Genomic DNA, 57,671 nt, shown 5'->3' with positions numbered 1-57,671 from the left:
GATTATCTGTTCAAGTGTAAGGCCGAAGGAGGCTTACATTGGGTACAGCCGGGTCGTTTCGTTTTGCCAGGCGAACTTGCCGGGGCACCGGTATTGCAGTTTTTCCCGTTTGTCTGGGCAGATAAATACACGGATGCACAGCTGCAACAGGCCGGTGAACACAGCAACCTCACAATGTTGCAAGACCGCTATAAGTATTACCAGCAACATGTCGTGAAGGCCTTCTATCGGGAGCATTTCTCTACCTTCGATCGGCAGATCATTCTGGTGGATTGTCTGCAACCGCTAAATGGTGGGCCTGAATCGTTTAATGATATGCGCCAGGCGCTGGATCAGCTGATGCAGAGCTTTAAATACGGTCGCAGTTCGTTATTGCGCCGCTTGTTTTCACCACGCATCGATAAAGTGTTGTTTGCGGCGACCAAAGCTGATCATGTGACCGCAGATCAGCATCCCAATCTAGTAAGCCTGTTACAGCAATTAGTCAATGAGGCCTGGCATACGGCTTCATTTGAAGGGATTAAGATGGATTGTGTCAGTCTTTCATCAATTCAGGCAACAGAGCCGGGATTTGTCGCTTATAAAGGAGAGCAAATGCCTGCTTTGCGAGGCCATACATTAAATGGCCAGATCCAGACCCTTTTTCCTGGCGAGGTGCCAAGACGTTTACCAAATGAGAGTTTCTGGCAAAATAATGGGTTCGACTTTGTGAATTTTCGGCCGCTGGCCCTGCAAAGTGACGAGCCACTTCCCCATATCCGAATGGATAAAGCCTTAGAGTATCTGCTTGGAGATAAATTGAAATGAGTGAATCCTATAAAACCAAGATCTTATTTGATCAACCTGAGCAGGGATCCCAGGCAAGTAAATTTAGCCAGCCCGACAATCAACGAAATAAGCCAGAAAGTGAACTCACCAGTCAGATGCAGTTTGCCGAAGAAAATGGCTTTTTTCCTGATGTTAAAGTTGACCATGATGTTGAAGAACAGCTTTCGCAAGCCCTTGCCAGTCAACCTAAGCGCGGTACTGGCTGGCTGAAAGGCCTGTTAATTGCGGGGGCGGCTATGACGGGGTGGCAGACTGTTGATTATGTTGTGTCAGCGTACCAAGGCAGTGACTGGTTAGCGCTGGGATGGAGTGGCATTGTCGCGGCAGTGGCCGTGACCGGCATCACCGCGTTAGGGCGAGAGTTGCTGAAGTTACGCCGACTAAAACAACGACAAACAGAGCGCGATCAGGCTCAGGCATTATTAGAGGCCGACGGTATCGGTCAGGGCAAAGCATTTTGCATGAAGTTGGCAAAACAGAGCAACATCAGGGACGAACATGTCGGCTATGATCGCTGGGTACGGGCACTCGCGGCAACTCACAATGATCGGGAAGTGCTGGAGCTCTATGATCAGCTGGTACTTTGTCACCAGGATAAGCTAGCGCGACGTTTAGTGGCGAAATATTCCAGTGAAGCCGCTGTCATGGTTGCGCTTAGCCCGTTAGCGCTGGCAGATATGTTGCTGGTAGCATGGCGTAACTTTAAATTAATTGATCAAATCTCAGCCGTTTATGGTGTCGAACTTGGCTATTGGTCACGGATTAAACTGGTCAAATTAGTACTGGCAAATATGGCCTTTGCCGGGGCAACAGAAGTTATTGCCGATACCGGAATGGACATGCTTTCTATTGATTTGGCCGGACGGATGTCAACCCGGGTTGCCCAAGGGGTTGGTGTGGGCTTACTCACCGGACGGTTAGGCCTGAAAGCGATGGGTGTAATGCGTCCATTGCCCTGGCAGCCTGAGCAGCAACCAAGGCTGGGTGAAATTCGCCGTGATTTGTTAGCGCAACTGACACGAAAAGGTGATATATCCAAGTAACCTCAAGATGTGGCGTTCTGAGCTTCTCGGCGTGGCTGGATTAAACAGATGATCTCTGCTCCGTATTGCTCAGAGAACAGTCATATGTACAGATCATGATTGTTCCACCTCTCATCATGCCACATCAGTGACTTGACTCACATTCAGCTTCGTCGCACACTTTAATAGTGTCAACTATTCCTGACACATTAACAGACCAAACAGTATAATTATCTGATCCACACAGAGTATTCAGCTGTTGAGCACAAACCGAACGTTGAAACGAGAAGGCGCACGATATGAGGTTACAAGTCAATTGCGAAGACCGGCTTGGAATAACCCGAGAACTGCTCGATATATTATCCAGCAAAGAAATTAACCTTAGGGGGATTGAAATTGACCGCATCGGGATCATTTATCTCAATTGTCCAGAGATTGAGTTTGAACAATTTAGTCAGCTCATGTCGCAAATTCGTCAGTTAGATGGTGTAACCGATGTTCGTAAAATCCAGTTCATGCCCAGTGAGCGGGAACATAAAGAACTCAAGGCACTTTTGCAGACCCTTCCGGATCCTTTCTTCTCAATCAATCTCAGCGGAAAGGTCGACCTTGCCAACGAAGCAGCCGAACATCTGATGGGGAAATCCAGCCACGATTTATTAGGGGAAAGTATCCAGGTGATCCTGGGCTTCAACTACAGTCGCTGGTTGGAAAAAGAGGGGGCTCAAAAGCGTAGTGAGATGGTGGTGATTTCAGGCCTTGATTATCTGATGGAAGTCATGCCGGTGTATGTGGCTGATGAGAGTGAAGAGCCGGTATTAGCCAGTGCCGTGATCCTGCTTAAATCTCTGTCTGAGGCGAAAATGCCGATCGCAATGCGCAAAATCAGTGGAGATAACGGTTTTGAGCATTTAGTCGGGCAATCTTCCCGCTTCAAGCATTTGCTTGCTCAAGCTAAAAAACTGGCTTTGCTGGATGCCCCTTTACTGATCCAGGGTGAAACAGGGACCGGGAAAGAGATGCTGGCACGTGCTTGCCACCAGCGTTCGATACGTCGAGAGCAGCCTTTTCTCGTGGTTAACTGTGTCTCTATGCCAGATAATGCCGCGGAAACTGAGTTGTTCGGTTTCGCAGGTGATCACCATGAGCCAGGTAAGAAAGGTATTTTTGAGCAAGCAGCTGGTGGTACTGTCTTCTTGTATGAGATTGGTGAAATGTCGCCTCACCTGCAAATTAAGCTACTGCGTTTTTTGCAAGACGGTACATTCCGCCGGGTCGGTGAAGAAGAAGAGGTTAAAGTCGATGTTCGGGTGATTTGTTCAACCCAGAAAAAACTTCCAGACTTAGTCGCTGCGGGTGATTTTCGCGAAGATCTTTATTATCGACTGAATGTATTAGCGTTAGTTGTTCCGTCGTTGCGAGAGCGCAGCGCCGATATTGTACCGTTGGCTGAGTTGTTTTTGGCCCAGTTTGCCCAAGAGTTACAACAGCCAAAGCCGCGAATTTCAGAACAATTGGCGCAATACCTCAGTCAGTATGCGTGGCCTGGTAACATCCGCCAGCTTCGCAATGTGTTATTTCGGGCGATGACTCAGGTCGAGGGGCCCGAAATTACAGTTGACGATGTGCAGCTGCCCGAAAATGAGTCGGCGAGTATCATCAGCGATGAGACGTTAGACGGCTCACTTGATGAAATCATGAAGCGTTATGAGTCGGGGATCCTGGCGAACCTTTATCGCAGCTACCCATCAACCCGTAAGCTGGCAAAACGGTTGGGTGTGTCTCATACAGCAGTAGCCAACAAACTGCGTGAGTATGGTCTGACGAAGCGCTAGCCTAAGCTGAAAATTACAGGTTAAGTTTTGTTCAGTAGAGAGAGTTGGCCAGATTCCAGCGCTAATAACTGAGACACCATTTCACGCCCATACCGGTAGCCACATAAGCTATCATTGTCATTGCGAACACGGTGGCAGGGTATGATTATCGGGATTGGATTGACATTCTTTGCCATTCCAATCGCCTGACCAGCTAGTGGAAGACCAATTTTTTTTGCTATTTGTTGGTAGTTACGGGTTTGGCCGAATGGTATCTCAGTGAGAGAGTGCCAGACTTGTTGTTGAAAAGCCGTACCTTGTGGTGCCAGCGGAAGAGTGAAGGTGCGCCGTTTGCCACCGAGGTATTCTTTTAGCTGGCTAATATAGGGTTTCATTGTGTCGGGATTGTGTTCCCAACTCGCATCGGGGCAAAAACCGGTGCTGCCAACAATCAATTGGCGTAGCCCCTTATCATCAGCAAGCAGATAGATTTTTCCTAATACGGTATCTAGACAGTCGTAGTACATCATTATGTTATAAGAGGCTAATTTGTTTAATACTATTATAAACCGCTCTTCAACATTAGTAGTTGATGAACTTAAAATTCGTTTGATTAGTACCAAAGATGCGCAACGCATATCAGCTTATTACAAAAAAAATCGCCAATTTCTCCAGCCTTGGGAACCGCTGCGCGAAGAAGGTTTCTTTTCGCTAGAAGGATGGGAAAAAAGGCTGATCCAATTATCGGAGCTGCAAAAGCATCATTTAGCTTATTATTTTGTGATAGTGAAGCAGGGTTCTGACGACATTTGTGGTGTCATTAATTTTAGTAATTTGATCAAGCATCCTTTCTATGCCTGCCATGTTGGTTACTCACTGGGTGAAGAATATCAGGGGCAAGGTATTATGCGCCGTTCGTTGAATGCAGTGGTGAAATGGATGTTTGAAGAGAGGCATTTCCATCGCATTATGGCGGGGTACATGCCGAGAAATACGAAAAGCGGCAAGGTGCTGTCTGAACTCGGATTTGAAAAAGAAGGCCAGGCCAAAGACTATCTGTTGATAAATGGCAACTGGGAAGATCATATACTGACCGCAAAGACAAACCCGCACTGGACGCCGCCAGATAAATGATAGGTATAAAAAAGAGGCTTGCTATAGCAGATAGCAGCGAGCCTCTTTAACCGTATCAAATACGTAGGAATTTATTCTACTGTCAGAATACGGATGTTATTCGTTGAACCAACAGTATCCATCACATCACCTTGAGTGACGATGACCAGATCCCCCTTTACTAAATAGCATTTATCTTTCAGGACGGCGATTGCGTGCTTAGCAGCTTCAAGACCTGAATCGCTATCACGATCAAAGTACACCGGTGTTACCCCACGGTATAGTGCTGCACGGTTTAGGGTCTTTTCATTACGCGACATTGCAAAGATAGGCAGACCAGAAGAAATACGAGACATCATGAGTGGTGTGCGGCCAGACTCTGTCATTGTGATCATCGCTTTAACGCCTTCCATGTGGTTGGCAGCATACATGGTCGACATTGCAATTGTTTCTTCCGGAGATGAGAAAGTACGAGACAGGCGGTGTTTAGAAATATTGATGCTTGGCTCTTTTTCTGCACCAATACATACGCTAGCCATTGCCTTTACGGTTTCAACCGGGAAGGCGCCAGCAGCCGTTTCGGCAGACAGCATCACGGCATCGGTACCATCAAGTACGGCGTTCGCCACATCCATGACTTCTGCACGTGTTGGCATTGGGCTGGTGATCATTGACTCCATCATCTGAGTCGCGGTGATCACGGTACGGTTCAGGCTACGCGCACGACGGATCAGTTTCTTCTGAACACCGACTAATTCGGGGTCACCAATTTCTACACCGAGATCACCACGAGCAACCATAACCACGTCAGATGCCATGATAATGTCATCCATCGCTTCTGTGGTTGCAACGGCTTCCGCACGTTCAACCTTTGCAACCAGTTTAGCCTCCAGGCCAGCATCGGTCGCCAGACGGCGGGCATATTTCATGTCTTCGCCGTTGCGAGGGAAAGAGACCGCAAGATAGTCGACCCCTATTTTCGCAGCAGTAAGAATGTCGGCTTTATCTTTGTCTGTCAGCGCTTCTGCTGACAGGCCGCCACCTTTTTTGTTAATACCTTTGTTATTGGAAAGCGGGCCAGCTACCGTCACTTCGGTGTGAACCTTGTTGCCTTCTACGGCAATAACTTTCAACTGTACACGGCCATCATCAAGAAGAAGAATATCGCCAGTAGTCACGTCTTTTGGCAGTTCTTTATAATCAAGACCCACGGAGTTCTGATCACCGTTACCTTTAGGAAGATCACTATCCAGAGTGAATTTATCACCGATAGCAAGCTGGATTTTACCTTCTTTAAATGTCGAAACGCGGATTTTAGGACCTTGCAAATCGCCAAGAATTGCAACGTGTTTACCGAGTTTAGCGGCGATTTCACGTACCGTTTTAGTGCGTTGAATATGATCTTCAGGACTACCATGAGAGAAATTCATTCGAACAACGTTTGCACCCGCAGCGATAATTTTTTCAAGGTTGTTATCACGGTCGGTAGCAGGACCAAGGGTCGTTACGATCTTTGTACGTCTAAGTCTTTCTGACATTGGAAACTCCATCTATTATTTAATCTGCCAATTTCAGCGGGAGAGGTCACAATAATTAACTTGCCGCTAAATGTGACTGAAATTTTACTACATAAGCAGGGCACTTAGAGCTGTTCTTTATCAACAAACTGAAACATCAGTACACTTGTTTTGTGAAAAAGTGATGAATAAAAGAGCCATTGTATTCATACTTGCCCATAAAAGAGGCTGTAAACATGTTAAGCGTCTGCTTAAGTGTAGCTGCGGTATAGAGGCGATTTGGCGATAAATGTGAGGGCAGATATTTCGCGGGATGCTGTGTTGAGGGTATAAAAAAGCATGAATAATCATCCATGCTTTTTTGATTGATCTATAGGGTCTGAATTACAGAGTATTTTCTTTTGAAAAGCGGGAGTCTTTTAACGATTCTTTCACCCGTTTCAGGTTTTCTCTAAACCCAGCACCGCGTCGTAAAGTGAACCCGGTTGCCAGTACATCAATTACGGTCATTTGTACAACACGGCTTGCCATCGGCATATAAATATCAGTATCTTCCGGTACATCTAAGCAAATAGATAAAGAACACTCACGATCGAGTGGAGAGTCTTTTGCGGTAATACCGATAACCGTAGCACCGTTTTCACGGGCCATATGAGCAATTTCTACCAGGCTCTTAGTTCGGCCGGTATGAGAAATCACCACGACAACGTCACCATCGGTGCAGTTAATCACGCTCATACGTTGCATTACGATGTCATCAAAACAAACAATAGGAATATTGAAACGGAAGAATTTATTTTGTGCATCATGAGCCACGGAAGCGGATGCCCCCAGGCCAAAGAAAGAGATTTTCTTGGCCTGGGTCAGCAAATCAACGGAACGGTTGATTTGCATTGGATCTATGCTGTTTTTGGCGACATCAAGGCAGGCCATAGTTGATTCGAAAATCTTTGCTGTATAAGCATCTGGCCCATCATCTTCTTCGACATTACGGTTCACATAAGGCGTACCATTGGCAAGACTTTGTGCCAAGTGAAGTTTAAAATCAGGGAAGCCCTTCGTATCAAGACGGCGACAAAAACGGTTTACTGTCGGCTCACTGACATCGGCCATTTTAGCCAGAGTCGCAATGCTAGAGTGAATAGCCGTTTGCGGCGAAGCGATGATCACTTCTGCAACTTTACGTTCAGACTTACTGAAATTGTCTAAATTTTTTTGAATCTTTTCTAGGGTATTCATGGAGATTACCGCGCTTCGTTACTGAATTTCATTAAAGGCCATTTCGCTCTCACGAAGCCAATTATTTTGAAACTATACTACTTTTCATAGATCTGCTCCTAGTAATTCCATGAATCTTGGTTTCTCTTTTTATTATAGTTTGACCGGGATCGAGTTTTTTCTTTCAGTTCTGAAGGTTTTTGTGAATATATTTTCTTTTTAAGGCCGGTTTGGCATTATTTCTGTTATTAAATTTCATCCGGAAGGGATTAATTTACAGGTCGAAATAAATATAATGACTTTATGCCATTTGTTGTCGCTGGCGTCTGTGTCAGCGTTATATCTCTAAACCGCGTAAATATTCCGAGTTCTGCATACCTCGGCGTAGTTTGGGTATATCGTGGGTAGTAATTTGCACTGAGATTAAGGATTATTGTTTATGAAAGTGAGTATTTGCGGGTGTGGCTGGTTAGGTTTGCCATTAGCAAAATATTTGGTTGCAAAAGGACTAGAGGTGTATGGAAGTAAAACTCAGGCTGTATCTGCTAGCCAACTTCTCCAATACGGAGTTCATGGTATTGCACTCACCATTCCTTTGGTCAATGGGGCAGAAAAAAAGGCGCTTGATGATAAAAACAAACAAGAACATCAGAATACGCAGCAGTTAAGCGACGTTACTGAATTTTTTCAAACTGACGTACTGGTTATCAATGTTCCTCCCCGGCGGAAAACGATGACAGGTCATGAGTATGTGGAGGCTATCTTATCGCTCTCTGACGCGGCAAAACAAGCAGGATGTCAGCGGGTGATTTTTGTCAGTACAACCTCCGTGTACGGTGGTTTGACGGGGGAGGTACTGGAAACATCCGTTCCTCAACCTGATACGGAATCAGGCCGTGCACATTTTCATATTGAACAACAACTTCGGAAATCTTGGGGCGACAACTTGGTCGTACTGCGTCTGGCTGGGCTGATTGGTCCGGGGCGTCATCCGGTTAACTATTTAGCCGGAAGAGAAAATCTGGCCGGAGGCGAAAAGCCCGTGAACTTGGTTCACCTTGATGACTGTATTCAGGCTATCGCTAGTATTATAGACCGGCAGCCAGCCTTAAAAGTCTTGCACCTTGCTGCAAAGTCACATCCCACGCGAAAGCATTATTATACCGCAATGGCCTCTAAAGCTGGTTTGCCGGAGCCTATTTTTACGGCAGATTCTTCGACGGGTGGAAAGATCATAAACGCGGATAAAAGCTGTAGGGTGTTGGATATAATAATGCGGCATGATGATCTAATGGGCCTTTCTCCTGAGATTGACAGCCACTGATTGTGCGTGGCCCCAGATCTGTCTTCCTTCTCTTTTCAGGCAAAAAAATCCCGCTGAAGTTCAGCGGGCGGAATGTTCCATAAAAACAATTAGGAGTTTGTAGCAGCAGTGGCATCTCTGATTAATGAAAAAGGAACCGTCTGGGTTGCTGTCTTCATTAATATTAATGTCACTAGTTATGACTCTGGGGATCAAAGAAGGTTCCAAGAAATGTTAAAAAAAACACTTTTTCTTCATGAATGGCTTTGTTACACAAAATTCTTACTTTAGATGATGTGAACTGGACGGAAAAGCACTCAGATAAAAAAATCCCGCTGAAGATCAGCGGGAGGAATGTTCCGTAAAACAATAAGGAGTTTGTAGCAGCAGTGGCATCTCTGATTAATGAAAAGGAACCGCCTGGGTTGCTGTCTTCATTAATATTAATGTCACTAGTTATGACTTCGGATATTCGCATTGGTTCAACATTTATGTCAGGAATCCCCAATATTGTTCAGAATCTCGTATTTTTTAGGTGGATTAGGTATAACGACCAAGGCTGAAGAGGGTTATCAAGGGATAAAAAAAAGCTCGCTGATAATCAGCGAGCCAAAGTTCTATTTACACAATAAGGAGTTAAGTAGCAGTGGCATTGTCGATTACAGAAGAGAAGACTTTGTGGGGCGGCCAGCTCACAAAAACATATGTCTCTAATCTTGATGCTACTAATTATGACCGGTCTTTTTAGGGTTAGTTCAAAGACGTGGTGCGCTTTCTGCCCATTTTTTTTAAGATGTTGATATGTTAAGGGTATTATTCCTACTATTTTGCGGTGACGATCTGAGCTGTTTCGCCAAGATGTGATTTAAATCAGGGTACGACAAATGCGGCTCTGGCACATTGTTCGCCTGTATCCCCCCCTTCCTAATGATGCGTCTCGTATTGTGAAGTTGCCTGGGTATATTTGTGGCCTGACATATCGCATTCATGCTGTAACCGTGTCAGTCGTGGCCTCTCTTAAGCATTAAAGGAAGCAAGATGGCTCTGAATTTTGACCTGAAAACATATCTGGACCAGCTTGAACAACTGGTTAATGTGGATTGCGGCAGTTATACCCCTGAGGGAATTGCTCAAATCGCTGACATTCTTACACCGATGTTTGAACAAATTGGCTTTACCGTGATTCGTCATCAGCTGGATGACAAAGCGGGTCCTTGCTTGGAAATCACCAATAGGCCAGATGCCGGTTTCTATGATGTGATGCTCAGTGGCCATATGGATACCGTGTTCCCGGCGGGTACTGTCTCAGAGCGGCCAATGACTTTCGATGAGCATAAAATCTATGGTCCGGGTGCTACGGATATGAAGTCAGGCATCCTCAGTGCTTGGTATGCTCTGCAAGCTCTGACGTCGGATGAGTTGGCACGTTTATCGATTGTTGTGGTATTAAATTGTGACGAAGAAATCGGTTCAATATATTCTCGCCAATGGCTGGAAAGTATTGCCCGTAAAAGCGGCCAGGTGTTGGTGTGCGAAGCTGCTCGTCCGACGGGTAATTTAATTCGTTCCCGTAAAGGCAACGCAAAGTATGAAATTGAATTTCATGGCGTCGCTTCTCACGCCGGATCTGCCTTGAGTGAAGGCGTGTCCGCTATCTATGAACTGAGCCAATGGGCATTGGCAATTAAAGGCATGGTTAACCTTGAAACCGGAACAACGATGAATGTCGGTGTTATCGAAGGCGGAATGGCGGTGAATGTGGTGCCGGATTATGCCAAAGCCATTGTTGATCTACGGTTCTGGAATACTGATGAGGCAGAAACGATTGATGGCCGATTACGCGAAATGGCTCAAGCACCTTTTGAAAAGGGCGCGAGGGTCACGGTCAATCGCGCGACGTTTAAACCTTCCATGCAGCCAAGTGCAGACACCGAAGCTCTGATCCGTTTGGTCAGTGAAGAAGCGGATAAGCTAAATATTGTCTATGGCTGGGAAGATGCCGGTGGTGGTTCAGATGGTAACTTTACGGCCGCAATGGGTACGCCGACGCTTGATGGTTTTGGGCCAATGGGCGCGGGTTTTCACAGTGATAAAGAATATTTGCTCATTGATTCTATTGAACCGCGTATTCAGCTATTGGCGCAGGTGTTAAAGCGTTTGTAGTCTTCGCTGGAACAAGTGGTTGCCGGACTAAGCCCGCAGAGCGCTGGCTTAGTCACATACAACAAAGAAAACCCATCTCTACGAGGGGACGGGTTCTGAAGAAAATCTTCTAAAAAAAGCAGTGGCATAATATAAGACCCATTAGCCTGTTTTTTGTTCCCATGAAATGTGATATTTATCAGTTTTTTCTGCCCTATTTTCAGTTATAAATTGAAGACTTTAAAATATCGCTGTTAACGATTGATTTTATAGCTATTAATCTAAATAGAAATATTTCATCGCAAATTGAACCATCATATTTCCTATCATGCATGTCTGGCTTTCACCTTGTCTCAGCCGCGCCACATTAGGCGATCATCATCACACTCTCAACGCTTTACCGTGTCCATGGCGCAGGAATATCACTGTTTGATTATCCACCACTTGTTAAAAATATTAATGAGATGTAAAGTTTAAACATGTGTTTAATACGGGTGAGTGAAAATGGCGGGAAAAGGAGAAACGAAGGGCCGTATTTTGGATGCTGCAGAGCTGCTATTTGCTGAGCACGGATTCAAGGAAACGTCTTTAAGGACTATAACCAGTAAAGCGGGCGTTAATCTCGCGTCGGTTAATTACCATTTTGGTGATAAAAAGACACTGGTGAGAGCGGTTTTAAGCCGTTACCTGGAACAGTTCATGCCAGCATTGAAAAATGAGCTGGAGGTGCTGTTAACCCGAGATGAAATTATGATGGAAGATGTTTTTCGCTGCCTCAAAAACCCTCTGGTTTTATTAAATGACTTTCGCCATCAGGGATCGACTATTTTTATGTCATTGATTGGCCGTAGCTATACCGACGTTCAGGGGCACCTGCGCTGGTTCATAATGACCCGCTACGACAATGTATTGACGTTATTTACCACCGCTGTTTGCCGCGCCAATCCATCATTAGATCCAGAAACATTATTCTGGCGATTGCATTTCACCTTGGGGGCGTCGGTATTTACCATGGCTTCGAGTACTGCGTTATGTGAAATCGCTGAAAATGACTTCTCACGAAAAGTGGAAACAGAAGACTTAATTGACCGTCTGATGCCTTATCTGGCAGCAGGTGTTTCGGCTCCGATAGAGCAAGGTTTGTCTCTCGTCGGCGCAACGTCAACCGGCACGGAATAAAATAAAAAGAAATGTATACCCACATGAAAAAATAACGATAAATGAAACAAAAGGACCTGAAAAATGAGCACTTTAACCAACTTACGTAAACGCTACATCAGTGATCCCGCTTTTAAGATGTTTAAAAAAGTGCTGCCGCCACTATCAGAAACCGAGCGTGAAGCGATGGAGGCTGGCAGTGTCTGGTGGGATGGTGAGTTGTTCAGTGGTTCACCTAACTGGAATACGTTGTTGAACTACCCTAAGCCAAAGCTCACGGATGAAGAGCAAATATTTATCGATACCAAACTTGAAACCTTGCTTGAAATGCTGAACGATCATCAGATTGTTCAGGAAGATAAAGACTTATCACCTGAGGTTTGGGAATACTTACGTAAAGAAAAATTCTTTTCGCTGATTATCAGCAAAGAATATGGCGGATTAAATTTTTCGGCATTGGCTAATTCGACCATTGTTACTCGCATTGCAACCCGTAGCTTGAGTGCTGCAGTTTCGGTAATGGTGCCAAATTCATTGGGTCCGGGCGAACTGTTATCCCATTATGGGACCCAGGAGCAAAAAGATTACTGGCTGCCTCGCCTTGCTCATGGCGAAGAAGTGCCATGCTTTGCACTGACCGGCCCGGAAGCCGGTTCTGATGCGGGTGGCATTCCCGACATGGGGGTTGTCTGTTACGGCGAATACCAAGGCCAAGAAGTACTGGGTATTAAGCTGAGCTGGAATAAGCGTTACATCACACTGGCTCCCGTGGCGACGGTGTTAGGTCTTGCCTTTAAATTGCAGGATCCAAACGGGCTGCTGGGTAATAAAGTCGATATTGGCATTACCTGCGCGTTGATCCCGGCTGATCACCAGGGAGTGGAAATCGGCGAGCGTCACGATCCCCTGAATATGGCCTTCATGAACGGGCCAACTCGCGGTCAAGATGTGTTCATCCCGATGGAATGGGTTATCGGTGGACAGGAATATGTGGGTCGAGGCTGGCGTATGCTGGTGGAATGCCTGTCAGCAGGGCGGGGCATTTCATTACCCGCATTAGGGGCCGCCATAGGCCACCTGACGGCACGTACAACGGGAGCTTATGCCTACGTGCGTAAACAGTTTGGTATGTCGATCGGTAACTTTGAAGGTGTTGCTCAGGCAATGGGGCGTATAGGGGGGTATACCTACATGCTTGAAGCGTCACGGACGCTCACCACGACTTCACTTGATATGGGGGAAACCCCGGGAATTGTGACAGCGATTGCCAAATATCACATGACGGAAATGGCACGTACGATCCTGAATGATTCAATGGATATTCATGCTGGTCGCGCAATTCAGCTTGGGCCAATGAATTATCTTGGCCATCACTATTTCGGTATACCGGTCGCAATTACCGTAGAAGGGGCCAACATTCTGACTCGTAACCTGATGATTTTTGGTCAGGGAGCGACCCGGTGCCATCCCTTTGTCTTGAAAGAGATGGAAGCGGCAGCAAACGGCGATGCCGAGCAAGGGGCAAAAGAGTTTGATGGCTTGCTGTCTAAGCACATCCGTTTTGCGACAGGTAACGTCGCAAAATCAATGCTCAATGCTTTTTCTGGCTCACGCTTTAACGCCGCGCCAGTCAGCGGCGAGACGGCGGATTATTATCGCCACCTATCACGTATGAGTCGCGCATTAGCGGTAGCGGCTGACTTCGCAATGCTCAGCCTGGGGGGGGAGCTAAAGCGTCGCGAATTAGTGTCAGCCCGATTGGGTGATGTCTTGAGTCATTTGTACCTGGCATCGGCAACCTTGAAACGCTTTGAAGGCGAAGGCCGCCAGCAGCAGGATTTACCGATGGTGCATTATGCGCTGCAACACTGCTTGCATCAGTGCGGCGTTGCATTCGATGATGTGATGAATAACTTCCCTCGCAAAGGGGTTGGCAGCATCTTGCGTGCCCTGCTGTTCCCGCTGGGTATTCGCTACAAGGCGCCAAGTGATGATGTCACCGTTAAAATTGCAGAATTGCTAATGACACCAGGAGCGCACCGCGAACGTTTGACTAGCTTGTGTTATATCGGTGAAAAAGAATCGGATCCGGTAGCCATCATGGAACGTGCTTTTGTTGCGATGCATAGTGTCAAAGACATTGAACGAAAATTGGCCAAGGCCGTAAAAGCGGGAGAGATCCCACGCAAAGCGTCCTTAACCGAAAAATTGCAGCTTGCTCTGAGTGCCGGCATCGTCACAAAAGAGGATGTTGAAAAAATGGACAATGCTGAGCAGCTCAGGCAAAAAGCGATTCAAGTCGATAACTTTGCTGCTGATCATTTCAAAAAGAGCAGCCTGCAACCAGGGAAGGCTGCTTAAGAGTCATTGCTCTTTAATCGGACAATAAGCACTCTACAATGGAAGAATAAACCTGGTGTTTCCCATGTGCCACGCAAATGCGTGGCACTTTTTTGACCAGATATGATCTGAACAGCGCTCGAGCAGAGCACCGGGACAGTGCCATTATACCAATCGGAATAATGGATCCGAGTGGTATTACTTGGCTAAAATCGTCAATAACACCTCCAACCACTGCTATATTTAGCGTTTTCGCGCATAAAAATAATGCGAATTTGTCGGTAACCTTTTATCCTACAGTCAATTATGTAAGGGAAGTTGAAAATGATCATCAAACCTAGAATTCGTGGATTTATTTGTACGACAACACACCCGATCGGCTGTGAAGAGAACGTTAAAGAACAAATTGCTTATACTAAAGCACAAGGCCCAATCGCCAACGCGCCGAAACGTGTACTGGTTGTCGGTTCTTCCAGTGGTTACGGCTTGTCTTCCCGCATTGCTGCGGCCTTTGGCGGCGGTGCGGCGACGATTGGCGTGTTCTTTGAAAAACCAGGTACAGAGAAAAAACCAGGTACGGCAGGTTGGTATAACTCAGCAGCGTTTGACAAACTAGCGAAAGAAGAAGGTCTTTACGCGAAGAGCCTGAACGGTGATGCTTTCTCTCATGAAGCCAAACAAAAAACGATCGATCTGATCAAAGAAGAATTGGGTCAGATTGATATGGTGGTGTACTCATTAGCATCACCGGTTCGTAAAATGCCTGAAACGGGCGAAGTTGTTCGTTCATGCCTGAAGCCGATGGGTGAAACGTACACGGCGACGGCGGTTGATACCAACAAAGATGTATTGATTGAAACAAGCATAGAGCCTGCAACCGAGCAGGAAGTTACTGATACCGTTACCGTTATGGGTGGTCAGGACTGGGAACTCTGGATCAATGCTCTGGCAGATGCTGGCGTGCTGGCTGATGGGTGTAAGACCGTTGCTTACAGTTACATCGGTACCGAAATCACCTGGCCAATCTACTGGCATGGTGCTCTGGGCAAGGCAAAGATGGATCTTGATCGTGCAGCAACAGAGTTGAATCGTAAACTGTCTGCCAGTGGTGGCTCTGCAAATGTGGCTGTACTTAAGAGCGTGGTAACACAGGCAAGCTCTGCAATCCCGGTAATGCCACTGTACATCGCGATGGTCTTCAAGAAGATGCGTGAAGAAGGTGTACACGAAGGCTGTATGGAACAGATTTATCGTATGTTCACTCAGCGCTTGTATAAGGCGGATGGCACAGCCCCGGAAGTTGATGAAGCTAATCGTCTTCGTCTGGATGACTGGGAGCTGCGTGAAGATATTCAGAAGCATTGTCGTGAGCTATGGCCTAACGTAACCAATGAAAACTTGTTTGATGTTGCAGATTACCAGCAATACAAAGATGAGTTCATGAAGCTGTTCGGTTTCGGTATCGAGTCTGTTGATTATGACGCTGATGTGAATCCGCTTGTCGAGTTTGATGTCGAAACGATCTAATCAGATTTTCAAACCAGAAAGAAAAAACCGCCAAATGGCGGTTTTTTTATGGGGCAGAAGCGAGAGTTGAGAACCGAGATACGAAGTTAGTTCTAGGACCTAGAATCAAGATAGAATCTCTTCCCTTGCTACTTGTCCCTTGTCACTCGGCACTTGTTCCTGAACTTAATGTTTCGGCAGGCGAATGACAAATGCCGCTCCTTCGATTTTGGCCTTTTCAACATGGATCTGGCCTTGGTAACTCTCAACGATTTCATGGCAGACCGACAGGCCGATACCTTGCCCGGGATTGAGCTGGTCGGCGCGAATACCTCGCTGGAATATGGCTTCTCGCATCGCGGGGGCGACCCCCGGTCCGTCATCTTCAATACGGATCAGGAAGTGATCGTCTTGCTCGGTTACGTTAACCCGTACTTCGCTGATACAGAAGCGATAGGCGTTTTCTAATAAGTTACCCAGTAACTCCATTAAATCGTCACGGTTAACAGGCAGTTTCAGCGATGGGGAAAACTGACAGCGCAAGAGTACTTGCTTGTCGCCATAAATCTTACTCAGCATACGGCCAAAACTGTCAATCGCAGGTTTGAGTTCAGTTTTATCTTTCTGCAGCCCTTGTTGGCCCATCATGGCACGTTTTAGCTGATACTGAACCTGATCATCCATCTGACTGATTTGTTCCATCACACGCGTATTCAATTCATTGCGGGCGATCTCTTTGTCATCGAGCAATGCATTGGTTGCGGCCAAACGGGTTTTGAGGCTATGGGCCAGATCGTCCATGGCATGACGATAACGCCCTTTCTGGTCGTTACTGATCCGGATCAAACGGTTGAGAGCGAGAGTAATATCCTGAAGCTCCATGGGATAATTACTGTCTAATCGATCTCGTTTAGCATCTGTCATCTCATCGAGTTGGATTGCCAGTTTTCGCAGTGGCTGAAAACTCCAGTGGAATGCGGCAATCAGAAAGGCAATGGCAATCAAGACAAACAGACCAAGGTAAAAGGTCGTGCGTTTGTGCAATTTGGCCAGAGACGATTCAAAGGCATCACCAGGGCGTAGAACGACCAGTTGATAAATGCTGCCATCTTCACGCTCCCGTCCCAGGTTGTAAGCAATGTAGCTGGTGTTGTTCGGTGACTCAATTAAAGTGGGTGTCGGTATCTCATCCGGCAAATAATTACAAATATTTGAAATATTAGCTTTTTTTGCCTCATCTGACAGCCATACTGTATTGTCGTTAGCATCACACATAACCGACATATAGTCGGTATCTGAAGGGTCAACAGATTTAATCCACTTGTCCATATCCTTGATCAACCCGGCACGGTTTAGCTGAGCGACCACCATTGGCATTTGCGCTACCAGTTCAGATGAATAAGCAGCCATATAGCTTTGGGTATATAGCTGATTAATGACTCCGGCCAGGGCGGATGTGATCAGGACGATAATGGCCACCGAGGCCACTAAGACCCGGCGACGTAATCGGGGTTTAAGGAGTCGCCTCATTGAGCGGGTAACTCGAAAATGTAACCCTGCCCGCGAATGGTTGAAATCGGGTTTTCCTGGCCTGTTTTGCTGAACTTTTTACGCAAGCGGCTGATCATAACCTCAATGGTATTCGGATCGCCTTCCTGATCTTCATAAAGTACATCTAGCAGGCGCTGTTTTGAGACTACCTGGCGGCTATGGCGCATCAGGTATTCCAGTAAATCGTATTCAAAGGCGGTGAGTTCAAGCTGTGTTTCCCCAACGTAGACTTGCTTGGCTAATAAGTCTACCCGGATGTCACCAGCGGTCATTTCCGGTTTCACGAATCCGGCGCTGCGGCGTACCAGAGCACTCAGCCGAGCCACCATCTCTTCTTTCTGGAACGGTTTGACGAGGTAGTCGTCAGCACCGGCTTCAAGCCCGGTGACTTTATCTTGCCAGTTTGAGCGCGCGGTCAGGATCAGGACGGGTAGGCGTAATCCTTTTTTCCGCATGTCTTTAATCAGACTGATACCATCGCGATCAGGTAATCCGATATCGACAATAGCGATATCATTGGGGTAGTTTTGCGCAAAAAACAAGCCTTCTTCGGCTGTGCCAGCACATTGAATTTGATGACCTAGTTCACTGAGTTGGGATTTGAGATGATGACTCAGAATTTGGTCATCTTCGACAATTAGGATACGCATAATTTTGATTACCAAAGATAAATATATCTATTGAATATACTTAATAGAGAGACAGCTTGCGACCATAAGTGTAGGCAATGTGACTGAATAGACGCTGACTGATCAAAAACTAAAGGGATCGTTGATCGTTCAGCGTCTTTAAAAGAAGAGCGGCTAGTTCAGGATGATGATCAATGTACCCGCGATCGTTAACAGTACGTTGGCAATCGCATAGGTACCAGCGTAGCCCAAGGCCGGAATAGTGCTTCTTGCATGCTCGTTGATCATGTCCATTGCCGGGCCACAGGTGCGGGCACCGATAATCGCCCCGAAAAGCAAAGCCCGGTTCATTTTTAAGATATAGGCACCGAATAGATAGGCTAATACCACTGGGATGACACTGACCATAATGCTGGTCACAAAGACAGTCGGACCAATCTGGGTGATCGATTCAAGCAAATTAGAACCCGCGCTTAACCCAATACCGACCATAAAGACCATCAAACCCAAATCCTTGGCCATATTCAATGCGCCTTGCGGCACATAACCAAAAGTAGGGTGGTTGGCTCGCAAAAAGCCCAGGGTAATCCCCGCAAGCAACAGGCCTGCCGCGCTACCTAGCCCAAAGGCGATATGGCCGAAGACCATCGTGATAGTACCGATCAGTAAACCAACAATGAAAAAACAGCAAAAGGCCAACAAATCGGCGATCTGACTGTGAATGGAGATAAAGCCGATACGTTCAGCTAAGCCTAAAACCCGGCTTTTTTCGCCACTGACCTGCAAAATATCGCCTTTATTGAGCCGGATATTATGGTCCATCGGCATTTCGATTTGCGCCCGGACGACTCGGTTAAGGAAACACCCGTATTCAGACAGGTTCAGATCGGATAAACGTTTTCCTGCAATGCTATCGTTTTTAACCACGATTTCTTCTTCTACGATACGTAAATCGAGAAGGTCACGGTCAAACACTTCTTTACCATTGCGGAAGCTCGGATCCAGTCGGGCATGGCTGTCAGGATAGCCAACCAATGCGATCTCATCGCCTTCCTGTAAGATCGCATCACCATCAGGGTTTGCCAAAATTCCGTTACGACGAATACGTTCTATATAACAACCTGTCTGGCGATAAATGCCCAGCTCGCGCAGGTTTCTGCCGTCAATCCAGTTGATCAGTTCCGGGCCAACCCGGTAAGCCCGGATAATGGGCAGATAGACTTTCCGTTGGGCAATTTCACCAATCCCACGCTCGCGGGCAATTTGCTGTGATGATTCAGCCAGATCTTGTTTCTGTAGTTTCGGCATCAGCTTCGCCAGCAGAATCAGGCTAATCAAGCCAACTAAGTAAGACATCGCATAACCGACACTCAGACTGTCAACCATTTGCTGGATGGTACTGGCGTCGCTGATCCCGGACAAGCCACTATTAAGTGCATCTTTAGCACCCACCAAGACCGGTGTAGCGGTCAGAGATCCGGCCATTAATCCGGTGGCCAAAGCTAAATCAAGGTTTAGGTAATGAGCCATGGTCATGGTGATGGTGATGGCAGAAAGCAACACCACTAAGGCAAGTAATAAATAATGTTTACCGTCGCGGAAAAAAATACCAAAAAAGTTTGGTCCCGCTTCGATACCAACGCAGAAAATGAACAGCATGAAACCGATGTTGAGGGCTTCGGTATTAAAGGTAAATCCGGCATTTCCGAATAACAGGGCTGTAAGTAATACTCCAATTGAGTTGCCAATTTGCATGTTGGCTATTCGAATTTTTCCAAAACTAAGACCGACGGCAAGAACGACAAAAAGCAACAGAATATCATTCTGATGAAGAAGAGCTGCTACGTTGATATTCACAACATTATATCCGGGAAGGGTAGGCGCGATAAAAGTGCCGAAATTCTAGCTGATTTTAGAGGTTTGTTATACCTATTAAAGGTAAAAACAGTGTAAAAAATTCACTGGAAACGATGGGTGAGGAAAATCTGCTTGAGCAGTGGCTTTATACCGTTTGTCATCAGATTGATAATAAAGTGCAGTAAATATAAAAGGGCTGAGTATTCAGCCCTTTATTGGAGGTACCCCGTTTCGGTAATACCCGCTGGAGTGAATTATTGGAAGAGTTGCAGATTTGCTTTTGCGTAGGCTTCAAATTCAGTGCAGCCGCCAATGTGCTCTTGATCGACGAAGATTTGAGGCACGGTTTCAACCGGCTTGCCGACGGTTTTTTCTAGGTCCGCTTTACTGATCCCCTCAGCATGAATGTCAACGTAGCGGAAGTTAAAATCATCACGATCTTCTTTTAGCTTTTCAGCGAGCTCTTTAGCGCGAACACAGAACGGGCAACCGGGGCGGCCAAAAATAACAACGAACATAATTTCTCTCCTCAACTTTATTACGCTCACTATAACGTGACTCTTACTGATGAGAAAGAGGGTTTTATCTCTCGCTCTGATAGATAAAACCGATTGGTAGTAAAAGCCGCATCATTGCCTAATGTGATAGATCGCTTGTTATGTTACGAGACTTTTTCAATATGAGGGGAATATTGTCCAGAATCAAAACGAGGAATTGTTACCGGTGCACACTCATGAGGGGGTGTTTATCTTTCAACATTGCCGCAATTATGTTGAAAGATAAACAGCCCCTGATATCAGAAGAGGATTATGATTGAAATAAGGGCATAAAACCCCTCAAGGTAGTGTCAGTTTTACACTGACAGCTCGTTAGTCCCTTCTCAAATTAGATGATGCTATTTGTGTAGCGGAGAACCTATGTTTCAGTTTATGACGTCTTCAAGGATTGTTTTTGGCGAAGGGGCGCTGAGTCACTCATTTTCAGCTTTTAACCAATTTGGCTATAGCGTCTTGTTAGTCACCGGTAAAGATAGCCAACGGTCAGAACCGGTTGTCGGTTACCTAAAACAGCAGAACATGCGCTACCAGCAGGTTGCTGTGCTCGGTGAGCCTCTGATTGCCATGATTGAAGAAATGGCGGCGATGGGGCGAAGATTCCGCCCGGATATGGTGATAGCGCTTGGAGGCGGAAGTGTTCTTGATGCCGGGAAGGCGCTGGCGGCGCTTATTCCCAATCAGGGAAGCGTTTATGATTATGTTGACGTCGTGGGACGCAATGTGCCGCTGCAGGCGAAACCGTTACCCTTTATTGCGATTCCAACCACGGCAGGTACCGGTTCGGAAGTCAGTAAGAATGCCGTGCTACGTTCTGCTCAGGAAAATGTCAAAGTGAGCCTGAACAGCCCTGATATGCTGCCGGATCTGGCCATTGTCGATCCAACCTTAACCTATGGTATGGACCCTGTATTGTCGGGATGCTGTGGTATGGATGCATTTACCCACTTGATGGAAGCGTATGTTTGTGGTGCTCCTAACCCTCTGACTGACATGGTGTGCGAAGAAGGTTTAAGGCGCTTAGCCGGAGCGATCATTCCTGCTTGTGAAGATGATGATCCGCGGGCGCGATCTGATATGTCATTTGCTGCGATGTTAGGGGGAATGGCGCTGGCCAATGCAAAATTAGGGGCCGCACATGGTTTGGCGTCGGCACTCGGCGGGCGGATAGATTCGCCTCATGGGCTTATTACCGCCCAGTTGGCCCCTTTTGTGATGCAGGAAAATATCTTAGCGGCAAGAGAAGCAGGCCGTGCGGATGTACTTAATCGTTATCGGCAATTGGCCTGTATTGTGACCGGACGGATCAACGCCGAAGATATTGATGGCATTTTATGGACGAAACGAACGTTAAAGCGGTTAAACTTGCCGCCAGTTTCGCAATTTGGGTTATGTGACACCATGTTTGATGACGTTGCCGAAGATGCCTTGCGCTCAAATGCGATAAAGGGAAATCCGTTACCGCTTAACAAGCAACGTTTGCAGGGGATCCTGGAGCAAGTTTGTCAGGAATGCAAAATTGATATATCGAGCCAAATTTAGATGATTTTCGCAATGCGGGAGTTGTGCTACATTGATGGTCAATAAGATAACCCTGAGCATAGACAGGGGAGCGTCTTTAATAATAAGGGCTTTAGTACCTATTAAGACTCAGATACACTTGATTTATATAGCTAACAACTTCGTGCAGTCACACTTTTAATTGATGTTGCTTTAATAAGTGATTCAGTTTTTTTGTTTTTTAAATAGTTTGCGAATGGAATTGCAATAAGAAGAATAAAAGCGGAAGAGAATATGAATAATATAAGGAAAGTGGCACTTGTACTGTTTTTTGCTACTTTACTGAGTGGCTGCCAAAGTACACCGGAAGACAATCTGGCGGCGACCTCTGAAATCAACACTGAAAATGCCTACCAAAATGCGCTAAAAACGCATAAGAAGTGGCAACAGAAGATGATGAACATAGAGCATCTGGCGCTCTACTCTCCGAATAAATTTAATGCACTTCAGTCTGGATGGAAAAATGCAGATTCACTTTATCTGGAATTTTCTGATCAACCAGAAGTCGCATTTGAAAACTACTCTATTTTTTCCTCGACAACTTACCTTGAACGGTTCAACGATGAGATACATCAAGTCCAGTTAATCTTAACGGATCTGGAGCGTTTGAAAGTACAGGCTGATAACGTACTCGAATCTGCAATTGAGCAAATGCGCTATCTTAATTCCTTAGATGCCGAGCAATACTACCGCAGTGAATACACTCGATTGAATCGATTATATGCCAAATTATTCAGTTTAGTTGAGCAAGAAGATATCAGTGATGCCCGTGAAGAGCAGGATGAGTTTCTCGAACGCAGCCATAGTTTAGAAGTGAAGACGGTGAAAAAGATCTATATCGCACCGCTAGAGAGTGAGTTACGCAGTTTACGTCAAAAAGATGTGAAATATTACGCTCCCCTGAGCTACGCACGTGTAGAGGCAGAAATTGGTACGGGGAATGCTGTTATTGACCTGTCACCGAGAGACTTTGCGACAATTAACAAAGCTGTCACGGAGATCCAGTTTGAACTCGACCATGCGGCACATATTGCACTGGAAGTACAAAGTCTGCGTGACCGCAGTAAAGATGAGTATGAGAATTTCATTCTAGAAATTGAAGCTAAATTACTGCGTATTTCACGTGCCCTTAATGATACGGATTGGCGAGATAAGCCGATCCGTACCCAGGCTCAATTAATTACGGATGGTGTAGCAGCTGCACGTCAGCAGCGCGTTGTTAAGCGTATTAGGGCGCAGCAAAATCCTGCCAAAGATCAGGAAATACAGACGTTAACCTTATTGGTCGAAAGTCAGAAGCAGGTTATACAACAGTTACGAGCAAACCTGGGTTCGCAACCAGAAAGCCTGGGTAATATTCAACCCGAGACACCCCCAGCTTATTATTCGACGCAAAATGGGGTTGAGGCTGTAGAGCCGCTTGATCTGTCTGCCGCCGCGGCCACACACTAGTACATCATCACCGAAGTTGTGCCATCTTCAGGCACTTTACTATTGATAATGTATGTGGAAGGGGGCTAGGCAGAACCTTCAGCGGAACAGTCGTTTTTTCTGAATAGGTGTTCATTTGTGATACTAGCGGGAGTCCTTTTTTCATCAACTGCATTCTAAGTTCAAAAAAAATGTAAAGATTTCAAATATAATCATGTTTTTTTCCTCTAAGGATGAATTTTAGTCCTAATTTGGATTGATCTACCCCTCATCATCCATTAGAATTCGCCGCGCATTTAAGATGCATCCATTTTTGAAATTTTATCGTTTTTGTTGAATTACTCCTGTAGGGGAACTAAATGTCCACGAAACTAGCTAACCCGGCGCCGCTTGGCCTAATGGGTTTTGGTATGACCACTATCCTTTTGAATATCCATAATGCGGGTTTCTTCCCGATTGATTCTATGATCCTTGCAATGGGTATTTTTTACGGTGGTATTGGTCAAGTACTAGTGGGCATGATGTGCTTCAAGCGTGGCGATACATTTGGTACCACTGCGTTTACGTCATACGGTCTGTTCTGGTTGACTCTGGTTGGTCTGATTGTTATGCCGAAAATGGGCTTAGCAGCAGCAAGCCCAGCAAACTTTATGGGTTGGTACTTGGGTCTGTGGGGTGTATTCACGGCATTCATGTTTGTCGGCTCGCTATGCTACCCACGTGCAAAACAGTTCGTATTCGGTTCTCTGACGGTACTATTCTTCCTGTTGGCTGCTCGTGATTTCACTGGTAGCGAACTAATCGGCACGATTGCTGGTTTTGAAGGTATTATCTGTGGTGCGAGCGCAATCTACTTTGCTATGGCGCAGGTACTGAACAACGAATACGGCCGCACAATTCTGCCTGTAGGCGAAGTGAAGAAAGAGAAAGTAAGCCTGAAAGCGGCGGCTTAATCTGACCGAACATTCAAAAACCTCGCATCAGCGGGGTTTTTTTGTACCTGTATATACCTAACTTCAATAAAACCCTATTCGATCATATAACTGCCTTGTCTAAAAGTGACTGAATTCTCGCCGAACACTGCATATTAAAGTAGTTGGGTATATATCCTCTACCAACTATGATTATTGTTATCAGAAGCTTGGTTTATTACTGGAGGTTGTATGGCGCAACGTTACGCAGCGCTGATGGGGGCATTAGTGGCCGATGCCGCGAGTATGGGAACACACTGGATTTACTCCCCAGAACGTGTCAAAACGCTTACTAACTTACCTCACTTCCCATTCATAGAACCCGACCCTTCGCACTATCAAGGTGTTGACAGCTATTATGCGCATGACAAACTAACTGCCGGTGAGCTTACAGCCTACGGTGAGTGGTTAGCGCTATATATTCGGCTGCTGGCAAATCCCGATGTTGATACCCACAGCATTCAGCAACAAGTCCTGGATTATTTCGGTCCGGGTGGCGAATTTGTCGGTTATGTCGATAGTCCGACCCAAGCATTATTACTGAGCTTGTTTTCCCTTCCACCCGAAGATTGGCCGGAAGACTCAGGTTGTGATGACGATCAGAATACAGCTTTATGTGCCGTACCTGCATTAGTGGCTTTAAAGCATCCTTCAGACAAGTTAGAGCAGGAAATTGAGCGCATTGTCGGTATAACCCATCAAAATGATATTGCCATTTCCAGTGCCAAGGCATTTGCCTGCGCCCTGAATGAAGCATTACGTTCACGACGTATGGAGCCGGTACTGAATGTCTTAAAAATCAAATCGGAGCCGAAGACCCAGGATTTAATTGAGCAGGTGAGGGTACTCAGTGGCGATGTGAACGATCTCAAGCATGTACTATCGATAGTCAACCCAGCTAATCATCTGGTTGATAGTATACCGATGGCTGCCTGGATTTTAAAAAACAGTGAAAGCTATACCGAAGCAATTATCAAAAATATACTGGTGTCGGGTGATTCCTGTGGTCGCGGTATCATCGTCGGCGCATTAGCAGGAGCTTGTTACGGTTTTGGTGATGATAAGGGGATTCCCATTTCATGGATCACCACGCTACAGTGTGGTGAGGCGCTTGCAGAAGATATTGAGGTATTGTTGAAAGTGGCAAGCGGCTAGAAGTCAGTAACGAGAGAGAAACCAAACAAAAAAAGCCACCGATAGACGGTAGCTTTTTACGATAGTATCGAGCTTCGTAAAGTGAGTTTTTAGTGACTCGCTTGCCTTATCTCGTTTCTGTGATTAACAAATAACCTTGATTGCCAGACCACCCTGAGATGTCTCACGGTATTTCGCATTCATGTCTTTGCCGGTTTCAAGCATTGTCTCAATAACTTTATCAAGTGAAACGCGCGGCTCTGATGAACGGCGAAGCGCCATACGGCATGCGTTAATTGCTTTAACTGCGGCAATACCGTTACGCTCGATACACGGCACCTGTACCTGGCCAGCAACCGGGTCACAAGTCAGGCCAAGGTTGTGCTCCATAGCGATTTCAGCCGCCATACAGACTTGCTCAGGGCTACCGCCCATCAGTTCAGCAAGGCCTGCTGCCGCCATAGAACATGCGACACCGACTTCACCCTGACAGCCGACTTCAGCACCAGAGATAGAGGCATTACGCTTATAAAGACCACCGATAGCGCCGGAAGCGGCGAAGTAGCGGGTGTAGTCTTTAGGGCCAACATTTTGAACGAACTTATCGTAGTAAGCCAAAACCGCAGGAATAATGCCACATGCACCATTGGTCGGTGCTGTTACGACACGACCGCCCGCTGCATTTTCTTCGTTTACCGCAAATGCATACATGTTTACCCAATCAACAACGGTCATTGGGTCATTGCTGAATTTCTCAGTTGCCATTAACTGTTGGTAAAGAGCGGCAGCACGGCGAGGTACGCGTAGAGGGCCAGGCAAAATACCTTCTTCGTTCATACCGCGTTCCATACATTCACGCATGGTCTTCCAGATTTTCGAGAAGTAAGTATTGATTTCGTCTTCTGCGTTCATCGCTCGTTCATTTGCCATCACGAGAGCGCTGATAGATAGGCCGTACTCTTTACAATGGCTCAAAAGCTCATCAGCTTTTGTGTACATGTAAGGTACTGTGACGTTAGATACTTGTTCTTTACCAAAGTTCTCTTCATCGACGATGAAACCACCACCGATGGAATAATACGTTTTCGTATACGCTTCTTCATCACCAATCCATGCGTGGATTGACATGCCATTTTCGTGAAGAGGAAGGTTAGTCGTATGGAAGTTCATACCACCGTCACGAGGGAATTCAACGGTGTGGCAGTGCATACCAACAGGTAGGCGTTCAGTTTCTTCTACGCGGCCAATGAAGCCTGGAATACTATCGATATCAACATGCTCAGGGCTGTTGCCCGCAAGGCCCATAATGATAGCGATATCTGTGTGGTGACCTTTACCGGTAAGAGAAAGTGAACCATAAACATCGACGGTAATTTTGGTTATATCACGTAATTTTCCCATAGCGCGCAGGTCATCAATAAACTCTTTACCTGCTTTCATTGGGCCAACAGTGTGTGAACTGGAAGGACCCACACCGATTTTGTAGATATCAAAAACACTGATCATGTGTATTACCTCAGTCGGGGGAAGCGCTCTTGCCTCAGGCCAAGACTGTCATAGTTTTTATAATTCCCGCCCCTTCCTTGGCGAGATCACTAGAAAAACAAAAGAGCAGGTGGCAAACGCTTCCTGCTCTTAAGTATCATCTATTTTACGCAAATTGTCTCAGAAGGCTATGCGCTGTAGCACATTTTCTTTGATGAATAAGCCGTAAACGATAGTTATCGCTGTTATAGCGATGATTGTATTATAACGCGCCGTAGATTACAGAAGTAATAGCTGCAATACCACATAGAGCGGTAAAAATACTTACCGGTGCTGATGTCTTGTACTTCGCCATAGCGGGTACTTTATACATTGCGATTACAGGCATTAAGAATAGGATACCAGCGATCATCGGTGCGCCCATAGTTTCAATCATTCCCAGGATGCTAGGGTTAACGATTGCAACGATCCAGGTTGTAATAACGATGAAGCCAAGAGAGATTTTCTCAATCTTCTTAACTGGCATGCTTGAGCCAGATTTTACTAGTCCTACAAGACCTTCATGTGCACCCAGGAAGTGACCAAAGTAGCTTGAAGTGATTGCAGCAAAAGCAACAAGAGGACCCATTAAAGAAATTAACGGAGATTCGTGGATGTTCGCCAGGTAAGACAGAACACTGATGTTTTCTGCTTGCGCTGTTGCTAGTTGCTCAGGTGATAGAGAAAGAACCACAGAGAATACAAAGAACATTACGAAGCTCATTAGCATCATTGCTGCGCCACCAGTGATCATGTCAGTTTTACCTACTGCATTGTCACCGTAAATGCGGCGTTGCTCTTTAGAGAACTGGCTGATTACCGGGCTATGGTTGAAAGAGAATACAATGATCGGGATTGCCAACCAGATAACTGAAGGCATAGCGCTCCAATCAGGGCTTACAGAGACCATTGAACCATTCCACTCAGGAACCAGGTAAATTGACAACGCCAGCAGAACGAATACCAGTGGGTAAACCATTGCAGATGTCGCTTTAAGCATCAGCTCTTTGCCAAAAACAACGCCGGCTGTCATCAGAAGAATTAAAGAGCCTGACAATAACCAACGTGGAATAGATTCCATGCCCATCTGGTTTACCAGGAAAGAATCAACCGTGTTGGTAATACCTACACCGTAGATTAGAACGATAGGGTAAATGGCAAAGAAGTAAGCAAAAGTGATGAGTTTAGCGCCAGATTTACCAAAATGTTCTTCTACAGTATCAGTGATATCTGCTTCAGGATTTTTTGCTGAAAGTACAAAGCGGGCAAGGCCTTTATGTGCAAACCAAGTCATTGGTGCAGCAATAAGGGCAAGAATCACTAGTGGCCAGAAGCCACCGGCACCAGCTTTAATTGGAAGGAAAAGTACACCAGCACCAACAGCGGTACCGAATAGTGAAAGAGCCCAAGTGAAATCTTTGTATGTCCATCTTGCTTTCGTGGCACCAGTTGATGCCGAGCTTACTGTAGTTTGCATGATTATATATCCAAAGTTTTTTTACGGAACGGAACAGGAACGGCGCGCATTTTGAGGATTTATGGCAGGAAAACTTTGATCAAGATCCCGTTATGTAATGGATGCAAATTGCAATACAATTAAAAGTGAGCTGGGTCACATATCATGTTGCGGGAAGGTTAGGGGAAATGACGTGTTAGAAGGTTTTTTTTAATACCAGAGCTGTTTCGATAACAATTTAATCATCTGGGCGGTTGCCCCCCAAATTGAATAGTTGCTGAATGGAATTGAATAAATAGTGTGATATTTACCATCTACCCGGAACTGCTGAGTGCGCATATTCACTGGGTTTAATAGGTAGTGGATCGGTACTTCGAACAGTTCATCGACCTCATTAGGATCCAGCTGTGGCCTGTAATCAGGGGCGATGGTTGAGAGAAAAGGCGTAACCATATATCCGCTTATTGTGGGGAGAGAAGGAAGCTGGCCCAAAATATGACTTCGCTTGCATAAAATTCCAGTTTCTTCTTTTGTTTCGCGGATGGCCGTGGCGATTAAATCGACATCATAGGCCTCTTGGCGGCCACCAGGAAATGCGACCTGACCAGGATGGTGTTTTAGGTGTTTAGCCCGGCGTGTCAGGACAATATTGAAGCTGTCTTTGCGCGGAACTAAGGGGATCAGCACTGCCGCTTGCTTAAATGTATCTATTTTAGAGGCATATTGGCGCACCCGCGCATTATGACTGGTGTCATAATTGGTCGTGGGTGCCAGTAAAAATCGGCTTAAAATCTGTTGCTGATTGTTCATAGCCTATCCGTGGTTATGTGGGGTCGATCTGTTTAGCTGCCAGTCGTGCTGAGATAGTATAGTCGATTATCTATAGCTATCGGTAAACGATATTACTGTTTTAAGATTGGCAGAATTTTACTGAGTTTGTCCAGTGTTTCCTGATATTCGCTTTCAGCTTCGCTGTCTGCGACAATGCCGCCACCAGCCCAGGCAAAGAGTCGGTTTTGCTGAGTGATCAGGGTACGAATGGTGATACTGGTATCCATACGACCACAACGGCTGATATAGCCGATACTGCCGCAATACACGCTTCGACGGTGGGGTTCTAGCTCTTCAATGATCGACATGGCACGTACTTTAGGTGCGCCGGTGATCGAGCCGCCAGGAAAACAGGCCCGTAATAAGTCGGTCGGTGAATATTGTTCATCGAGTTGACCGGTGACGGTGCTAACCAGGTGGTGTACGGCTGGAAAGCTTTCAATATCAAATAGCTTTGGCACTTTGACGCTACCAGGTTTTGCCACTCGACCAATATCATTTCGCAGCAAATCAACAATCATCAGATTTTCTGAGCGATCTTTCTCTGCGTAGCGTAATGCTTCGGCATAGGCTTGATCCTGCGTGGCGTCTTCAGAGCGCGGACGTGTCCCCTTGATAGGTTTTGTTTCTACATAGCCCTGATTATGCTGCAAGAAGCGTTCAGGCGATACAGACAGTACAGTGCCGTGCTCGGTACGAATGAAGCCAGAGAAAGGGGCGCCATTGATCTGGTCTAACCGCAGATATGCTTGCCACTCATTGCCCTGATAGGATGCATCAAAGCGCTGTGCCAGGTTAATCTGGTAGCAGTCACCTGACAGCAAATACTCTTGGACCCGATCAAATTTGTTGCAGTAAGCGGTGGTTGTCATGTTTGCAGACCAGTCACTTGTTAATGAGAATGATTGGCTCTGTTGTGATACATCAGCATTGTGCTGCTGCAGCCAGGCGTCTTTCTGCTGGCTCAGCCATTTCAAACGGCCGCTACCTTGCGGTGAAACCAGAAATAACGTTTGTTCCTGGTGATCGGCAATCAGTGCCCAATCATAAATGCCGATAGCCATATCCGGAGCGGTAATATCGTGGCAGGCAATATTGGCCAGTTTTTCGACTCGGCGTCCTAGATCGTAGCCGAAGTATCCCAGAGCCCCACCAAGAAATGGCACATCCGTCATAGCGTTAAGAGGAGGCAAAAGCTGTGTCTGAACATCTTCTACTAACTTGAAAGGATCTTCGTTGCTGGTTTGTTCACCACCATCTGAAAATTTAATACAAGTTATTTCACCCTGTGTCTCTAAAGTGGCTAAAGGATCGGCAACTAAAATATCAAAGCGATTATCTGGGTGATCCTGAGCGGCAGAGCGTAATATCATTGCCCATGGCTGGCCCGCCAAAGGTTCAAACCAAGAGAGAGTCGCTTCTTGGGTATAATCGAGTTGTTCAATACTCAGTTGAGGATGTGATTTACAAATCATTTTCTTTTTTGTGACAGGTGATCGATTGGCGCGTAGCGCGAAATTGCCCGCAAGAGTATCATAAACCGAGAATTTAATACGACGCCCAAGGACGATCCTTTATGTTTTATTTTCTGCATCATCAGCAGAACCTGACTCATCAAGGACATGTGCCATGAGGATCATGGCTGAGTGGCGGCATTGTTCACAGTATTGCCTAACCCTACTGGCAGCGTAAGAATAATGTGAATCACTGGCCCTGCACTGGAAGTCTGCTGTAAGGGATACTAGAGAGCCGGGCGGCATGGAATGAGAATAATCAACGAGGGCAATTATGACCGTAATCCGTAAACAAGATGTGATTAGTAGTGTGGCGGATGCGCTGCAGTATATTTCATATTACCACCCGCTGGATTTTGTTCAGGCCTTGGAAAAAGCTTATAACAAAGAGCAAAACCAAGCAGCGAAAGATGCGATTGCGCAGATCCTGATTAACTCCCGGATGTCTGCCGAAGGTCACCGTCCTCTCTGTCAGGACACCGGAATTGTGACCTGTTTTGTTAAGATTGGCATGAATGTGCAGTGGGACAGTGATCTGACTGTGCAAGAGATGATTGACGAAGGTGTCCGACAGGCATATACCAACCCGGATAACCCGCTGCGAGCCTCTGTCGTTGCGGATCCTGCGGGTAGCCGTAAGAATACCAAAGATAATACACCCGCAGTTGTACATATCGATATGGTGCCAGGCAACAACGTTGACATCCAAATTGCCGCTAAAGGCGGTGGTTCCGAGAATAAAACCAAGATGGTGATGCTGAATCCATCGGACGATGTAGCAGAATGGGTTGAGAAAACCGTTCCTCTTATGGGGGCGGGCTGGTGTCCGCCGGGTATGCTGGGTATTGGTATCGGTGGTACGGCAGAAAAAGCCGCAGTACTGGCGAAAGAATCTTTAATGGAGTCGGTAGACATCCATGAGCTTCAGGAGCGGGGGGCGCAGAATGCAGAAGAAGAACTGCGTTTAGATATTTATAACCGTGTAAATAAGCTGGGTATTGGCGCGCAGGGCTTGGGTGGCTTAACCACCGTGGTTGATGTGAAAATTAAAACGGCGCCGACTCACGCAGCCTCTAAACCCGTTTGTATGATCCCGAACTGTGCGGCGACTCGTCACGTACACTTTACGCTAGACGGTAATGGCCCGGCAGAATTAACGCCACCGAAGCTGGAAGACTGGCCAGAAGTGACCTGGGAAGTGGGCGAGAATGTCCGTCGTGTCAATGTTGACGAAGTCACTAAAGCTGATGTTCAGGAATGGAAATCAGGCGAGACCGTTTTGCTGTCGGGCAAAATTCTGACTGGCCGTGATGCGGCGCATAAACGTATTCAGGATATGCTGGCGAGAGGTGAAGATTTTCCTGTCGATTTTAATAATCGATTTATTTACTACGTCGGCCCGGTTGATGCGGTAGGCGATGAAGTCGTTGGCCCCGCAGGCCCGACCACCTCAACCCGTATGGATAAATTTACCGATATGATGCTGGGTCAGGCAGGCCTTACCGGCATGATTGGTAAAGCGGAGCGTGGCCCGGCGGCGATTGAGTCAATTAAAGAGCATAAGGCAGTTTACCTGATGGCTGTGGGCGGTGCAGCCTACCTGGTTGCAAAAGCGATTAAGAAAGCACGTGTTGTCGCGTTTGAAGATCTGGGTATGGAAGCCATCTACGAATTTGAAGTTGAAGATATGCCGGTAACGGTAGCGGTTGATTCCGAGGGGACCAATGCTCACCAGACGGGACCGGATACCTGGAAAGTTAAAATTGCCGAAATGGATGCTTAGACATTAAGTGTTACATATTAATAGGAAGGAGCCAGTTGGCTCCTTTTTTATATCCAGCTTTAAATTTTAGCCCTTCTTGCGAGAATTCAATTCGAATCCCTTCCGTTTCAGACTGGAAACTGACCGTTATTATCTGCATGGTGAGCTGTCAATGTAGTCCATTTCTATGCTTTTTCTTAAATAAGAAAACCTTATTGATCTTTAAGGTATATCATTGACTACACTAATAGTTTACTGATTTTATATGCCGTACGGTTGCTATCGTCAGTCGGCAATTAAAATATTAATCGATTCACCTGATTACTGGATAAGAAGATCAAAAAAATAGAAATAATATGACAATGATAAGGATTGGGGAGAATGTATGGTGCGCGTCAAATCTGCCGCCTTGCTGTGGGTTGCCTTGCTGTTAGGTGGCTTGCTGACAGGGTGTGGTGAACAACAGGCTGAGGTTCCCGAACCGGAGTCCCGTCCGGTAAAATTACAGACCGTGTCGGTGGGTAATAATCAAACTTTTCGAACATTTCCTGCAACGGTCGAAGCGGGCGATAAAGCGGTGCTGGCATTCAGAGTCTCAGGCCAGCTGTCATCCGTTGACGTTAGTCCGGGAACAGATGTTAAGCGCGGGCAGAAACTTGCCAGCCTGAATACAGATGAGCTTTCGCTATTGGTTGAGCAGGCACAGGCGAAGTATGAACTGGCGTATGTTCAGTTTAAACGTGATGAAAAATTGCGTAAAACAAACGTGGTATCTGAACTCGATTATGACACCTCTAAAGCGTCATTAAAACAGGCTCAGGCCGCCTTGGATAGAGAAAAAGCCAATCTAAACTATGCAACATTGGTAGCACCTTATGACGGCACTTTATCACTGTCTTTGATGGAGAATCATGAATATGTTATGGCAAAACAGCCTGTGATGCATATTCAGAGTGCAGGCCTTATTAATGTCGCTTTCCAGCTTCCTGACCATTTACTGGCGCGCTTTCAAGGGCAGTATGATAGCCAGCCTAATGTCATGTTCGATGCCATTCCCGGGCAATTTTTTGCGGCCCAATTTAAAGAAATTGATACCGAGACTGATGCCAAAACATCCAGCTATAAAGTGACCTTATTTATGGAACGCCCGGAAGGGAGAAATATTCTTCCCGGTATGGCGAGTCAGGTTAAAATTGCCATTCCTAAAGGTAATTCAGGTGCTATTTCAAAGCGTGCCATCATCGAGGAAGAGAATGGTATTTATGTCTGGCACGTCGATGAAGCGGGTATTGTCCACAAAACACAAATCGAACTGGATGATAAAGGACGCGTGATTAAAGGCTTGAAGGATGGCGCCCAAATTGTTACCTCGGGGGTCAATGAATTACAAGAAGGCCAGAAAGTAAGAGCCTGGATTAAAGAGCGAGGACTGTAATATGGAAAAACTATCCTTGATTGTTTTCGCTGTAGGCTCTTTTTTGGCCCTGCAAGGGTGTGAAAAACCACAAATTGAAGAGAGACAAGTGGTACAACCCGTGGCGGTGATGCCTGTGGTTTTAGCAACGGCATCGCCCCAGCTAGCATATTCTGGAGTCGCTGCGGCAGCTGATAAATCGAGCCTGTCTTTTCGTATCCAGGGTGAAATTATCGAAATAGCCGTACGTCCCGGTGACTTCGTCAAAAAAGGTCAGTTGTTGGCACAGCTTGAACCGACTGACTATCGGTTAGAAGTTGACGATGCCCAGGCAAAATATAATGTTGCTGATAGCCAGTATCGGCGTTCCGCCAAACTGGTCGACAAAGGTTATTTAGCCCAGTCACAGTTTGATGAACTAAAAGCCCAGCGCCGTATAGCCCGGGCAAGGCTGAACCTCGCGACGTTACGTTTAAGCTTTACCCAGTTGAAGGCACCATTTGATGGCGTGATTTCGCGCGTACCTGCTGAGAAATTTGAAAATATTCAGGTTGGACAACAGGTTATGAATATTCATAGTGTAGATATGGTTGATATTCAAATTCAGGCTCCGGATATGATCTATTCACAAAAGACAGAGGTCGACGTTGAAGGCTCAAGACCAGGTGCCCGAATTATACTGACCAATGGTCTGGAATATAGGGCGTACCTTAAAGAGTTTACAACAGAGCCGGATCCGGCGTCAGGGTCCTTTATGGTCACCCTAACCATGCCGATGCCTGATAACATTTTTATTCTTGACGGCATGGCCGTTGAAGTTAGAGCCGATGCGGAAAAACTGAAAGTCTACTCTCGCGGTGAAGCCATTATTCCGCTGGAAGCCATCTTCAATGAAGATGGCGATGCTTTGGATCTGGATAATAAATTTGTCTGGGTAGTGGGTGCAGATAAAACAGTGAGTAAGCGCCGTATTGCAACCCATACCGTTGTTCCAGAAGGGGTTCGTCTGCAATCCGGATTGGAAGAAGGTGAACTAATTGTTGTTGCCGGAGGAAATCGCTTGCGGGATGGACAGCAAGTGACGCTGGTAGGCATGGAGGCTGGACAATAATGAAACAAGACATTGCCGCTTATTTTATCAAGAACAAGGTTGTCAGCTGGATGGTCACATTGATCTTTCTGGTTGGCGGCACCATGGCCTTTTTTGGTTTGGGAAGGCTGGAAGATCCCAATTTCACTATCAAAGATGCCATGGTGGTGACCGCCTATCCCGGCGCAACACCGCTACAGGTGGAAGAGGAGGTGACTTACCCGATCGAGAAGGCAATTAAGCAGCTTACCTATGTTGATGAAGTGAACTCCGTTTCCAGTCGCGGTTTGTCACAAATCACGGTCACCATGAAAAACAATTATGGACCTGATGATTTGCCACAAATTTGGGATGAACTTCGTCGGAAGGTCAACGACCTGAGGCCGATGTTACCACCTGGGGTGGCTGACCCGTCCATTATCGATGACTTTGGTGATGTGTACGGGATCTTGCTGGCCATTACTGGCGATGCCTATTCATATAAAGAACTGAACGATTATGTGGATTACTTTCGTCGTGAGATAGAACTGGTTGAAGGTGTTGGTAAAGTTGCGGTGACTGGCACTCAGCAAGAGCAGGTCTTTATTGAAATATCGGTGCAGCGCTTGAGTAGTTTGGGCGTTTCACTGCAAACGATCTATAACACCCTGGCGACGCAGAACCTCGTATCCAGCGCAGGGGCGGTAAAAATCGGAACGGAATATATCCGTGTCCACCCGACGGGTGAATTTACTGATGTCGATGAGCTGGGAGATTTGATCATTACCGACAATGGTGCTGAAGGTCTGATCTATTTACGTGATGTCGCAACGATCGAACGCGGCTTTAAAGAAGTACCGGATAACCTTGTTGGCTACAATGGAAAAGTGGCACTGAATGTCGGTATCTCGTTTGTGTCGGGTGTCAATGTTGTCGATATTGGTAAGGCGGTTTACCACCGCCTAGATGAACTAAAAGAGCAACAGCCTATTGGTATTGATATTGATGTTGTCTATAGCCAACCCGATGAAGTGGATAAGTCTGTTCAGGGCTTTATTATCAGTCTTGGGCAGGCGGTAGCAATTGTTATTGTTGTACTGCTGTTTTTTATGGGATTGCGTTCAGGTCTCCTGATCGGATTAATCTTAGTGCTAACAGTACTTGGTACATTCGTGTTCATGAGTATGCTGGCGATTGATTTGCAGCGGATATCGCTTGGGGCGTTGGTTATTGCACTTGGGATGCTGGTAGATAATGCCATTGTGGTTGTCGAAGGCGTGCTGATCGGGATGCAAAAAGGGCGAAGTCGGATGCAGGCGGCATCCGACATCGTAACCCAGACGAAGTGGCCACTGTTAGGGGCGACTGTGATTGCGGTGACTGCTTTTGCGCCGATCGGTTTATCTCAGGATTCGACGGGTGAGTATTGTGCGACTTTATTTAGCGTACTGTTAATTTCACTGATGTTGAGTTGGTTTACGGCGATTTCATTGACCCCATTTTTTGCCGACATGTTCTTCAAAAGTGTTAAAAACAATCCAGGAGAGGAAGAAAATGACCCTTATAAAGGTGTCTTTTTCGTAATGTACAAGAAATTTTTAGAAATGTGTATGAAGTACGCGTGGACAACCGTGATCGTTTTGATTGTGATGCTTGGCGCCAGTTTGTATGGTTTTACTCAGTTAAAACAGTCCTTCTTCCCATCCTCTACTACACCGATGTTTATGGTTGATGTGTGGTTGCCAGAAGGGACCGACATTCGTTCAACCAATGACAAATTACGCGAACTGGAAGAGTTAGTGAGTACGCAAGACAGCGTAAGTCACGTCTCTTCTAGTGCGGGTAAAGGTTCGCAGCGTTTCATGCTGACGTATGCGCCAGAGAAGAGTTACTCGTCATACGGTGAGCTAATCATCCGTGTGAATAGCTATGATGACGTGATGCCGATGATGCGTAAAATCAGTCACGAACTTGATATTAAGCACCCTGGTATTGAGTACAAATTAAAGCGGATTGAATTAGGTCCGTCGTCCGGTTCTAAAATTGAAGCGCGCCTAGTCGGCCCCGATCCAACGATTTTACGTGGCCTTGCTCAACAGGCGCTGGATATTATGCGTGCAGATCCGGGCAGCTTTAACGTTCGTCATGATTGGCGGGAACGTACAAAAATACTTGAGCCAGTCTTCAATGAAAGTCAGGCTCGTCGTTACGGTATCACCAAGGCTGATGTTGATGATCTACTGCAAATGGCATTCTCTGGCCTGTCTGTCGGTATCTATCGTGACGGCACCAATTTAATGCCAATCGTTGCACGTTTACCGGAAGCTGAGCGGGTTGATGTGAGCACGATTGAAGGGATGAAGATCTGGAGCCCGGCCATTCAAGGTTATGTGCCGCTGCAACAGGTAATACTTGGGGTAAATATTCGCTGGGAAGATCCATTAGTGGTCCGTAAGAACCGCAAGCGTATGCTGACAATTATGGCTGATCCCGATCCTTTAGGGGATGAAACCGCGGCAACCCTGCAGGCACGTATTCAGCCGAAAATTGAAGCGCTGGATTTCCCGTCGGGTTACTCGCTGGAGTGGGGCGGCGAATATGAGTCGTCGGCGGATGCGAAAGCGTCATTGTTCCAGACCATGCCCATGGGCTACCTGTTCATGTTCTTAATCACCATCTTCCTGTTCAACAAAGTGAAAGAAGCGGTGATCGTATGGGCGACAGTACCGCTGGCAATAATTGGCGTCACAACGGGTTTGTTGCTGTTGAATACCCCGTTTGGCTTTATGGCACTGTTAGGTTTCTTGAGCCTGTCTGGCATGCTGGTCAAAAACGGTATCGTACTGGTTGATCAGATTGAAATTGAAATCAGCGGCGGTAAAGAGAAGTACCAGGCCGTGGTTGATGCGGCAGTGAGCCGCGTGCGTCCGGTATGCATGGCGGCAATTACAACAGTACTTGGTATGATCCCGCTGTTGCCTGATGTGTTCTTTAAACCCATGGCGGTAACGATTATGTTCGGGCTGGGCTTTGCGACAGTACTGACATTGGTCGTTGTGCCTGTACTGTATCGAATGTTTCATAGTTTAAAGCTCCCTCAGGAACAATAATCCGGGTTGTGATGTATCGAAATAACAAAAGGGCTCTTGAACGAGCCCTTTTTAATTTGGATTTGGTATGTCCATCAATATGGCTTAAATGACTTTCCACGCGATGGTTTCACCGGCACGAATAGGCACCACCTCATCGTTACCGAATGCCATCGTCTCGGGTACCGTCCAGCTTTCTTTCGTCAGCGTAATGGTATCGGTATTACGGGGCAGGCCGTAGAAATCAGCGCCGTTAAAGCTAGCAAAGGCTTCCAGATTGTCCAGCGCTCCGGCGTTTTCAAACACTTCAGCGTACAGCTCTATGGCTGCATGGGACGTGTAAGAACCCGCACAACCGCAGGCCGATTCTTTGCGGCCCTGTGCATGGGGGGCCGAGTCTGTCCCCAAAAAGAATTTAGGGCTACCGCTGGTGGCGGCTGCAACTAATGCATGCTGGTGGACGTTACGTTTTAGGATCGGCAGGCAGTAGAAGTGAGGACGAATACCGCCAACCAGCATGTGATTGCGGTTAAACATCAGATGATGCGCGGTAATTGTCGCGCCGACATTAGGCCCGGCGTTTGTCACAAACTCTACCGCATCCGCTGTCGTAATGTGCTCAAGCACCACTTTTAAATCAGGGTACTGCTCAACAATCGGTGCCAGTACCGTTTCAAGGAAGACGGTTTCACGGTCGAAGATATCGATATCGTGAGTAGTCACTTCACCGTGAACAAGTAGAGGCATGCCGGCTTCTTGCAAGGCTTGCAGGGCTGGGCGAATATTATCGACAGAAGTGACACCTGAATCTGAGTTTGTCGTTGCGCCTGCAGGGTAAAGTTTTGCCGCGTAGATATGACCGGAGGCTTTTGCTTTGTGAATTTCTGCAGCGGTTGTGTTGTCGGTGAGGTAGAGGGTCATCAATGGGGAGAAATTGCCTCGGGGGCCTTGGGCAATAATACGTTCGCGGTAGGCTAGTGCAGCGTCTGTATCAGTGACCGGAGGAACCAGATTCGGCATGATTATCGCTCGTCCCATATACCGGCTGATGTCACGAACCGTGTCTTTTAGTACGTCGCCATCACGTAAATGTACATGCCAGTCATCAGGACGTGTAATAGTAATCGTTGTCATCATTGCTTCCCTCCCAAAAAATTCGCCCGATTCTAAAATCATCCACATAGTAAGTAAAGGTCAATGATCAAACAAGCTATCTAATTGATGATTAAAAGCGCAATCGTTTGCAGCTGGTGAGGAGAATTCCGTGGGGAATAATTAAGCCAGCGATTATTGCTGGCTTAATAAGCTTACCGGGAGCGGGGGTGGACCTCTGTGTGCCTTTGTTTTGCCTGGAATTTAAACCGGCTCTTCCTAGCCTATTGCCCCTACAACTTAAAGCGATGTACCAATGTATTTTGCTGGCTAGCCAGTTCATCCAGTTTTGTGCTGGCTTCGGCGACTTCTTCCATTGAACTGAAGTTTGCGTCAGCAATATGGCTGATATCTTCCAGACTGCGGGCAATGGAGCCTGTGGTGCTTTGCTGCTCTTCTGCTGCTTGTGCAATCTGAGCGCTCATCTGGCTGATTTCCATAATGATGGCCTGAACTTCTTCCATCGCGCTGTTAGCCTCAGAGGCTTGCGAAATACTGTTTTCCATTTCGGTAACACAGCTCTGCATGACCGATACGGCCTGACCTGAACTGGACTGCAGACTCTGGATCATATTTTCAATTTCAGAGGTTGAGTCAGTGGTACGTTTAGCCAGTACCCGTACTTCATCGGCAACGACAGCGAATCCTCGGCCCTGATCACCGGCTCGTGCGGCTTCGATTGCCGCATTCAGTGCCAGCAAGTTAGTTTGATCGGCAATGTTGCGAATAACATCCAGTATAGAGCCAATGTTACTGCTCATTGCCTGAAGCTGTGAAACAACGTTAACGGATTCGTCCAAGCGTTCAGAAAGCTGATGAGTTGTATTGATATTACGGCTCATCACTTCACGGCCTGTGGCTGATGCCTTTTCTACCTCATGAACCCTTTCCATGGTGTTTTGTGCGCTGTGCGAGACATCGGTTACCGACTGTTCCATTTCTGTCATTGCCGTGGCCACAGACGCGGTTTGCTGGCGTTGTTCATTGAGGCGATTCTTGGCCTGGGTGGTGGTGGTCTGGTTTTCAGCCGCAACAGTGGTCAGATCTTCTGAAGCCTGGCTGAGTTTCCCCAGTATTTCTTGTAAATTATCAGCCAGGGTATTGATATGACGGCTTAACTTATCGAATTCAATAAAATTGTTATTGTCGATCCGCTGGGTCATGTCGCCATCAGTCAGGGCTTCCAGAGCTTTCAATGTTGATTCAAGCGGCTTGCGAACACTACCGGCCAGATACCAGCCAATAAAAATTGCAAGCAGGGTAACGCAGACCCCGATAAGCACAGCATTTGTGTAGCTCTGATCGTAAGCTGTGTTGGCCGTCTCAATGGCGGTATCCATTTGAGTGTTTGCCTGGGATCTGAAGTTATCTAACAGTCCCATAGCCTGGTCAATTTCTGCGGCTAGGGTTGCAATATTGTCGTAAAGTCGGTTCCTGGCGTCAATATATTCAAAGTGAAGATCAAGTACGCCTCCTTTTTTACCGATATCCTGGGTATATTGCTCGACCGTTTTATCAAAAATAGTTTTCAAAGCCGGGAGCTGGGCAGACAGGCCGCGATAGCTAAAACCAAGGTGATTGACACTTTTTTTATTGGATTTAACGGCGGCAGCAATTTTTTCAATGTCGTCGGTAGCAAGGGCGTCAGAGGTGGCAGTTTCAGTTTGTTTGAGTTTGATAAAGTAGCTTTTTGCCATCATTTTGACAGAAATATTATCTTGATCGTCAATGTACTCCTTCATGCGAACGCTAAGTTCGGTGTGCAGCCGCTGAAAACGGCGTGCCGACTGCAGTCGCTCTTCCTGAGCCAACAACTGTGTGCGGTAGTTGGTCATCGCAGTATGCGCTTCGGTGAAATAACGTTCTTCTAAAGCGAGCAGGTTGCTAAGGTGTGCGCTGAGCTCCGGATTACTTTCGGCAGATTTTACCAGTTGATCACGCGCATCGCCAAAGGCTTCATGAGCTTGGGTGAAATTGGCTTCGTAGGTTTGCATTCGGACGGGATCTTGACTGGTCAGAAAATCCTTAAAGATCTTATCAGCAGCAAGAAGTCTGACGCTGGTCTGGTTGGTTGTTGATACTAATGGGAGCGCATCTGTAGTGACAGATTCTAATTGTTGATGAATGCGGCTTGTTCCATCGAGCATCAGAACGATTGTCGCAGCCATAAGCCCGACCATCACCGCAAACCCGGCGTACATACGCCGTATGACAGAGGCTTGTCTCATTGTATTCATAATGTCCCTAAAAAATAGCAAAAGGCGAGCAGCAGCAATATGCTCACGATAATAATGGTACGAAGCTTGGCTGTTGTTAATGGAGCCTTGCAAAGAGTGTGAGGTCTAAATTTTAAGCCGTAAATTAAGTGACATAAACCTGACACTATTGACTCAATTATTACTTTAATATCCTGTGTCGGAAGCCCGTAATAATGCTTAATGATAATTTAAACCATAGTGCACATACTTTGACGGCTGCATCAAAAAAAAAGCCGCATGCTAAATATTTATCTAGAATCAGGGTTTAAAACGATGTTCAATATTGCTCTCTGAGACGGACTCAAGCATACTTTATCTCAAAGGTAAAAATGAAATGGAGCTTGATATGGCAGAAGAAACTATCTTCAGCAAAATTATTCGTAAGGAAATTCCAGCCGACGTGTTGTACCAGGATGATCTGGTTACTGCATTTCGTGATATTAACCCGCGTGCGCCAAGCCATATCTTAATTATCCCCAACAAACTGATCCCGACGGTGAATCAGATTGAAGCTGATGATGAGCTTGTGATGGGGCGGCTGTTTACCGTCGCACGAAAGCTGGCAGAAGAAGAAGGTGTTGCTGAAGACGGTTATCGCTTAATTGTTAACTGTAACCCTCATGGTGGCCAGGAAGTGTACCATGTTCATATGCATTTACTGGGTGGCCGTCCGTTGGGTCCAATGTTAGTTGGTTAACACGTCTCTTATCTTTGAGTAAGTGCTTATTAAGTAAAGTCTGAGTATATTAAGGTACTTCTTTAATTGCTCAGGCTTTTTCATAGGAAAGTGGTCATTAACTCAATACTTAAACATGCTGTCGTCGTGCTACTTTCTCTTAGTCTGCTGGCCTGTGCCAACCTATCCACCCAGAGTCTGTTTAGCCATTACAGTGCCGCAAATGCTGATGCACATCAGGCCATGCTGCAAGGGCTTTACACCCAAGCAGCAGAAGCATTACCTGATGCACCGGCAGGCGATATTCTTGATGGTATGGAACGCGGCAGGGTTCATTTTGTCGCAGAACAATACCCCATTAGTTTTGCCTCATTAAAACATGCCGATATGGCGGTTAAAGAGCAGCAGCGTCAGGCGACGATTCAGCTCTCTGAAGGAATGAACCAGGCTGGTGCCTTACTCACCAATGACAATATGATCACCTACCAGCCTGCTGATTATGAATTAGGTTTTTTGCACCTCTATTTAGGGCTTAACTACCTGCAACAGAAAAACCTGGAAGGGGCGCTGGTAGAGGTTCGTCGAGCTAACTTGGTCCAAGAGGCGGCTCGAAAACAGCGTGAGGCAGAATTGCTGCGTGCAGAAAAAGAAGTCAATCGTCAAGGTATCAACGATAACATTGGGTCGGTACTGGCTCGCTATCCTGCTGCGGGTAAAAAACTAGGCGCGGTGCAGAATGGTTATCTGTTTTATCTGTCTGGGGTGTTGTATGAAGCCAATGGTGATCTGAATAGTGCCTATATTGATTATAAGCGGGCTTTAGCGGTCGCACCGGGCAACACCTATATGGCTAATACAGTTCTTCGAGTAGCAACCGTTATGAATATGACGGGTGACTTAAAAACCCTCGAAGCGCGTTACGGTAAGTATACCAAGCCCGCATCGAATCAAGGCCGGATCATTATTTTTGATGAGCAGGGAGTGGTTCAGGCTCGAGACGGTTGGCGCTTGCCGCTGTGGTTGTACGACAGTCGCGGTGACGGGGTAATTTATAATCTGGCATTGCCATATTACCCCATTGTAACAATGCCACGACTTGCACCGTTAAAACTGGAGAACAAAGCGGTGCGGGGAGCGCAGGTGGCCGATGTGAATGCCATGGCAAAGAATAGCTTGAATGAAGCGTTGCCTGCCATTGTGGCTCGACAGGCGCTGCGCGTATTAGCGAAAAATGAAGTTCGCAAAACCGCTGCGAGTAAAGGAAACGATGTAGGTAATATACTTGCAAATATTTTCAATACACTGACGGAACAACCAGATACGCGTAGTTGGCAGTCTTTACCTGCCAGTGTTGAGGTTTTCCATACCGATTTAGCGGCTGGTACGTATGGCTTGAGTTGGAATGGACGACAGTTAAATATAGATATTAAAGCCGGACGAACCACAATGGTTTGGGTGTCTCGACAAGGAGACCAAGTCAGCTGGTGGTCGGCGCTGTTAGGAGGAATCTAATGAGATATATCTCAATATTGCTAGTTGCTGTAATTTTAACGGCATGCACCACTACAACCTCGGGGATCAGTATTGAAAGCAGTAACCAGAATGTGGTTATTGGTAATTCATCGCTGGCAAGCCGTGTCGCGGTTGAAAGGGCCATTGTCGGTGACGTTAACGGTCTGATGAAAGCCGGGGTCCCGGTAACCAGTCAGGTTAGCAATGATATGAAATTGCAATACCGTTTTTATTGGTATGATGCTCAAGGGTTAGAAGTGGATGGCAGTGATGCGCCATGGCGGCAATTTGTACTGCATGGCAAGGATACAATGACCCTGCAAGCCATTGCAAGAAGCCCGAAAGCAAAGCAATACCGTATTTATATTCGTCAAGCAAATTATTAATCACAACCCTTGAAGGTCTAAAATGAAAAAAAGCATTATTGCATTATTGAGCGTCGCTGTTTTATTGGGTGGTTGTGCGCAGAAAGTCAGCTATGGTGATGCCCAGGAGGCGGAAACGACAACCATTGAGTTTGGGTCAACCGATCTGCAAAAAATTGCGGAAGAGATGACCGACAGCATGCTCGCTTCAGGCTCCGTTGCTTACATTACGGGAAACAACCAGCGTCCGATTATCGTCGTTGATGGCATTAAGAATAAAACCAGCGAGCATATTGATACCGAATCCATTACCGATTCTGTCAGCACCCGTCTGCTAAACTCTGGTAAGTTTCGTTTTGTTGATATGACGCGTATAGAAGCCGCCCGCAAGCAGTTGAACTTCCAGAATAACGATGAACTGGTTAACCAGAGCACCGCGATTCAGTTCGGTAAAATGGTCGGTGCCGAGTATATGCTGTATGGCAACCTTGCGAGTATTGTGAAGCAAGCGGGCGGCGATAAAGACGTTTATTACAAAATGACGATGCGACTGATGGATCTGGAAACGGGCCTGATCGAATGGGCTGACGAAAGCGAGATCCGCAAGCAAGAAGCGAAAAGCCTTCTTGGCTGGTAATCGCCGTTAGCTGGGGATCTTATTGTTGTAATTATGCAGCGAATCGCAATAGGTTATACCAATCGGGATAGTTGTCCCGCTTGGTATTATTGAGGCACTAAGTGGAATCATTCGACCAATCTTTGCTTAGTGCATTACAAGACGTTGAGCTCATATCTGCCAGGCCGCTTTCCGGTGGCCTGACTAACCGTTGCTGGTTACTGACAATCCGTAATGTTACTTCCGGTCAATACACTTCTCTGGTCTGGCGACCGATAGCCGCTTCATCAAGCGCATTTGGCGTCTCTCGCCAATATGAATATCAAGTTTTAGCACTAATTGCTCCTAGTGGAATTGCACCTAAGCCCGCTTACTTGCTGGAACATGGCTTGTTAGTGGAGTGGATTGAAGGGGAAGAAGCCGGTAATGAACTATCAGATACCACTTTACTGAAGCTTCAGGCTGATATTCACACATTGCCTGTGCCTCACTGGCGGTTAGATGTACAGAAACGAGCGGCACACTATTGGCAATTTATACCGCAACATTTTAAAACACCTGAACTGATCTCAATTTTCCATTGCTTTCAAGACCAGCCACTCCAGACCAAGTTTGCAGAGACCTGCTGTCATCATGATCTGGGGCGTTATAACATTATTCGTGCCGATAACGGACGTAATGTGGTGATCGATTGGGAATATGCTGCTGCGGGTGATCCCTCATTAGATTTAGCACTGACCATTAATGCTAATGGTCTTGAACCAAATGGGGCCGTAAAGATGTATTGTCAGCATCGTGGGATCAGCAATAACCAACCGTGGTTAGATGCCGTGGTTGACTGGCAACCGTGGTGTGACTATTTGGCTATGCTGTGGTTCTTCGTCGGGGCTGATATCTGGCAAGACCAGACGTATGTAGAGTCGGCTAATCAGCTGCAACAGAAACTGAGCTTTCTTCCTCGATAAACAATCGTTAATCCGCTGTTTTGATTTTTCTCATGTTCCGAGAAAACCCAGGTCTACACTGATCTTGAGGTTGTCGGCTCTTAGCTAATACAGGAAGGTGGTTAAGGTGAAGCTCTCTGGTCGTGTTAAACAATGGATCTTCTGTTTACTGATTTCGGTGTTGTTGACCGGCTGTGTTATGCGTCTGGCTTACAACACGTTAGACTTTTGGATTTCTTATTACCTGACCGATTATGTCAGTCTTAACTCTGATCAGGAAAGAAATTTCGAAGCCGACCTTGATAAAGCACTGCTTATTCATCGTGATCGTGAGCTTCCAAAATTACACCGCCTGATCTCTGAGTTGCAATCAGATTTGAAAAAGCCACTCACTTTCAGCCAGACCCGCGGTTATCATTTTAAACTGACCAAAGTAGGGCAAGATTCCATTGGATTATTGGCGATACCGCTGGCGGAAATGATCCGTGGACTGGACGAAGATCAAATCGTTGAACTCAACCGTAATATTAAAAAAAGGATAGATGACGCGATCGCTGAAAGAACCATACTGACGACAAAACAAAAGGTGACCAAGCGAACGAGACAGTTGCAGGAAATAGCCAATGACTGGGTTGGCACGCTAACGTATAAGCAGAAGCAGTTATTACACGAACTGGCTGGGTATCAAGTCGAGATGGAGCCGATATTCTTCTCTTTTTATCGCAGTTTCTTGCAGAACTGGCGAGAGTTGATAAAAAAACGTTTTGAGCCTGATTTTGATAAAAATTTGACTCAGATGCTGCAGAAATTTGTTGCGCTGGAGAATGAGCCGCTTCAGATAGATATTAATGTCTACCTTAATCGTCGTTTTGATGTCATGCGCCGGTTGAATAACAGTCTGAACGATAAGCAGCGTCGATATCTTGATCGAAAATTATCCGGTATTCGTATAGATTTGGCGATTCTGATTCATCAATAAGGGGATATTTGTTCTTTTAAACTACATACCCAAGTTACCTCAAGATGCAGGATTCAGAGTGATGCCAGCCAGTTCAATTCAAGGAAAATGTGCGAAGGAATGACAGGTCCTTTCGAGTGCATTTGACACCGAAGTGGGCTGGCTGGGTCACTCCCGAAGGGCGAGTTTTCCAGGCACTAATGTTGCGTTGCTGATTTTTGATGTAGAGCAACTATATCGACAAATCAGCGCCTGACCTTAGTGCCTGGAAATTCTCGCTGAAACGAGCACCTTGAGGTTACTTGGGTATAAAAAACATGTTAGATTAAATTCAGACGCATATGAGTGCCACGGACAATAAGAACGACAGGGGAGAAGAGATGATTATTTATCTACATGGCTTTGATTCAACAAGCCCGGGTAATCACGAAAAAGTATTACAGCTTCAGTTTATTGACCCCGATGTTCGTTTCGTTAACTACAGTACTTTGCACCCTAAACACGACATGCAACATATCCTCAAAGAAGTGCATAAGTTAAAGGAGCAGTCGGACGATCCTAACCCACTCATTTGTGGTGTCGGTTTAGGTGGTTACTGGTCTGAGCGTATCGGCTTCTTGAGCGGTATTCGACAGGTTATCTTTAACCCGAACCTGCATCCTGAAATCAATATGGAAGGACGGATCGACCGGCCGGAAGAATACGCCGACATTGGGACAAAATGTGTTGCAGATTTTCGTAAAAAAAATGCGGGTAATTGCCTCTGTATCCTTTCAACTAATGACGAAGTATTAGATAATCGCCTTACAAGTGATGCATTGGGTGATTATTATCAAATCATCTGGGATGAGACAGAAACACATAAATTTAAAAAGATCTCACAGCATCTAAAAACGATAAAATCCTTTAAAGAAACAGTGTAACGACCTCCTACCCTCCGCAGACGGAGCCGATCCGTCTGTATCAATACCAAATTGAACAGCGAACTTTGGTGTGGCTCGAACAACCAGAGCGTTGTTCTGTTTGGTATTAGTCAATCAGCCAGAGCATTATCATCTGTAATTTATGGATGAAGAGCCGAGATAAGGCCCTGAGCAATATAAAATTTTATAAATAAGAGGAAGTTATCGTGACGCGTATTATCGTAGTTGGTGGCGGTGCGGGTGGTCTTGAGCTTGCGACAAAGTTAGGCCGTACTTTGGGTCGTAAACGCCGTGCAACTGTTACACTTGTCGATCGTAAAGCCAGCCACCTGTGGAAACCGCTTTTACACGAAGTCGCAACCGGATCGATGGATGCCGGAGTTGATGCTTTGAGCTATCGAGCCCATGCTAAAAACCACTCGTTTGAGTTTCAGATGGGGAGTTTGCAAGAAATTGACCGTGAGAATAAAACAATTAAGTTGGCCTCCCTTCATGACGAGCAGGGTGCTCTCTTAATGCCAGAGCGTGATCTGGAATACGATATTCTGGTCATGGCGATTGGTTCGACGTCAAATGATTTTAATACACCAGGTGTGTGCGAACACTGTATATTCCTGGATAGCCCAGAACAGGCCCACCGCTTTCGTACCGAGATGAATAACCAGTTCCTGAAATTACATGCCAATAAAGATCAGAAAACGGTTGATATTGCCATTGTTGGCGCGGGGGCGACAGGTGTAGAGTTGTCGGCTGAATTGCACAATGCAGTAAAAGAGTTGCGTACTTATGGCTTCGGTGATCTTGATAGCTCGCGCTTGAATGTCAACCTGGTTGAAGCGGGTGAACGTATTCTTCCTGCATTGCCACCACGTATCTCGTCTGCAGCTCATAGCGAGTTGACCAAGCTGGGTGTTAATGTCCGTACTGCGACTATGGTAACTAAAGCGGATGAAACCGGCCTTATAACCAAAGATGGTGAGCATATTGCGGCGCAAATTATGGTTTGGGCTGCAGGTATTAAAGCTCCTGACTTTATCAAAGATATTGCAGGTCTGGAAACCAACCGTATTAACCAATTGGTGGTTAAGCCTACGTTGCAGACCACCCGAGATGACGACATCTATGTTATCGGCGATCTTGCTTGTTGTGCTCAGGAGGATGGTAGTTTTGTGCCACCTCGCGCCCAGGCCGCTCACCAAATGGCAAGTCGTTGTTTCTCTAATATTGTCGCGAAAATGACGAACCGCGATCAGAAGCCTTATGTATACAGTGATCATGGGTCTCTGGTATCACTGAGTCGTTTCTCTACGGTTGGTAGCCTGATGGGGAATTTGACCAAAGGTTCTATGATGGTTGAGGGGCGCATTGCCCGTATTGTGTATATTTCTCTGTATCGGATGCACCTGGTTGCGTTGCATGGCGTGTTTAAAACTGGCCTGATGATGCTGGTTGGTCGTATCAACCGTGTATTACGTCCGAACCTGAAACTACACTAATTCAGGTTTAAAGCTTAATAAAAAAACCGCCATAAACTGGCGGTTTTTTATATACAATGCCAGAAACTAGCTCTGGTCTTTTGACTAATTAATGCCGATTAACTCAACATCAAAAATCAATACTGAACCTGCTGGAATACCGCCAGTTGCCCGGTTGCCATACGCCAGCTCTGCCGGAATAAACAAGCGTGTTTTTTCACCTTCGACCATGAGCTGCAGCCCTTCGGTCCAGCCCTTGATCACCTGGTTCAGACCGAAAGCAATCGTCTCCCCTCGCTCTACCGAGCTGTCGAAAACCGTTCCGTCAATCAGCGTACCGTGGTAATGCACCGTGACTTTATCGGACGCTTTCGGGTGTTCGGTACCGGTACCTTCCTGTAATACTAAATACTGCAGACCTGATGCGGTCGTCTTGACCCCTTCAGCCTGCTTATTTTCTTCAAGAAATTCCTGGCCGATTTTGATGTTTTCAGCAGCGGCCTGATTATTGTTTTTCGAATATTGCATGAAGAGAATGACTAAACCAATAATGGCGACGGCGACAATAATTTTAAACACGGTAAGTCCCTGAGTAGTAGAAATTAAACACGTTTACTGTAGCATATTTTAGCGCTTCATAAGATCTTCTGGAATCAAAGAATAAACCAGCCCATTAGAGGCCTGGCCATGGGCGAAAATACGGTTCCTTGCCTCGCATTCAAATTTTGCATGGCAGGCAAGGGCGGTTCTCTGGCTGGCAATATTGCCGGTATGAGTCACGATCTCAAGCCGCGTCAGCGCCAGCTCCTGAAAAGCAAAGTTGGCGACAGCGATAGTTGCTTCCCTGGCGAGTCCCTGTTGATGGCAAGACGAGCGGATCCAGTACCCCAAGTTAGCACTATTACACATCGGTAACAGCGCACTGAGCGTTACGCTGCCGATAAAGGTATCGTCATGGCGGCTGAAGAGGGCGAACTCATAGCTTATATCTGTCTGCCAGCTAAGCCGGCTGAATGTGATCCACTCATTGGCATCATGCAAGGTAAAGTCTGGGTAGCACCATTCCAACCAAGGAGAGAGCTGTTCGGCTGATTCTTTAACCGCTGCAAAATGTTCCTGCAGATCTACGGGTTTATAGGGTCTAAGTACTAGGCGGGGGGCCGTCAGAGAGAAATCCAGTTTCATAAAGCTCAGAGTACATCAGCATTGAGGTTAGAGTAAAATAGCTGCTTTTTCATGTAATATGAAGAAACAGACTTCTCACAATGTGAATAAAGTTTTTATTTCGTTGGGATAATGGCAGATTGGCTCAGCGTCATCATCCCGGGCTTAAAGCGATGAGCAAAAATCTCTGATTGGCAATGACAACATTGGTATTTTGACCATTGTTTTTTTGTGATGTACCTTTCGAAAAAAGTTCGATGTATTTGAATGAACTGTGTCGAGACAGCACAAGCCGGGCATATTCTATTAAACAACACTATTGACTAACTCTTTATGGTTTCAGTAATAATGTGACCATGCTGGCATGTGGGAGCTGTTGAGGGTAAGGGATATTACAGATTTGATCTGAGATGTGGAATGAAATCACGCTTTCATTTCTGCTATTTCATTCTGTTTATTCTGGCTTGGAAATGAAACTCAAATGTTAGTTTTAGTTATAATAAAAACCCTCGCAATTGCGAGGGCCAGTAGCTGTAGGGACACTATTCGCCGACACGACGTACCTGGATGATCATCCCCATCAGCGGGTGATCCAGATAGTGGGTTTCGCCGCTGCGCATACGCTGTTGTTGAGATAAGCGGTAAGATTTAAGAAATTCTTCCACTTCTACTTTTTTCTTTACTTCCTGCAGGTGGCCAACCTGCACGTTACTTTCAGTTTCTGCTTCTGTTTCAGTTTCGATACTATCGCTTTCAAGTGGTTCTGTTCCCACGATCACTTCACGACGACCGGGCTCACGCAGATCCAGATTGACATCAGCAAAGAGGTAATGCTGGACATAGACCTGAATGCTGCCTTCGAGCTGATACAGTGGCGCTTTACTGCCGGCAGCATCGGCGTCGAAATCAGTATCCTCAGCCTCCTGACCGATTGTAATCACAATATCAGATCCCAGCTTAGCATCATGAGTGCTGTCCGGCGCTGATAGCTGACGGCGGCGTAATTCAGCTTTCGATGTTCCGTCAGCTAAATAACGGTCAGAAAAATCTTTACCTGAAACCAGATGAAACTTAGGTGCGGCCCCTTTGCCCTCATCGCCCTGGCGCCATGCCACATGTGCCAGCGGGGTAAAGCCGGCGTGATTCTGCAGTTTTTGATATTGATTGGTCAGCTGATACTGATCCGGAGGGAGCAAGCTAACCCCTTTTGTTGCCAGAGCGTCACTATTGCCAAACATCATCGTTCCGCGCATATCAAGAGGTTTTAGCTGATCCGGCCAGGATTCACTGACTTGATCCGGATTGATATTACGCTTAAACAGAATGATTTCGACATCGAACTCTCTTGCTGCAAATGTCGGCCAGCTCACGACTAAAAGCAGTATATAAACCAGTTTTTTCAAGATAATACTCCGCACTGTTGTGCAATATACCAATCTGAGATTAAGCAACCAAACTTCTGGTTACTTAATGCAATTACTATTGATTATAAAGTGTTTTCTGACAGCTTTGTTAAAAGTCCGTCAACAAATTTAATTCGGCCTTTACGCTCAGCCATAGGAGCCATGATCTTGAGTTTAGTCGGCCCTTCCATGCGATAATGCTGGGGCTGTGATTGTAACAGATTGACTAAGAACCCCGGATTGATTGAGGCATTATGGCTAAATTCAAAGTAGCCGCCTTTCTCACCGGCTTCAATGCGGCGCACGCCAATTCCTGCTGCTTTCAGCTTGATCTTATTAATAGTGAGCAGATTGGTCGTTGCATCCGGCAGCAAACCAAAGCGGTCGATCAACTCGACTTTCAGTTCATTCAAGCCGTTTTCGTTATCGGCACTGGCGATACGTTTATAAAGCGATAAGCGGGTGTTGATATCCGGGATATAGTCATCTGGTAACAACGCTGGTAGCCGCAGTTCGACTTCTGTCTGCTCGCGCAGTAGATCATCGAGCGAAGGTTCCTTACCTTCTTTGAGGGCTTCGACAGCCTGTTCCAGCATTTCCATGAACAGGGTAAAGCCGACCGATTGGATCTGACCACTCTGTTCATCACCCAGTAACTCTCCGGCCCCACGAATTTCTAGGTCGTGGGTGGCAAGAGTAAAGCCGGCTCCCAAATCTTCCAGCGAGGCAATGGCTTCCAGTCGTTTCACTGCATCTTTGGTCATCCGTTTCGGGTGCGGTGTCAGCAAATAGGCGTATGCCTGGTGGTGCGAGCGGCCTACACGTCCTCGAAGCTGGTGTAACTGGGCTAAACCAAGGTGATCAGCGCGGTTGATAATAATGGTATTGGCCGTCGGAACATCGATACCGGTTTCTATGATGGTGGTGCACACCAGCAAGTTGAAACGCTGATGGTAGAAGTCACCCATGATCCTTTCCAGTTCGCGTTCGCGCATCTGGCCATGGGCAAAGGTAACTCGCGCTTCGGGAATCAGCTTTGCAAGTTCTTCAGTCGTTTTTTCTATCGTATCAACTTCGTTGTGGAGGAAGTAAACCTGACCACCACGCATGATTTCACGCAGTACTGCCTCACGCACAATGGCATCTTCAGTTTCCCTGACAAAGGTTTTAATGGCTAAGCGGCGTGCTGGCGGTGTTGCGATGATAGATAAATCACGCATGCCGCTCATTGCCATATTCAGGGTACGAGGGATCGGGGTTGCCGTTAAGGTCAGAATATCGATATCGGCACGAATGGCCTTGATTTTCTCCTTCTGGCGGACCCCAAAACGGTGCTCTTCATCGACGATTAACAGGCCTAGATCGTAATAGTGAACCGATGAATTCAGCAGTTTATGAGTACCAATTAGGATGTCGATCTTGCCTTCGGCCACATCCGCCAGAATTTGCTTCTGCTCTTTCGCTGTTTTGAAACGCGAAAGTACTTCGACACGAACCGGAGTATTGGCAAAACGGTCGCGGAAATTTTCAAAATGTTGCTGGGCCAGCAGAGTGGTTGGAACTAACACGGTCACCTGCTTGTTGTTGTCGATTGCAACAAAAGCCGCACGCATGGCCACTTCTGTTTTACCAAAACCAACATCCCCACAGACCAGACGGTCCATCGCTTTAGCCTGACACATATCCGACAGCACGGCGTTGATCGCCAGAGCCTGATCATGGGTTTCTTCAAATGGGAAGCCGGTGCTGAAATCGGCATAGCTTTCGCGGTTAAGCTTGAATTTAAAGCCAGGTTTCAGTTCCCGTTTAGCATAAACATCTAACAGTTCTGCTGCCACATCACGGACTTTTTCCGCCGCTTTCTTACGTGCTTTGATCCAGGCTTCACCGCCTAGTTTATGGATCGGCGCACTGTCGTCGGAGCCACCAGAGTACCGGCTGATCAAATGCAGTGATGCAACTGGCACATAAAGCTTTGCGCCGCCCTGATATTCCAGAGTGACGTACTCCGTTTTTATGCCACCCGCTTCCAGTGTCTGTAGACCCTGATAGCGGCCAATACCATGGTCAATATGGACGACGGGCTGCCCGATCTGCAACTCTGCCAGGTTGCGAATAATAATATCGGCATTGACGCTCTTTTTCTCTTCCCGGCGTCGGCGCTGGATTACCCGTTCGCCAAGCAGATCGCTTTCGCAGATAAAGGCCAGTGACGGCGAACCAAGAATGAACCCTTGTTCTGCCGCACCGATCACCAAGGCAAACTTGGAGGGCGCATTAATGGCATCTTCCAGGCTGGTGGATACTATCGGGCGCAGTTTAATGCGCGCCAGCAGATCAAGTAAGGCTTCGCGCCGGCCTTCAGAAGCGACCGAGAAAATAATCTTGCCATCAAACTGTTCAGAGAAGCGCCGCAGCTCTGCCAGAGGCTCTTTCAGCTGGTGGTTAATAGTCAGTGCGGGAACGGGGTTCAGGCTCGGGTTATAACGGCCGGCTTTTTCCGGTTCTTTGTCCTGGCGAATACGTACCTGAGGCAACCCCTTAAAGCCGATGAACATTTCGTCTTTGGTTAACCACAATTCAGGGGGGGCTAATAGTGGGCGTAGCGGATCAATACGGCGCTGATCATAGCGGTATTCTGCATCCGCGAGGAAATGATCAACCGATGTTTCCAGATCGCCTAACGTGACGAGCAGCGTGGGTTCCGGCAAGTAATCAAACAGGGTCTCTGTCTGGTCAAAAAACAGCGGTTGCCAGTATTCGATACCCGCCGGCCAGGTTCGTTTACTGACTTGCTGATAAATCGACTCGGGTTCACGTCGTGCTTCAAAGCGCTCACGCCAGCGCATACGGAAGCTCTCGACGGCAATGTCATTGGTTGGAAATTCATGTGCCGGCAGCAGGTTAATATTGTCGATTTCGCCAATTGAACGCTGGTTTTCCGGATCGAACTGACGAATAGAATCGACTTCATCATCAAAAAAGTCGATCCGGAAGGGGTGATTGCTGCCCATTGGGAACAGATCGAGCAATGAGCCCCGGCTCGCATACTCACCGTGCTCCATTACTTGATCGACGTGGCGGTAGCCGGATGCTTCAAGCTGCAGGCGAAGTTTATCAAGGGACAGGCGGTCACCATTGCTGACCATTAAGGCATGCTGGTGAATAAATTCACGTGGCGTCAAGCGTTGCAATAAGGTACTGATAGGAACCAGAATAATGCCCGTTTGCTGAATCGGTAGCTTATAAAGACGTGCCAAACGGTCAGAAATAATATCCTGATGCGGTGAAAAACTATCGTAGGGCAAGGTTTCCCAATCGGGGAACACACTTACTTCGATATCGGTAAACTGACTGACTTCTGGCTGCAGGCGCAGTGCGGTTTGAGTGTCAGGAACAACAACCAGTACCGGTCCCTGGTGCGTATGCGCCAGTTCTGCGACAGACAGGGCCAGGGCGGCACCTGATAAGTTACCAATGAAACGTTTATCCCCTTTTTTACTCGGAAAGGGAAGAGAGAGTATAGATAGTGATTTCATGAGACTTAATTATGCATCTGTTCGCTGTTGGGCGCGTTGGCGCAGAAGTTTTTGTTGAATATTGAGTGCAGCACGGATCAGCAGATCCCGATCGTCTTCCTGTAATCGATTGTAGCGTAGCGTCACTTCAAACTTGTCATCTCTGGCTTCACAGTTGCTCACCTCGGCATAGCAGTAGATTGCTGCGGGAGGATGGTCTAAAAATAGCTTAACGCGAACTGAGTTGCCGCCAATAAAAGGCGTTTCTGAGATGAAGGTGAGTTTACTGGCCCCAAAAGTTTCGGTGATATACCGAAGCGCAGGATCATCCTGCTGCGATAAAACAAAAGAGAGTAGTAAGTTGATTTTACTGTTTTGTGTAGCGAGATGCGCTAATAAGGCTTTACTCTCATCTTTGCCAAATCCCGCGAGAGAGCGATCGGCGCTCTCTTCCAGGCTGCTGCACTCACTGGCGACACGAAACAGAGGCGGAATTTCTTTAATAAACTCAAGTTCATCGGGTAAACGTGCGTCACTGTCGAGTGGCTCGACATTGATGGTTAGCCCGGTATTGACTGAAAAATACTCATCCTGATTCATGTCACACTCATGATTAATTAACTATTCTTCGATTATCACTTAGGTATCGCATTCGAGCAAGTAAACGGAACTGACCGGACAGATTTTACTCACTGTTTTTGCATTACTTTTGCGCCACTGAATGGTAATCACTGTTTGCAACAGGTATTCTTGCTTTAATCCCCATAAGGACGATTTCTCAATTCTATGTTTCATCCAGTATCTTTTTTTATCGGCCTGCGTTATCTGCGCGGTCGTTCCGGTGATCGTTTCAGCCGTTTTGTCTCTTATATGTCAACGGCAGGCATTACTATTGGCGTATTAGCGTTGGTAACCGTACTGTCTGTCATGAATGGTTTCGAACAGCAATTGAAGCAGCGCATCTTGGGGGTGTTGCCGCAGGCAGTGATCTCTCAACCTATTTCTCCAGCTGACTCGTCAACCGATCGCCGCATGATTATTTCGAGTACGCCTCCGCCGTCACTGGAACAATTACCTCATGTGACACGCGTTACGCCGATCACCCGAGGTGAGGCCGTGTTGCAAAGTGCCTCATCATTAGCCGCAGGTAATCTGATCGGGATTGACCCGGAATTTTATGAGCCTGTCGCATTTCATATGACACGGGGCAAGTTAGAGAACTTGACACCAGGCAGCTACCGCGTCGTGATCGGTAAGGCATTAGCCGTTCAATTAGGAGCCAAGGTCGGTGACAAGGTTCGCCTGATGGTAACCAGTGCCAGTCAGTACACGCCATTAGGGCGGATTCCCAGCCAGCGAAATTTTGTCGTGGAAGGGATATTTAACACTGGTTCCGATGTCGATAAGCAACTGATCCTGACCAATATTACCGATGCCGGAAAACTCCTCCGGTTTGGAGCGGATCAGATGTCAGGCTGGCGATTGTTTTTAGATGATCCCTTTGCGGTGACTGAGCTGGCAAAAATGACGATGCCTGAGGATTGGGTATGGTCTGACTGGCGTGAGCAGCGTGGAGAGTTGTTTCAGGCGGTCAAAATGGAAAAGAACATGATGGGCTTAATGCTCGGCCTGATTATCGGTGTTGCTGCTTTTAATATTATCTCTGCTTTGATCATGGTGGTAATGGAAAAACAAGCCGAAGTCGCCATCTTAAAAACCCAAGGTATGACGAGTCGCCAGATCTTGGCGGTGTTTATGGTTCAGGGTGCAAGCAGCGGTGTTATCGGTGCGCTTAGTGGCGGTCTGTTAGGAACAGTATTGTCACTTAACCTCAATACCGTCCTGTCTGTATTGGGTGTGCAATTGCTGATGGTCGGAGGCTCATTGCCTGTCGTCGTCGAACCGGTACAAGTCATTATTGTTATTCTGGGGGCTATTTTTCTGAGTTTATTAGCCACCATTTTCCCTTCTTATCGAGCGGCATCTGTTTGTCCTGCTGAGGCATTGCGTTATGAGTAATTCGTTATTAGTTTGTCATGGTTTGCGTAAAGTATACCGTGAAGCTCAGATCGAAACCGAAGTATTGAAAAGCGTCGGTTTTGCTATTGATGCCGGTGAACTGGTCGCGATTGTGGGTGCCTCGGGATCCGGCAAAAGTACTTTATTACACCTGCTTGGCGCCTTAGATGAACCGACCGCGGGGGATGTGTTTTTCAAAGGCCAGAAGCTGAATGCGATGAATGCCAATAAACAGGCCAAGATCCGTAATCAGGAACTTGGATTTGTTTATCAGTTTCACCATCTGCTGTCTGATTTCACCGCAATGGAAAATGTTGCGATGCCTCTCTTGATCGCCGGTATTGCAACAGATAAAGCAGAAGCGAAAGCCAAAGATATTCT

General features: G+C 46.6%; 46 protein-coding genes (2 of these 46 cut by a window edge). 27 read left to right on the top strand and 19 right to left on the bottom strand.

Annotated features, from left to right (window positions below):
• The 3 genes from R3289_RS06570 to tyrR form a co-directional block, all read left to right on the top strand.
• Window positions 1–807: the 3' portion of a YcjX family protein gene (locus tag R3289_RS06570; protein WP_318924700.1), read on the top strand. 591 nt of this gene lie to the left of the window's left edge; 807 of the gene's 1,398 nt are visible here — the last part of the coding sequence; the start codon falls outside the window, past its left edge; it ends in the stop codon at window positions 805–807.
• Window positions 804–1,871 (top strand): TIGR01620 family protein, encoded by a 1,068-nt coding sequence (locus R3289_RS06565; protein WP_318924699.1) that lies wholly within the window; start codon window positions 804–806, stop codon window positions 1,869–1,871. The genes R3289_RS06570 and R3289_RS06565 overlap by 4 nt, the downstream gene beginning before the upstream one ends.
• Before the next feature lie 278 nt (window positions 1,872–2,149).
• Window positions 2,150–3,685, top strand: coding sequence for a transcriptional regulator TyrR (gene tyrR, locus R3289_RS06560; protein ID WP_318924698.1), 1,536 nt, complete (start codon window positions 2,150–2,152; stop codon window positions 3,683–3,685).
• 20 nt (window positions 3,686–3,705) lie between these two features.
• Here the strand turns inward: tyrR and R3289_RS06555 are convergent, their stop codons facing one another.
• A complete protein-coding gene (locus tag R3289_RS06555) occupies window positions 3,706–4,194 on the bottom strand; it encodes a methylated-DNA--[protein]-cysteine S-methyltransferase (RefSeq protein WP_318924697.1) in 489 nt (162 codons plus the stop codon).
• Between the two features lie 19 nt (window positions 4,195–4,213).
• On the opposite strand from R3289_RS06555, the gene rimJ reads away from it, so the two are divergent.
• A complete protein-coding gene (rimJ, locus tag R3289_RS06550; protein WP_318924696.1) occupies window positions 4,214–4,798 on the top strand; it encodes a ribosomal protein S5-alanine N-acetyltransferase in 585 nt (194 codons plus the stop codon).
• A 71-nt stretch (window positions 4,799–4,869) separates the two neighbouring features.
• Here rimJ and pyk read toward each other — a convergent pair whose 3' ends face one another.
• Entirely contained in the window at window positions 4,870–6,315 is a 1,446-nt protein-coding gene (pyk, locus tag R3289_RS06545; protein WP_318924695.1) for a pyruvate kinase, read from the bottom strand.
• 363 nt (window positions 6,316–6,678) lie between these two features.
• The gene (locus tag R3289_RS06540; protein ID WP_318924694.1) at window positions 6,679–7,533 is read right to left on the bottom strand and encodes a MurR/RpiR family transcriptional regulator; all 855 of its coding nucleotides are present in this window, start codon (window positions 7,531–7,533) and stop codon (window positions 6,679–6,681) included.
• A 418-nt stretch (window positions 7,534–7,951) separates the two neighbouring features.
• Between R3289_RS06540 and R3289_RS06535 the strand changes: the two genes are divergently transcribed.
• The 5 genes from R3289_RS06535 to fabV all read left to right on the top strand — a co-directional run bounded on the left by R3289_RS06535 (window position 7,952) and on the right by fabV (window position 15,982).
• Window positions 7,952–8,836, top strand: a complete 885-nt coding sequence (locus R3289_RS06535; protein ID WP_318924693.1) for an SDR family oxidoreductase — start codon at window positions 7,952–7,954, stop codon at window positions 8,834–8,836.
• 1,017 nt (window positions 8,837–9,853) lie between these two features.
• Complete coding sequence (locus tag R3289_RS06530; RefSeq protein WP_318924691.1) at window positions 9,854–10,978, top strand: M20 family metallopeptidase; 1,125 nt, start codon at window positions 9,854–9,856, stop codon at window positions 10,976–10,978.
• Between the two features lie 483 nt (window positions 10,979–11,461).
• Window positions 11,462–12,136 (top strand): TetR/AcrR family transcriptional regulator, encoded by a 675-nt coding sequence (locus tag R3289_RS06525; protein ID WP_318924690.1) that lies wholly within the window; start codon window positions 11,462–11,464, stop codon window positions 12,134–12,136.
• Window positions 12,137–12,199: 63 nt separating this feature from the next.
• Entirely contained in the window at window positions 12,200–14,476 is a 2,277-nt protein-coding gene (locus R3289_RS06520; RefSeq protein WP_318924689.1) for an acyl-CoA dehydrogenase, read from the top strand.
• A gap of 303 nt (window positions 14,477–14,779) precedes the next feature.
• The gene (gene fabV, locus R3289_RS06515) at window positions 14,780–15,982 is read left to right on the top strand and encodes an enoyl-ACP reductase FabV (protein ID WP_318924688.1); all 1,203 of its coding nucleotides are present in this window, start codon (window positions 14,780–14,782) and stop codon (window positions 15,980–15,982) included.
• Between the two features lie 165 nt (window positions 15,983–16,147).
• Here the strand turns inward: fabV and R3289_RS06510 are convergent, their stop codons facing one another.
• The 4 genes from R3289_RS06510 to R3289_RS06495 form a co-directional block, all read right to left on the bottom strand.
• On the bottom strand, window positions 16,148–17,491 hold the full coding sequence (locus R3289_RS06510) for an ATP-binding protein (protein WP_318924687.1): 1,344 nt from the start codon (window positions 17,489–17,491) through the stop codon (window positions 16,148–16,150).
• Complete coding sequence (locus R3289_RS06505; RefSeq protein ID WP_318924686.1) at window positions 17,488–18,162, bottom strand: response regulator; 675 nt, start codon at window positions 18,160–18,162, stop codon at window positions 17,488–17,490. Before R3289_RS06505 ends, R3289_RS06510 begins: the two co-directional genes overlap by 4 nt.
• 153 nt (window positions 18,163–18,315) lie before the next feature.
• Window positions 18,316–19,998: an aspartate:alanine antiporter gene (locus tag R3289_RS06500; RefSeq protein ID WP_107281463.1), complete on the bottom strand. Its 1,683-nt coding sequence runs from the start codon at window positions 19,996–19,998 to the stop codon at window positions 18,316–18,318.
• A gap of 254 nt (window positions 19,999–20,252) precedes the next feature.
• On the bottom strand, window positions 20,253–20,516 hold the full coding sequence (locus R3289_RS06495) for a GrxA family glutaredoxin (RefSeq protein WP_318924685.1): 264 nt from the start codon (window positions 20,514–20,516) through the stop codon (window positions 20,253–20,255).
• 399 nt (window positions 20,517–20,915) lie between these two features.
• On the opposite strand from R3289_RS06495, the gene R3289_RS06490 reads away from it, so the two are divergent.
• From R3289_RS06490 to R3289_RS06475, 4 genes are all read left to right on the top strand, one after another.
• Entirely contained in the window at window positions 20,916–22,094 is a 1,179-nt protein-coding gene (locus R3289_RS06490; RefSeq protein ID WP_318924684.1) for an iron-containing alcohol dehydrogenase, read from the top strand.
• 252 nt (window positions 22,095–22,346) lie between these two features.
• On the top strand, window positions 22,347–23,564 hold the full coding sequence (locus R3289_RS06485; RefSeq protein ID WP_318924683.1) for a hypothetical protein: 1,218 nt from the start codon (window positions 22,347–22,349) through the stop codon (window positions 23,562–23,564).
• Window positions 23,565–23,902: 338 nt separating this feature from the next.
• Window positions 23,903–24,496: an acetate uptake transporter gene (locus tag R3289_RS06480; RefSeq protein WP_318924681.1), complete on the top strand. Its 594-nt coding sequence runs from the start codon at window positions 23,903–23,905 to the stop codon at window positions 24,494–24,496.
• A gap of 210 nt (window positions 24,497–24,706) precedes the next feature.
• Window positions 24,707–25,669: an ADP-ribosylglycohydrolase family protein gene (locus R3289_RS06475; protein WP_318924680.1), complete on the top strand. Its 963-nt coding sequence runs from the start codon at window positions 24,707–24,709 to the stop codon at window positions 25,667–25,669.
• Window positions 25,670–25,792: 123 nt separating this feature from the next.
• On the opposite strand, the gene R3289_RS06470 is transcribed toward R3289_RS06475, so the two are convergent.
• From R3289_RS06470 to pabB, 4 genes are all read right to left on the bottom strand, one after another.
• Window positions 25,793–27,154, bottom strand: a complete 1,362-nt coding sequence (locus R3289_RS06470) for an L-serine ammonia-lyase (RefSeq protein WP_318924679.1) — start codon at window positions 27,152–27,154, stop codon at window positions 25,793–25,795.
• A 241-nt stretch (window positions 27,155–27,395) separates the two neighbouring features.
• Window positions 27,396–28,649, bottom strand: a complete 1,254-nt coding sequence (locus R3289_RS06465; protein ID WP_318924678.1) for an aromatic amino acid transport family protein — start codon at window positions 28,647–28,649, stop codon at window positions 27,396–27,398.
• A 189-nt stretch (window positions 28,650–28,838) separates the two neighbouring features.
• Window positions 28,839–29,438: a CoA pyrophosphatase gene (locus R3289_RS06460; RefSeq protein WP_318924677.1), complete on the bottom strand. Its 600-nt coding sequence runs from the start codon at window positions 29,436–29,438 to the stop codon at window positions 28,839–28,841.
• A gap of 92 nt (window positions 29,439–29,530) precedes the next feature.
• Entirely contained in the window at window positions 29,531–30,934 is a 1,404-nt protein-coding gene (pabB, locus tag R3289_RS06455; RefSeq protein WP_318924676.1) for an aminodeoxychorismate synthase component I, read from the bottom strand.
• A 313-nt stretch (window positions 30,935–31,247) separates the two neighbouring features.
• Here pabB and R3289_RS06450 point away from each other — a divergent pair, with 313 nt between their 5' ends.
• The 4 genes from R3289_RS06450 (at window position 31,248) to R3289_RS06435 (ending at window position 38,328) form a co-directional block, all read left to right on the top strand.
• Window positions 31,248–32,756 carry a fumarate hydratase gene (locus R3289_RS06450; RefSeq protein ID WP_318924675.1) on the top strand — a complete coding sequence of 503 codons (1,509 nt, stop codon included), beginning with the start codon at window positions 31,248–31,250 and terminating at the stop codon, window positions 32,754–32,756.
• Between the two features lie 364 nt (window positions 32,757–33,120).
• Entirely contained in the window at window positions 33,121–34,170 is a 1,050-nt protein-coding gene (locus R3289_RS06445; RefSeq protein ID WP_318924674.1) for an efflux RND transporter periplasmic adaptor subunit, read from the top strand.
• Between the two features lies 1 nt (window position 34,171).
• Window positions 34,172–35,260: an efflux RND transporter periplasmic adaptor subunit gene (locus R3289_RS06440; RefSeq protein ID WP_318924673.1), complete on the top strand. Its 1,089-nt coding sequence runs from the start codon at window positions 34,172–34,174 to the stop codon at window positions 35,258–35,260.
• On the top strand, window positions 35,260–38,328 hold the full coding sequence (locus R3289_RS06435; protein WP_318924672.1) for an efflux RND transporter permease subunit: 3,069 nt from the start codon (window positions 35,260–35,262) through the stop codon (window positions 38,326–38,328). Before R3289_RS06440 ends, R3289_RS06435 begins: the two co-directional genes overlap by 1 nt.
• 84 nt (window positions 38,329–38,412) lie before the next feature.
• Here the strand turns inward: R3289_RS06435 and pyrC are convergent, their stop codons facing one another.
• Window positions 38,413–39,441: a dihydroorotase gene (gene pyrC, locus R3289_RS06430; RefSeq protein WP_318924783.1), complete on the bottom strand. Its 1,029-nt coding sequence runs from the start codon at window positions 39,439–39,441 to the stop codon at window positions 38,413–38,415.
• Between the two features lie 251 nt (window positions 39,442–39,692).
• Window positions 39,693–41,696: a methyl-accepting chemotaxis protein gene (locus R3289_RS06425; protein ID WP_318924671.1), complete on the bottom strand. Its 2,004-nt coding sequence runs from the start codon at window positions 41,694–41,696 to the stop codon at window positions 39,693–39,695.
• Between the two features lie 367 nt (window positions 41,697–42,063).
• Here R3289_RS06425 and hinT point away from each other — a divergent pair, with 367 nt between their 5' ends.
• The 8 genes from hinT (at window position 42,064) to R3289_RS06385 (ending at window position 49,207) form a co-directional block, all read left to right on the top strand.
• Window positions 42,064–42,414, top strand: a complete 351-nt coding sequence (gene hinT / locus R3289_RS06420) for a purine nucleoside phosphoramidase (protein ID WP_318924670.1) — start codon at window positions 42,064–42,066, stop codon at window positions 42,412–42,414.
• Window positions 42,415–42,540: 126 nt separating this feature from the next.
• Window positions 42,541–43,905, top strand: a complete 1,365-nt coding sequence (locus R3289_RS06415; protein ID WP_318924669.1) for a hypothetical protein — start codon at window positions 42,541–42,543, stop codon at window positions 43,903–43,905.
• Window positions 43,905–44,291, top strand: coding sequence for a YcfL family protein (locus R3289_RS06410; RefSeq protein ID WP_318924668.1), 387 nt, complete (start codon window positions 43,905–43,907; stop codon window positions 44,289–44,291). Before R3289_RS06415 ends, R3289_RS06410 begins: the two co-directional genes overlap by 1 nt.
• A gap of 22 nt (window positions 44,292–44,313) precedes the next feature.
• Window positions 44,314–44,907, top strand: coding sequence for a penicillin-binding protein activator LpoB (gene lpoB, locus R3289_RS06405; protein WP_318924667.1), 594 nt, complete (start codon window positions 44,314–44,316; stop codon window positions 44,905–44,907).
• 101 nt (window positions 44,908–45,008) lie between these two features.
• Window positions 45,009–45,851, top strand: coding sequence for a phosphotransferase (locus tag R3289_RS06400; protein ID WP_318924666.1), 843 nt, complete (start codon window positions 45,009–45,011; stop codon window positions 45,849–45,851).
• A 106-nt stretch (window positions 45,852–45,957) separates the two neighbouring features.
• Complete coding sequence (locus R3289_RS06395) at window positions 45,958–46,809, top strand: DUF6279 family lipoprotein (RefSeq protein WP_318924665.1); 852 nt, start codon at window positions 45,958–45,960, stop codon at window positions 46,807–46,809.
• 359 nt (window positions 46,810–47,168) lie between these two features.
• Complete coding sequence (gene ycfP / locus R3289_RS06390) at window positions 47,169–47,711, top strand: alpha/beta hydrolase YcfP (RefSeq protein ID WP_318924663.1); 543 nt, start codon at window positions 47,169–47,171, stop codon at window positions 47,709–47,711.
• 206 nt (window positions 47,712–47,917) lie between these two features.
• The gene (locus R3289_RS06385; protein WP_318924662.1) at window positions 47,918–49,207 is read left to right on the top strand and encodes an NAD(P)/FAD-dependent oxidoreductase; all 1,290 of its coding nucleotides are present in this window, start codon (window positions 47,918–47,920) and stop codon (window positions 49,205–49,207) included.
• An 84-nt stretch (window positions 49,208–49,291) separates the two neighbouring features.
• Here the strand turns inward: R3289_RS06385 and R3289_RS06380 are convergent, their stop codons facing one another.
• The 6 genes from R3289_RS06380 to R3289_RS06355 form a co-directional block, all read right to left on the bottom strand.
• Entirely contained in the window at window positions 49,292–49,714 is a 423-nt protein-coding gene (locus R3289_RS06380) for an FKBP-type peptidyl-prolyl cis-trans isomerase (RefSeq protein WP_413466684.1), read from the bottom strand.
• A 99-nt stretch (window positions 49,715–49,813) separates the two neighbouring features.
• Window positions 49,814–50,371: a GNAT family N-acetyltransferase gene (locus R3289_RS06375; RefSeq protein WP_318924660.1), complete on the bottom strand. Its 558-nt coding sequence runs from the start codon at window positions 50,369–50,371 to the stop codon at window positions 49,814–49,816.
• Window positions 50,372–50,892: 521 nt separating this feature from the next.
• The gene (locus R3289_RS06370; RefSeq protein WP_318924659.1) at window positions 50,893–51,753 is read right to left on the bottom strand and encodes a peptidoglycan binding protein CsiV; all 861 of its coding nucleotides are present in this window, start codon (window positions 51,751–51,753) and stop codon (window positions 50,893–50,895) included.
• A gap of 83 nt (window positions 51,754–51,836) precedes the next feature.
• Window positions 51,837–55,292: a transcription-repair coupling factor gene (gene mfd, locus R3289_RS06365; RefSeq protein ID WP_318924658.1), complete on the bottom strand. Its 3,456-nt coding sequence runs from the start codon at window positions 55,290–55,292 to the stop codon at window positions 51,837–51,839.
• A 9-nt stretch (window positions 55,293–55,301) separates the two neighbouring features.
• A complete protein-coding gene (locus tag R3289_RS06360; protein WP_318924657.1) occupies window positions 55,302–55,871 on the bottom strand; it encodes a PilZ domain-containing protein in 570 nt (189 codons plus the stop codon).
• 39 nt (window positions 55,872–55,910) lie between these two features.
• On the bottom strand, window positions 55,911–56,066 hold the full coding sequence (locus R3289_RS06355) for a hypothetical protein (protein ID WP_318924656.1): 156 nt from the start codon (window positions 56,064–56,066) through the stop codon (window positions 55,911–55,913).
• On the opposite strand from R3289_RS06355, the gene lolC reads away from it, so the two are divergent.
• Together lolC and lolD are read left to right on the top strand one after the other, a co-directional pair.
• Window positions 56,058–57,290: a lipoprotein-releasing ABC transporter permease subunit LolC gene (lolC, locus tag R3289_RS06350; RefSeq protein ID WP_318924655.1), complete on the top strand. Its 1,233-nt coding sequence runs from the start codon at window positions 56,058–56,060 to the stop codon at window positions 57,288–57,290. The two genes, R3289_RS06355 and lolC, sit on opposite strands and share 9 nt — an antisense overlap.
• Window positions 57,283–57,671, top strand: the 5' portion of a protein-coding gene (lolD, locus tag R3289_RS06345; RefSeq protein WP_318924654.1) for a lipoprotein-releasing ABC transporter ATP-binding protein LolD. Its footprint extends 301 nt past the window's final position; 389 of the gene's 690 nt are visible here — the first part of the coding sequence; the start codon lies at window positions 57,283–57,285; its stop codon lies off the right edge, out of view. The genes lolC and lolD overlap by 8 nt, the downstream gene beginning before the upstream one ends.

It is taken from the genome of Photobacterium sp. (assembly GCF_033720175.1).
Classification (GTDB): domain Bacteria; phylum Pseudomonadota; class Gammaproteobacteria; order Enterobacterales; family Vibrionaceae; genus Photobacterium.
The sequence above is the reverse complement of the archived record's forward strand: the minus strand, read 5'-3'. Positions and strand labels throughout refer to the sequence as shown.

Bases quoted from the DNA above. Each gene is read 5' to 3' on its own strand.
- R3289_RS06565 (WP_318924699.1), top strand. From the start codon at position 804: ATGAGTGAATCCTATAAAACCAAGATCTTATTTGATCAACCTGAGCAG.
- tyrR (WP_318924698.1), top strand. From the start codon at position 2,150: ATGAGGTTACAAGTCAATTGCGAAGACCGGCTTGGAATAACCCGAGAA.
- R3289_RS06555 (WP_318924697.1), bottom strand. From the start codon at position 4,194: ATGATGTACTACGACTGTCTAGATACCGTATTAGGAAAAATCTATCTG.
- pyk (WP_318924695.1), bottom strand. From the start codon at position 6,315: ATGTCAGAAAGACTTAGACGTACAAAGATCGTAACGACCCTTGGTCCT.
- R3289_RS06540 (WP_318924694.1), bottom strand. From the start codon at position 7,533: ATGAATACCCTAGAAAAGATTCAAAAAAATTTAGACAATTTCAGTAAG.
- R3289_RS06535 (WP_318924693.1), top strand. From the start codon at position 7,952: ATGAAAGTGAGTATTTGCGGGTGTGGCTGGTTAGGTTTGCCATTAGCA.
- R3289_RS06530 (WP_318924691.1), top strand. From the start codon at position 9,854: ATGGCTCTGAATTTTGACCTGAAAACATATCTGGACCAGCTTGAACAA.
- R3289_RS06525 (WP_318924690.1), top strand. From the start codon at position 11,462: ATGGCGGGAAAAGGAGAAACGAAGGGCCGTATTTTGGATGCTGCAGAG.
- R3289_RS06520 (WP_318924689.1), top strand. From the start codon at position 12,200: ATGAGCACTTTAACCAACTTACGTAAACGCTACATCAGTGATCCCGCT.
- fabV (WP_318924688.1), top strand. From the start codon at position 14,780: ATGATCATCAAACCTAGAATTCGTGGATTTATTTGTACGACAACACAC.
- R3289_RS06510 (WP_318924687.1), bottom strand. From the start codon at position 17,491: ATGAGGCGACTCCTTAAACCCCGATTACGTCGCCGGGTCTTAGTGGCC.
- R3289_RS06505 (WP_318924686.1), bottom strand. From the start codon at position 18,162: ATGCGTATCCTAATTGTCGAAGATGACCAAATTCTGAGTCATCATCTC.
- R3289_RS06495 (WP_318924685.1), bottom strand. From the start codon at position 20,516: ATGTTCGTTGTTATTTTTGGCCGCCCCGGTTGCCCGTTCTGTGTTCGC.
- R3289_RS06490 (WP_318924684.1), top strand. From the start codon at position 20,916: ATGTTTCAGTTTATGACGTCTTCAAGGATTGTTTTTGGCGAAGGGGCG.
- R3289_RS06485 (WP_318924683.1), top strand. From the start codon at position 22,347: ATGAATAATATAAGGAAAGTGGCACTTGTACTGTTTTTTGCTACTTTA.
- R3289_RS06480 (WP_318924681.1), top strand. From the start codon at position 23,903: ATGTCCACGAAACTAGCTAACCCGGCGCCGCTTGGCCTAATGGGTTTT.
- R3289_RS06475 (WP_318924680.1), top strand. From the start codon at position 24,707: ATGGCGCAACGTTACGCAGCGCTGATGGGGGCATTAGTGGCCGATGCC.
- R3289_RS06470 (WP_318924679.1), bottom strand. From the start codon at position 27,154: ATGATCAGTGTTTTTGATATCTACAAAATCGGTGTGGGTCCTTCCAGT.
- R3289_RS06465 (WP_318924678.1), bottom strand. From the start codon at position 28,649: ATGCAAACTACAGTAAGCTCGGCATCAACTGGTGCCACGAAAGCAAGA.
- R3289_RS06460 (WP_318924677.1), bottom strand. From the start codon at position 29,438: ATGAACAATCAGCAACAGATTTTAAGCCGATTTTTACTGGCACCCACG.
- pabB (WP_318924676.1), bottom strand. From the start codon at position 30,934: ATGATTTGTAAATCACATCCTCAACTGAGTATTGAACAACTCGATTAT.
- R3289_RS06450 (WP_318924675.1), top strand. From the start codon at position 31,248: ATGACCGTAATCCGTAAACAAGATGTGATTAGTAGTGTGGCGGATGCG.
- R3289_RS06445 (WP_318924674.1), top strand. From the start codon at position 33,121: ATGGTGCGCGTCAAATCTGCCGCCTTGCTGTGGGTTGCCTTGCTGTTA.
- R3289_RS06440 (WP_318924673.1), top strand. From the start codon at position 34,172: ATGGAAAAACTATCCTTGATTGTTTTCGCTGTAGGCTCTTTTTTGGCC.
- R3289_RS06435 (WP_318924672.1), top strand. From the start codon at position 35,260: ATGAAACAAGACATTGCCGCTTATTTTATCAAGAACAAGGTTGTCAGC.
- pyrC (WP_318924783.1), bottom strand. From the start codon at position 39,441: ATGACAACGATTACTATTACACGTCCTGATGACTGGCATGTACATTTA.
- R3289_RS06425 (WP_318924671.1), bottom strand. From the start codon at position 41,696: ATGAATACAATGAGACAAGCCTCTGTCATACGGCGTATGTACGCCGGG.
- hinT (WP_318924670.1), top strand. From the start codon at position 42,064: ATGGCAGAAGAAACTATCTTCAGCAAAATTATTCGTAAGGAAATTCCA.
- R3289_RS06410 (WP_318924668.1), top strand. From the start codon at position 43,905: ATGAGATATATCTCAATATTGCTAGTTGCTGTAATTTTAACGGCATGC.
- lpoB (WP_318924667.1), top strand. From the start codon at position 44,314: ATGAAAAAAAGCATTATTGCATTATTGAGCGTCGCTGTTTTATTGGGT.
- ycfP (WP_318924663.1), top strand. From the start codon at position 47,169: ATGATTATTTATCTACATGGCTTTGATTCAACAAGCCCGGGTAATCAC.
- R3289_RS06380 (WP_413466684.1), bottom strand. From the start codon at position 49,714: ATGCAATATTCGAAAAACAATAATCAGGCCGCTGCTGAAAACATCAAA.
- R3289_RS06375 (WP_318924660.1), bottom strand. From the start codon at position 50,371: ATGAAACTGGATTTCTCTCTGACGGCCCCCCGCCTAGTACTTAGACCC.
- mfd (WP_318924658.1), bottom strand. From the start codon at position 55,292: ATGAAATCACTATCTATACTCTCTCTTCCCTTTCCGAGTAAAAAAGGG.
- R3289_RS06360 (WP_318924657.1), bottom strand. From the start codon at position 55,871: ATGAATCAGGATGAGTATTTTTCAGTCAATACCGGGCTAACCATCAAT.
- lolC (WP_318924655.1), top strand. From the start codon at position 56,058: ATGTTTCATCCAGTATCTTTTTTTATCGGCCTGCGTTATCTGCGCGGT.
- R3289_RS06355 (WP_318924656.1), bottom strand. From the start codon at position 56,066: ATGAAACATAGAATTGAGAAATCGTCCTTATGGGGATTAAAGCAAGAA.